This window comes from Pseudomonas sp. GW821-FHT03C07 (genome assembly GCF_059420925.1).
In genome coordinates this window covers 57,672-115,342 of the sequence record NZ_JBWKUQ010000001.1, presented here as the reverse complement: position 1 = coordinate 115,342, position 57,671 = coordinate 57,672, and the positions used below count along the sequence as shown (strand labels likewise).

46 protein-coding genes, 1 tRNA gene and 1 pseudogene (2 of these 48 cut by a window edge) are annotated in these 57,671 nt (G+C 62.1%); 29 read left to right on the top strand and 19 right to left on the bottom strand.

Annotation, left to right across the window (positions count from 1 at the left end; all coding sequences use genetic code 11):
• The 6 genes from tpx (AC07VG_RS00470) to AC07VG_RS00445 all read left to right on the top strand — a co-directional run.
• Positions 1–300: the 3' portion of a thiol peroxidase gene (gene tpx / locus AC07VG_RS00470; RefSeq protein WP_495000870.1), read on the top strand. It extends 201 nt beyond the left edge of the window; the window shows 300 of its 501 coding nt (coding positions 202–501); its start codon lies off the left edge, out of view; the stop codon is at positions 298–300.
• Positions 301–401: 101 nt separating this feature from the next.
• Positions 402–902, top strand: a complete 501-nt coding sequence (gene tpx, locus AC07VG_RS00465) for a thiol peroxidase (protein ID WP_495020254.1) — start codon at positions 402–404, stop codon at positions 900–902.
• Positions 903–1,093: 191 nt separating this feature from the next.
• A complete protein-coding gene (locus AC07VG_RS00460) occupies positions 1,094–2,398 on the top strand; it encodes an MdtA/MuxA family multidrug efflux RND transporter periplasmic adaptor subunit (RefSeq protein ID WP_495000868.1) in 1,305 nt (434 codons plus the stop codon).
• Positions 2,395–5,496 carry an MdtB/MuxB family multidrug efflux RND transporter permease subunit gene (locus AC07VG_RS00455; protein WP_495000867.1) on the top strand — a complete coding sequence of 1,034 codons (3,102 nt, stop codon included), beginning with the start codon at positions 2,395–2,397 and terminating at the stop codon, positions 5,494–5,496. The genes AC07VG_RS00460 and AC07VG_RS00455 overlap by 4 nt, the downstream gene beginning before the upstream one ends.
• The gene (locus tag AC07VG_RS00450) at positions 5,493–8,600 is read left to right on the top strand and encodes a multidrug efflux RND transporter permease subunit (RefSeq protein ID WP_495020253.1); all 3,108 of its coding nucleotides are present in this window, start codon (positions 5,493–5,495) and stop codon (positions 8,598–8,600) included. The genes AC07VG_RS00455 and AC07VG_RS00450 overlap by 4 nt, the downstream gene beginning before the upstream one ends.
• A complete protein-coding gene (locus AC07VG_RS00445) occupies positions 8,597–10,087 on the top strand; it encodes an efflux transporter outer membrane subunit (protein ID WP_495020252.1) in 1,491 nt (496 codons plus the stop codon). The genes AC07VG_RS00450 and AC07VG_RS00445 overlap by 4 nt, the downstream gene beginning before the upstream one ends.
• A gap of 167 nt (positions 10,088–10,254) precedes the next feature.
• Here the strand turns inward: AC07VG_RS00445 and AC07VG_RS00440 are convergent, their stop codons facing one another.
• From AC07VG_RS00440 to argH, 7 genes are all read right to left on the bottom strand, one after another.
• On the bottom strand, positions 10,255–11,427 hold the full coding sequence (locus AC07VG_RS00440) for an MFS transporter (protein ID WP_495000864.1): 1,173 nt from the start codon (positions 11,425–11,427) through the stop codon (positions 10,255–10,257).
• A gap of 200 nt (positions 11,428–11,627) precedes the next feature.
• Positions 11,628–12,533, bottom strand: a complete 906-nt coding sequence (locus AC07VG_RS00435; RefSeq protein ID WP_495000863.1) for a polysaccharide deacetylase family protein — start codon at positions 12,531–12,533, stop codon at positions 11,628–11,630.
• On the bottom strand, positions 12,526–13,368 hold the full coding sequence (locus tag AC07VG_RS00430; RefSeq protein WP_495020251.1) for a polysaccharide deacetylase family protein: 843 nt from the start codon (positions 13,366–13,368) through the stop codon (positions 12,526–12,528). The genes AC07VG_RS00435 and AC07VG_RS00430 overlap by 8 nt, the downstream gene beginning before the upstream one ends.
• A 16-nt stretch (positions 13,369–13,384) precedes the next feature.
• The gene (locus AC07VG_RS00425) at positions 13,385–14,203 is read right to left on the bottom strand and encodes an ABC transporter substrate-binding protein (protein ID WP_495000861.1); all 819 of its coding nucleotides are present in this window, start codon (positions 14,201–14,203) and stop codon (positions 13,385–13,387) included.
• Between the two features lie 39 nt (positions 14,204–14,242).
• The gene (locus AC07VG_RS00420; RefSeq protein ID WP_103494095.1) at positions 14,243–15,007 is read right to left on the bottom strand and encodes an amino acid ABC transporter ATP-binding protein; all 765 of its coding nucleotides are present in this window, start codon (positions 15,005–15,007) and stop codon (positions 14,243–14,245) included.
• A 20-nt stretch (positions 15,008–15,027) separates the two neighbouring features.
• Positions 15,028–15,906: an amino acid ABC transporter permease gene (locus tag AC07VG_RS00415; RefSeq protein ID WP_495000860.1), complete on the bottom strand. Its 879-nt coding sequence runs from the start codon at positions 15,904–15,906 to the stop codon at positions 15,028–15,030.
• Between the two features lie 176 nt (positions 15,907–16,082).
• Entirely contained in the window at positions 16,083–17,510 is a 1,428-nt protein-coding gene (argH, locus tag AC07VG_RS00410) for an argininosuccinate lyase (protein ID WP_495000859.1), read from the bottom strand.
• A gap of 307 nt (positions 17,511–17,817) precedes the next feature.
• Between argH and AC07VG_RS00405 the strand changes: the two genes are divergently transcribed.
• A complete protein-coding gene (locus AC07VG_RS00405) occupies positions 17,818–18,789 on the top strand; it encodes a LysR family transcriptional regulator (RefSeq protein ID WP_495020456.1) in 972 nt (323 codons plus the stop codon).
• Between the two features lie 130 nt (positions 18,790–18,919).
• Positions 18,920–19,147 (top strand): hypothetical protein, encoded by a 228-nt coding sequence (locus AC07VG_RS00400; RefSeq protein WP_495001028.1) that lies wholly within the window; start codon positions 18,920–18,922, stop codon positions 19,145–19,147.
• 177 nt (positions 19,148–19,324) lie between these two features.
• Here the strand turns inward: AC07VG_RS00400 and AC07VG_RS00395 are convergent, their stop codons facing one another.
• The 4 genes from AC07VG_RS00395 to AC07VG_RS00380 are packed head-to-tail and all read right to left on the bottom strand — an operon-like array spanning position 19,325 to position 23,975.
• Positions 19,325–20,602, bottom strand: a complete 1,278-nt coding sequence (locus AC07VG_RS00395; protein ID WP_495020250.1) for an efflux RND transporter periplasmic adaptor subunit — start codon at positions 20,600–20,602, stop codon at positions 19,325–19,327.
• Complete coding sequence (locus tag AC07VG_RS00390; RefSeq protein ID WP_495000857.1) at positions 20,592–22,082, bottom strand: TolC family protein; 1,491 nt, start codon at positions 22,080–22,082, stop codon at positions 20,592–20,594. Before AC07VG_RS00390 ends, AC07VG_RS00395 begins: the two co-directional genes overlap by 11 nt.
• Complete coding sequence (locus tag AC07VG_RS00385) at positions 22,075–23,274, bottom strand: ABC transporter permease (protein ID WP_495020249.1); 1,200 nt, start codon at positions 23,272–23,274, stop codon at positions 22,075–22,077. Before AC07VG_RS00385 ends, AC07VG_RS00390 begins: the two co-directional genes overlap by 8 nt.
• The gene (locus AC07VG_RS00380; RefSeq protein WP_495000855.1) at positions 23,271–23,975 is read right to left on the bottom strand and encodes an ABC transporter ATP-binding protein; all 705 of its coding nucleotides are present in this window, start codon (positions 23,973–23,975) and stop codon (positions 23,271–23,273) included. The genes AC07VG_RS00385 and AC07VG_RS00380 overlap by 4 nt, the downstream gene beginning before the upstream one ends.
• Positions 23,976–24,351: 376 nt before the next feature.
• Here AC07VG_RS00380 and AC07VG_RS00375 point away from each other — a divergent pair, with 376 nt between their 5' ends.
• From AC07VG_RS00375 to AC07VG_RS00320, 12 genes are all read left to right on the top strand, one after another.
• Complete coding sequence (locus tag AC07VG_RS00375; protein ID WP_495000854.1) at positions 24,352–25,101, top strand: TetR/AcrR family transcriptional regulator; 750 nt, start codon at positions 24,352–24,354, stop codon at positions 25,099–25,101.
• 244 nt (positions 25,102–25,345) lie between these two features.
• Positions 25,346–28,411 (top strand): formate dehydrogenase-N subunit alpha, encoded by a 3,066-nt coding sequence (gene fdnG / locus AC07VG_RS00370; RefSeq protein WP_495020248.1) that lies wholly within the window; start codon positions 25,346–25,348, stop codon positions 28,409–28,411.
• Positions 28,411–29,352, top strand: coding sequence for a formate dehydrogenase subunit beta (gene fdxH, locus AC07VG_RS00365; protein ID WP_495020247.1), 942 nt, complete (start codon positions 28,411–28,413; stop codon positions 29,350–29,352). The genes fdnG and fdxH overlap by 1 nt, the downstream gene beginning before the upstream one ends.
• The gene (locus AC07VG_RS00360) at positions 29,349–30,002 is read left to right on the top strand and encodes a formate dehydrogenase subunit gamma (protein ID WP_495000851.1); all 654 of its coding nucleotides are present in this window, start codon (positions 29,349–29,351) and stop codon (positions 30,000–30,002) included. The genes fdxH and AC07VG_RS00360 overlap by 4 nt, the downstream gene beginning before the upstream one ends.
• 4 nt (positions 30,003–30,006) lie before the next feature.
• Complete coding sequence (gene fdhE, locus AC07VG_RS00355) at positions 30,007–30,930, top strand: formate dehydrogenase accessory protein FdhE (protein ID WP_495020246.1); 924 nt, start codon at positions 30,007–30,009, stop codon at positions 30,928–30,930.
• A 192-nt stretch (positions 30,931–31,122) separates the two neighbouring features.
• Complete coding sequence (selA, locus tag AC07VG_RS00350) at positions 31,123–32,610, top strand: L-seryl-tRNA(Sec) selenium transferase (RefSeq protein WP_495020245.1); 1,488 nt, start codon at positions 31,123–31,125, stop codon at positions 32,608–32,610.
• Positions 32,607–34,523, top strand: coding sequence for a selenocysteine-specific translation elongation factor (gene selB / locus AC07VG_RS00345; RefSeq protein ID WP_495020244.1), 1,917 nt, complete (start codon positions 32,607–32,609; stop codon positions 34,521–34,523). The genes selA and selB overlap by 4 nt, the downstream gene beginning before the upstream one ends.
• A 134-nt stretch (positions 34,524–34,657) precedes the next feature.
• Positions 34,658–34,753, top strand: a tRNA-Sec gene (locus AC07VG_RS00340).
• Between the two features lie 81 nt (positions 34,754–34,834).
• The gene (locus AC07VG_RS00335) at positions 34,835–35,344 is read left to right on the top strand and encodes a cupin domain-containing protein (RefSeq protein WP_495001023.1); all 510 of its coding nucleotides are present in this window, start codon (positions 34,835–34,837) and stop codon (positions 35,342–35,344) included.
• Positions 35,345–35,496: 152 nt separating this feature from the next.
• Complete coding sequence (locus AC07VG_RS00330; RefSeq protein ID WP_495000848.1) at positions 35,497–35,907, top strand: DUF2946 domain-containing protein; 411 nt, start codon at positions 35,497–35,499, stop codon at positions 35,905–35,907.
• A gap of 128 nt (positions 35,908–36,035) precedes the next feature.
• Positions 36,036–36,641: an SCO family protein gene (locus tag AC07VG_RS00325; protein ID WP_495000847.1), complete on the top strand. Its 606-nt coding sequence runs from the start codon at positions 36,036–36,038 to the stop codon at positions 36,639–36,641.
• 29 nt (positions 36,642–36,670) lie between these two features.
• Entirely contained in the window at positions 36,671–37,129 is a 459-nt protein-coding gene (locus AC07VG_RS00320; protein ID WP_495000846.1) for a copper chaperone PCu(A)C, read from the top strand.
• 130 nt (positions 37,130–37,259) lie between these two features.
• Here the strand turns inward: AC07VG_RS00320 and tssA are convergent, their stop codons facing one another.
• The 5 genes from tssA to AC07VG_RS00295 are packed head-to-tail and all read right to left on the bottom strand — an operon-like array spanning position 37,260 to position 44,747.
• Positions 37,260–38,342 (bottom strand): type VI secretion system protein TssA, encoded by a 1,083-nt coding sequence (gene tssA, locus AC07VG_RS00315; RefSeq protein ID WP_495000845.1) that lies wholly within the window; start codon positions 38,340–38,342, stop codon positions 37,260–37,262.
• Entirely contained in the window at positions 38,339–42,160 is a 3,822-nt protein-coding gene (locus tag AC07VG_RS00310; protein ID WP_495020243.1) for a type VI secretion system protein, read from the bottom strand. Before AC07VG_RS00310 ends, tssA begins: the two co-directional genes overlap by 4 nt.
• Positions 42,160–42,927 (bottom strand): DotU family type IV/VI secretion system protein, encoded by a 768-nt coding sequence (locus AC07VG_RS00305; RefSeq protein WP_495000843.1) that lies wholly within the window; start codon positions 42,925–42,927, stop codon positions 42,160–42,162. Before AC07VG_RS00305 ends, AC07VG_RS00310 begins: the two co-directional genes overlap by 1 nt.
• 23 nt (positions 42,928–42,950) lie before the next feature.
• Complete coding sequence (gene tssK, locus AC07VG_RS00300) at positions 42,951–44,291, bottom strand: type VI secretion system baseplate subunit TssK (protein WP_495000842.1); 1,341 nt, start codon at positions 44,289–44,291, stop codon at positions 42,951–42,953.
• Between the two features lie 33 nt (positions 44,292–44,324).
• Positions 44,325–44,747: a type VI secretion protein gene (locus AC07VG_RS00295; protein WP_495000841.1), complete on the bottom strand. Its 423-nt coding sequence runs from the start codon at positions 44,745–44,747 to the stop codon at positions 44,325–44,327.
• Positions 44,748–44,964: 217 nt separating this feature from the next.
• On the opposite strand from AC07VG_RS00295, the pseudogene tssB reads away from it, so the two are divergent.
• The 9 genes and pseudogenes from tssB to AC07VG_RS00250 all read left to right on the top strand — a co-directional run.
• Positions 44,965–45,531: pseudogene (gene tssB / locus AC07VG_RS00290) on the top strand (type VI secretion system contractile sheath small subunit); the annotation flags it as partial.
• A 163-nt stretch (positions 45,532–45,694) separates the two neighbouring features.
• Entirely contained in the window at positions 45,695–47,326 is a 1,632-nt protein-coding gene (tssC, locus tag AC07VG_RS00285) for a type VI secretion system contractile sheath large subunit (RefSeq protein ID WP_495020242.1), read from the top strand.
• Positions 47,327–47,397: 71 nt separating this feature from the next.
• Complete coding sequence (locus tag AC07VG_RS00280) at positions 47,398–47,898, top strand: Hcp family type VI secretion system effector (protein ID WP_100943178.1); 501 nt, start codon at positions 47,398–47,400, stop codon at positions 47,896–47,898.
• Between the two features lie 30 nt (positions 47,899–47,928).
• Positions 47,929–48,348 (top strand): type VI secretion system baseplate subunit TssE, encoded by a 420-nt coding sequence (gene tssE / locus AC07VG_RS00275; RefSeq protein ID WP_495000839.1) that lies wholly within the window; start codon positions 47,929–47,931, stop codon positions 48,346–48,348.
• Positions 48,341–50,140, top strand: a complete 1,800-nt coding sequence (gene tssF / locus AC07VG_RS00270; RefSeq protein WP_495000838.1) for a type VI secretion system baseplate subunit TssF — start codon at positions 48,341–48,343, stop codon at positions 50,138–50,140. The genes tssE and tssF overlap by 8 nt, the downstream gene beginning before the upstream one ends.
• On the top strand, positions 50,104–51,138 hold the full coding sequence (tssG, locus tag AC07VG_RS00265) for a type VI secretion system baseplate subunit TssG (RefSeq protein ID WP_495020241.1): 1,035 nt from the start codon (positions 50,104–50,106) through the stop codon (positions 51,136–51,138). The genes tssF and tssG overlap by 37 nt, the downstream gene beginning before the upstream one ends.
• Before the next feature lies 1 nt (position 51,139).
• The gene (tssH, locus tag AC07VG_RS00260) at positions 51,140–53,686 is read left to right on the top strand and encodes a type VI secretion system ATPase TssH (protein WP_495020455.1); all 2,547 of its coding nucleotides are present in this window, start codon (positions 51,140–51,142) and stop codon (positions 53,684–53,686) included.
• A 35-nt stretch (positions 53,687–53,721) separates the two neighbouring features.
• Positions 53,722–55,728 (top strand): type VI secretion system Vgr family protein, encoded by a 2,007-nt coding sequence (locus AC07VG_RS00255; protein WP_495000836.1) that lies wholly within the window; start codon positions 53,722–53,724, stop codon positions 55,726–55,728.
• 9 nt (positions 55,729–55,737) lie between these two features.
• The gene (locus AC07VG_RS00250; protein ID WP_495000835.1) at positions 55,738–56,283 is read left to right on the top strand and encodes a toxin-antitoxin system YwqK family antitoxin; all 546 of its coding nucleotides are present in this window, start codon (positions 55,738–55,740) and stop codon (positions 56,281–56,283) included.
• On the opposite strand, the gene AC07VG_RS00245 is transcribed toward AC07VG_RS00250, so the two are convergent.
• From AC07VG_RS00245 to AC07VG_RS00235, 3 genes are all read right to left on the bottom strand, one after another.
• The gene (locus tag AC07VG_RS00245) at positions 56,284–56,679 is read right to left on the bottom strand and encodes a DUF4280 domain-containing protein (protein ID WP_495000834.1); all 396 of its coding nucleotides are present in this window, start codon (positions 56,677–56,679) and stop codon (positions 56,284–56,286) included.
• Positions 56,680–56,769: 90 nt separating this feature from the next.
• Complete coding sequence (locus AC07VG_RS00240; RefSeq protein WP_495020240.1) at positions 56,770–57,126, bottom strand: DUF1640 domain-containing protein; 357 nt, start codon at positions 57,124–57,126, stop codon at positions 56,770–56,772.
• A 298-nt stretch (positions 57,127–57,424) separates the two neighbouring features.
• A protein-coding gene (locus AC07VG_RS00235) for a peptidase U32 family protein (protein WP_495020239.1) crosses the window boundary here: on the bottom strand, positions 57,425–57,671 show its 3' portion. 1,754 nt of this gene lie beyond the right edge of the window; 247 of the gene's 2,001 nt are visible here — the last part of the coding sequence; its start codon lies beyond the right edge, outside the window; its stop codon occupies positions 57,425–57,427.

Sequence of the window (57,671 nt, the reverse complement as noted above, 5' to 3'; positions counted from 1 at the left end):
AACGCCCAGGCCAACGAAGTGGCCAACACCGTGGTGCTGTGCATTTCCGCTGACCTGCCGTTTGCCCAAGCGCGTTTCTGCGGCGCCGAAGGCCTGGAAAACGTTCTGAACCTGTCCACCCTGCGTGGCCGCGAGTTCATTCATGACTACGGCGTTGAAATCGCTGACGGCCCACTGGCTGGCCTGACCGCGCGTGCCGTCGTCGTGCTGGACGAAAACGACAAGGTGCTGCACAGCGAACTGGTCAAGGAAATTGCCGAAGAGCCTAACTACGAAGCAGCCCTGGCTGTCCTGAAGTAACGGCAAAGGAGTCGGTTGGCGGTGCATGCCGCTATCGCCGCGGTGAGGCGTTCCGCCAAGCCGGCTCCCACGGGGTTTGGCGTTTACAAGGAGGCAAGCACATGGCTCAAGTCACTCGCAGGGGCGTAACGGTTCAGATCAATGGCCAGTTACCGCAACCCGGCGCCCAGGCTCCGGTATTTTCACTGGTGGCCAAGGATCTTTCCGATATCACCCTGGGCAGCCTCCGTGGCCAGCGCAAGGTGCTGAATATCTTCCCCAGTGTCGACACGCCGACCTGCGCCAAGTCCGTGCGCCAGTTCAATGAGCGCGCCAACCAGCTGGAAAACACCGTAGTGCTGTGCATCTCGGCGGACCTGCCGTTCGCCCAGGCGCGCTTTTGCGGAGCCGAAGGCCTGGACAATGTCGTCAATCTGTCCACCCTGCGCGGTCGCGAGTTCATGCGCGACTACGGCGTGGATATCGCCGACGGTCCCCTCGCAGGCCTGACCACCCGCGCGGTGGTGGTGCTCGATGCCCATGACCAGGTGCTGTACAGCGAGCTGGTGGCCGATATCGGCCAGGAACCCGACTACGAGGCGGCACTCGCGGTTCTGAAATAAACGGCTCTGATACAAGGGGTTTACAATTATTCACGGCCTGACCCTGTCCAGGCCGTTTTTATTTGTGCTTCAGTGTTTTACCTGAACACTGAGGAAAGTCATCCCAAGGTAAATTGCCGGTAAAGGCGCTTTGCCTGAAACAATTCAGTGCTTAATCTTGCAGCCTCCCCAAAAAGAAGTTCTCGCGCACAATGGTTGATCACTCCATGCAATCGTCTGTTTCCCACACATCTCGTCGCTGGCTGTTCGGCCTGTTGGTCCTGTTGATTATCGGCGCACTGTGCTGGCATTTCTGGCCGTCAGGCGTGCAGCACAAGGGTGCGCAAGCCAAGTCCGTCGCGCATACGGGCAAATCGGGCATGGCGCGTCCGGGCTTCGGCGCCTCTGCTGGCCCGGTGCCGGTACGGGTGGCGCCGGCGACGGTGGGGGACTTCCCGGTGTACTACAAGGCCCTGGGGACAGTGACCGCGCTCAACACGGTCAATGTGCGTACACAAGTGGCCGGGCAACTGGTCAAGATCCACTTCCAGGAAGGCCAGATGGTCAAGGCCGGTGATGTGCTGGCTGAGATTGATCCGCGCAACTACGAAAGCGCCTTGCTCCAGGCCCAGGGCACGCTCCTGCAAAGCCAGGCGCAATTGAAGAACGCCCAGGTCGATGTGCAGCGCTACCGCGGGCTGTTCGCCGAAGACAGTATCGCCAAGCAGACCCTGGACACCGCCGAGGCGCTGGCGATGCAGTACCAGGGCACGGTCAAGGCCAACCAGGGTGCGGTCGACACCGCCAAGCTGAACCTGGACTTCACCAAGATCCGCGCACCGATTTCCGGGCGCCTGGGCCTGCGTCAACTGGACGTCGGTAACCTGCTGGCGGCGAACGACAGCCAGATACTGGTGATCATCACTCAGACCCAGCCGATCAGCGTCGCGTTCACCTTGCCGGAGAACAACCTCGACACCGTGCTCACGCGTTATCACGGTGGGGCGAAATTACCCGCCGAAGCCTGGGACCGTGGCGACCTGAAACAACAGGCCAGCGGTGTGCTGCAGAGCATCGACAACCAGATCGACATCACCACCGGTACCCTCAAGTTCAAGGCGCTTTACGATAACCGCGAACAGAGTCTGTTCCCCAACCAGTTCGTCAATGTGCACCTGCTCGCCGACACCCTGAAAAACGTGGTGCTGGCACCGAGCGCGGCGATCCAGTTCGGCAACGATGGCACCTTCGCCTATGTCATGGACGGCGACAAGAAGGTCAAGATCCGCCCGTTGAAAGTCGGCGCCAGCGACGGCAATGTCACGGTGATCAAGGACGGCCTGGCCGTCGGCGACCGTGTGGTCCTGGAAGGCACCGACCGACTGAAGGATGGCGGCGAGGTGGAAGTGGTCAATGACGTCCAGGACGTGCCCAAGGCGCCCGCCGGGCAGTTGAAGGACGACTCGGCGGCCAAGGCACCGGCTGACGTCGGCAAGGCGAAAAAGGTCGGCGCATGAATCTCTCGCGGCTGTTCATTCTCCGTCCGGTAGCGACCACCCTGAGCATGCTGGCCATTGTCCTGGTCGGCATCATCGCCTACCGGCTGTTGCCGGTATCGGCATTGCCCCAGGTCGACTATCCGACCATTCGGGTGATGACCCTCTACCCGGGCGCCAGCCCCGATGTAATGACCAGTGCGGTCACCGCGCCCTTGGAACGCCAGTTCGGGCAGATGCCCGGCCTGACCCAGATGGCCTCCACCAGTTCCGGCGGAGCCTCGATCCTGACCCTGCGCTTCAACCTTGACATCAACATGGATGTCGCCGAGCAGCAGGTCCAGGCGGCGATCAATGCCGCTACCAACCTGTTGCCCAAGGACCTGCCGGCGCCACCGGTGTACAACAAGGTCAACCCGGCGGACACCCCGGTGCTGACCCTGGCGATCACCTCGAAAACCATGCTGTTGCCCAAGCTCAACGATCTGGTCGACACCCGCATGGCGCAGAAAATCGCCCAGATCAGCGGCGTCGGCATGGTCAGCATTGCCGGCGGTCAGCGCCAGGCGGTGCGGATCAAGGTCAACCCCGAAGCCCTGGCGGCCAACAGCCTGAATCTGGCGGATGTGCGTACGCTGATCGGCGCCTCGAACGTCAACCAGCCCAAGGGCAACTTCGACGGCCCGACCCGGGTGTCGATGCTTGATGCCAACGACCAGTTGCGTTCGCCCAAGGAATACGCCGAACTGATCCTGGCCTACAAGAACGGTGCGCCGCTGCGGCTCAAGGATGTCGCGCAGATCGTCGACGGCGCCGAGAACGAGCGTCTGGCCGCCTGGGCCAACGAGCACCAGGCCGTGCTGCTGAATATCCAGCGCCAACCCGGGGCCAACGTCATCGAGGTGGTGGACCGGATCAAGGCGCTGCTGCCCTCCATCAGCGACAATCTGCCGGCGGGTATCGAGGTCAAGGTGCTGACCGACCGCACCCAGACCATCCGTGCCTCGGTCACAGACGTACAACACGAGCTGTTGATCGCCATCGCCCTGGTGGTGATGGTGACGTTCCTGTTCCTGCGCCGGGCCAGCGCCACCCTTATTCCTTCGGTCGCCGTGCCGTTGTCGCTGATCGGCACCTTCGGCGTGATGTACCTGGCAGGCTTTTCGGTCAACAACCTGACCCTGATGGCCCTGACCATCGCCACCGGCTTTGTGGTCGACGATGCCATCGTCATGCTGGAAAACATCTCGCGTTTCATCGAAGAGGGTGACAGTCCGATGCAGGCGGCGCTCAAGGGCGCCAAGCAGATCGGTTTCACCCTGATTTCCCTGACGCTGTCGCTGATCGCCGTGCTGATACCGCTGTTGTTCATGGCCGATGTGGTCGGACGGCTGTTCCGCGAGTTCGCCATCACCCTGGCCGTGGCCATCCTGATTTCCCTGGTAGTGTCCCTGACCCTGACGCCGATGATGTGCGCGCGCTTGCTCAAGCGCGAGCCCAAGCCTGAAGAGCAGGGCCGCTTCTATCGGGCCAGTGGCGCCTGGATCGACTGGTTGATCGAAGCTTACGCGCGCAAGTTGCGCTGGGTACTCAACCACCAGCCGCTGACCTTGCTGGTAGCGGTCGCGACCCTGGCGTTGACCGTGTTCCTCTACATGATGGTGCCCAAGGGTTTCTTCCCGGTGCAGGACACCGGGGTGATCCAGGGGATTTCCGAAGCGCCGCAGTCGGTGTCCTTTGCCTCCATGAGCCAACGACAACAGGCACTGGCCAAGGTCATCCTGGCCGACCCGGATGTGGAAAGCCTGTCGTCCTATATCGGCGTCGACGGTGACAATGCCACGCTCAACAGCGGCCGCCTGCTGATCAACCTCAAGCCCCGCCACCAGCGCGACCTGACCGCCACCCAGGTGATCAACCGCCTGCAGCCGCAAGTCGACAAGCTTTCGGGGATCCGCCTGTACATGCAGCCGGTGCAGGACCTGACCATCGAAGATCGGGTCAGCCGTACCCAGTACCAGTTCAGCATGTCCTCGCCGGACGCCGACCTGCTCGCCGAGTGGAGCGGCAAGCTGGTGGACGCGCTGGCTCAGCGCCCGGAACTGACGGATGTGGCCAGCGACCTGCAGGACAAGGGTTTGCAGGTCTACCTGGTGATCGACCGGGACGCGGCGTCGCGCCTCGGCGTGGCGGTGTCGGATATCACCGACGCGCTGTATGACGGTTTTGGCCAGCGGCAGATTTCCACCATCTACACCCAGGCCAGCCAGTACCGCGTGGTGCTGCAAGCCCAGGCGGGGGAGAAGATCGGGCCGCAGGCGCTGGAACAGATCCACGTCAAGACCACCAGCGGCGGGCAGGTGCGCCTGTCCAGCCTGGCCCGTGTCGAGGAGCGTCAGGCGCAGTTGGCCATCTCCCACATCGGCCAGTTCCCGGCGGTGATGATGTCGTTCAACCTGGCGCCCGGCGTGGCGTTGGGGCAGGCGGTGCAGGCCATCGACCAGGTGAAGCAGGAAATCGGCCTGCCAATTGGCGTGCAGACCCAGTTCCAGGGCGCGGCCGAAGCCTTCCAGGCCTCGCTGTCGAGTACCTTGTTGCTGATCCTGGCGGCGGTGGTGACCATGTACATCGTGCTGGGGGTGCTCTATGAGAGCTACATCCACCCGGTGACGATTCTCTCGACCTTGCCCTCGGCGGCGGTCGGTGCCTTGCTGGCGTTGATCCTGAGCGGCAACGACCTGGGCATGATCGCCATTATCGGTATCATCCTGCTGATCGGTATCGTCAAGAAAAACGCGATCATGATGATCGACTTCGCCCTCGATGCCGAGCGTAACCAGGGCATGGCCCCGGAGCAGGCGATCTACCAGGCGGCCCTGTTGCGGTTCCGGCCGATCCTGATGACCACCCTGGCGGCGCTGTTCGGCGCCATTCCGTTGATGCTCGCCACCGGCTCCGGTGCTGAGTTGCGGCAACCCCTGGGTCTGGTGATGGTCGGCGGGCTGCTGGTCAGCCAGGTGCTGACCTTGTTCACGACGCCAGTGATCTACCTGTACTTCGACCGCCTGGGGCGGCGTTGGGGGCGGCATTCGAGCCTGCTTGAGCAGGTGGAGACATGAACCTCTCGGGACCTTTTATCCGCCGACCGGTAGCGACCATACTGCTGAGCCTGGCGATTGTCCTGCTGGGGGGCGTGAGTTTCGGCCTGCTGCCGGTTTCGCCGCTGCCGCAGATAGACTTCCCGGTGATCGTGGTCCAGGCCAGCCTGCCCGGCGCGAGTCCGGAAGTCATGGCCTCCACCGTCGCCACGCCGCTGGAGCGCTCCTTCGGGGTGATTCCCGGCATCAACACCATGAGCAGCCGCTCCAGCCAGGGTTCGACCCGGGTGATTCTGCAGTTCGACCTCAACCGCGATATCAACGGCGCGGCGCGGGAAGTCCAGGCGGCGATCAATGCCTCGCGCAACCTGCTGCCCAGCGGCATGCGCAGCATGCCCACCTACAAGAAGGTCAACCCGTCGCAGGCGCCGATCATGGTGCTGTCGCTGACCTCCGAGGTGTTGCAGAAGGGCCAGCTCTATGACCTGGCCTCGACCATCCTGTCCCAGAGCCTGTCCCAGGTCCCGGGCGTGGGCGAGGTGCAGATCGGTGGCAGTTCGCTGCCAGCCGTGCGTATCGAACTCGAACCACAGTCGCTCAACCAGTACGGTGTGGCCCTGGACGAGGTGCGCACCAGCATTGCCAACGCCAACGTGCGCCGGCCCAAGGGCTCGTTGGAGGATGCCGAGCGCAACTGGCAGGTGCAGGCCAACGACCAGTTGGAAAAAGCCAAGGACTACGAACCGCTGATCATCCATTACCAGAATGGCTCGGCCTTGCGCCTGGGGGATGTGGCCAAGATCAGCGACAGCGTCGAGGACCGTTACAACGCCGGCTTCTTCAACAATGACGAGGCGGTCCTGCTGGTGATCAACCGCCAGGCCGGTGCCAACATCATCGAGACGGTGAACGAGATCAAGGCCCAGTTGCCGGCCTTGCAGGCGGTGTTGCCGGCCAGCGTCAAGCTGAACCTGGCCATGGACCGTTCGCCGGTGATCAAGGCCACGCTCCACGAGGCCGAGATGACCCTGCTGATCGCCGTGGCCCTGGTGGTGCTGGTGGTGTACCTGTTCCTCGGCAACTTCCGCGCGTCGCTGATCCCGACCCTGGCGGTGCCGGTGTCGCTGGTCGGCACCTTTGCCGTCATGTACCTCTATGGTTTCTCCCTGAACAATCTGTCGCTGATGGCCTTGATTCTGGCCACCGGGCTGGTGGTGGACGATGCCATTGTGGTGCTGGAGAACATTTCCCGGCATATCGACGACGGCATCCCACCGATGAAGGCCGCGTACCTGGGGGCCAAGGAAGTCGGCTTCACCTTGCTCTCGATGAACCTGTCGCTGGTGGTGGTGTTCCTTTCCATCCTGTTCATCGGCGGGATCATCGGCAGCCTGTTTCGCGAGTTTTCCATCACCCTGGCGGCCTCCATCCTGGTTTCGCTGGTGGTGTCCCTGACCCTGACACCGATGCTCTGCGCGCGCTGGCTCAAGCCGCACCGACCGGGTGAGCCGAGCCGCCTGCAACGCTGGAGCGAAAAGGCCAACGAACGGATGATCGCGGCCTATGCCGTCAGCCTCGACTGGGTCCTGCGGCACAAGCGCCTGACCTTGCTCAGCCTGTTCGTCACCATCGGGGTGAACATTGCCCTGTACGTGGTGGTGCCGAAAACCTTTCTGCCACAGCAGGACACCGGGCAACTGATCGGTTTCGTCCGCGGCGACGATGGCATGTCGTTCGGCAATATGCAGCCAAAGATGGAAATCTTCCGCAAGGCGGTGCTGGCTGACCCGGCGGTGCAAAGCGTGGCCGGGTTTATCGGCGGCAACAACGGTACCAACAATGCCTTCATGCTGGTGCGCCTGAAGCCGATCAAGGAGCGTAATGTCTCGGCGCAGAAGGTCATCGAGCGCCTGCGCGACGAAATGCCCAAGGTGCCCGGCGCCCGACTGATGCTGATGGCCGATCAGGACCTGCAGTTTGGTGGCGGTCGCGAGCAACAAACCGCGCAGTACTCCTACATCCTGCAAAGCGACGATCTCGGTGCGTTGCGCGAGTGGTACCCGAAAGTGGTCGCGGCACTCAAGGCCCTGCCGGAACTGACCGCCGTCGATGCACGGGAAAGCCGCGGGGCTCCGCAGACCACACTGGTGGTCGACCGCGATACCGCCAAACGCCTGGGCGTGGACATGAACACGGTCACGACGGTGCTCAACAACGCCTACAGCCAGCGGCAGATCTCCACCATCTACGACACCCTGAACCAGTATCAGGTAGTGATGGAGATCAACCCGAAATACGCCCAGTCGCCGGAAACCCTCAATCAGGTCAAGGTCATCGGCTCAAGCGGCCAGCGTATTCCGCTGTCGGCCATCGCCCATTATGAAAACAGCCTGCAAGACGACCGGGTCGATCACGAGGGCCAGTTCGCTTCCGAAAGCCTGTCGTTCGACATGGCTCCCGGGGTGACGGTGGAGCAGGGCACCGCCGCCATCGAGCGGGCCATTGCCAAGCTTGGCTTGCCCGAGGCGGTGATCGCCAAGATGGCTGGCACCAGCGACGCCTTTGCCGCGACCCAGAAAAGCCAGCCGTTCATGATCCTTGGCGCGCTGGTGGCGGTGTATCTGGTATTGGGTATCCTCTACGAGAGCTATATCCACCCGTTGACCATCCTCTCGACGCTGCCATCGGCCGGGGTCGGCGCGTTGCTCAGCATCTACCTGCTGGGCGGCGAGTTCAGCCTGATCTCGCTGCTGGGCCTGTTCCTGCTGATTGGCGTGGTGAAAAAGAACGCGATCCTGATGATCGACCTGGCGCTGCAACTGGAGCGCCATTCGGGCCTCGATCCACTGGAATCGATTCGTCAGGCCTGCCTGTTGCGCCTGCGGCCGATCCTGATGACCACCCTGGCGGCGATCCTCGGCGCCTTGCCCTTGCTGCTGAGCAGTGCCGAAGGCGCGGAAATGCGCCAACCCCTGGGCTTGACCATTATCGGCGGGTTGATTTTCAGCCAGGTCCTGACGCTTTACACCACCCCGGTGGTTTACCTTTATCTCGACCGTTTGCGCCACCGTTTCAACACGTGGCGTGGCGTACGCACTGATGGTGCTCTGGAAACTCAGCTATGACTGATCAATCGCAATGCAAAGTGCCTCTGGCCGCCCAACATCTGGAGACCGTCCGTGGTTCACGCCTGCTGAGCCTGACCTTGTGCGGGCTGATGCTCAGTGCCTGCGCCGTGGGCCCGGACTACAAGCGCCCGGACGCCGCTTCGCCGGCGCAATACAAGGAAGCCGCCGGCTGGCGTCAGGCCCAGCCGAGTGACTCGCTGGCCCGCGGCGCCTGGTGGGAACTGTATGGCGACCCGACGCTCAATGGGCTGGTGGAAAAACTCAATAGTGCCAACCAGACCGTGGCGCAGTCCGAAGCCCAGTACCGCCAGGCCCTGGCGTTGGTCAAGAGCTCCCGTGGGGCGTTCTTTCCAAGTGTCGACTTGAGTGCCGGAAAAACCCGTTCCAGCCAGGGTACCGGCAGCAGTAGCTCAAGCCTGAGCCGTTCATCCAGCGGCATTCTCGACACCTATAACGCCCAACTCGGGGTGAGTTGGGAGGCGGATATCTGGGGCAAGCTGCGCCGCGGCCTGGAAGCCAATGACGCCAGTGCCCAGGCGAGCTTTGCCGACCTCGCGGCCATGCGCCTGAGCCAACAGTCGAGCCTGGTGCAGAACTACCTGCAACTGCGGGTGATCGACGAACAGAAACGCCTGCTTGAAGCCACGGTGCAGGCCTATGAGCGTTCGTTGAAGAACACCGAAAGCCAGTACCGCTTTGGCGTTTCCGGCAAATCGGCGATCGCCCAGGCGCAGACCCAGCTCAAGAGTACCCAGGGCGACCTGATCGACCTGATCTGGCAACGGGCCCAGTTTGAAAACGCCATTGCCGTGTTGATCGGACAACCTCCGGCACAATTCCAGCTGGCCGCCACCACCCGTGTTCCGGTCTTGCCGTCGATTCCGTTGGGCATACCGTCGCAACTGTTGGAGCGACGCCCGGACATCGCCTCGGCGGAGCGTTCGGTGATCGCGGCCAATGCCAATATCGGCGTGGCGAAGGCCGCTTATTATCCAGACTTTACCTTGAGTCTGTCCGGCGGCTACAGCAGCAGTACCTTTCAAAACTGGATCAGCCAGCCAAACCGTTTCTGGTCGGTGGGACCCAAACTGGCCACCACCTTGTTCGACGGTGGCCAGCGGTCGGCGGAAGTGGACCGCACTGAGGCGGTGTACGACCAGACCGTGGCCAAGTATCGCCAGACCGTGCTCGATGGTTTGCGCGAAGTGGAGAACTACATGGTCCAGCTCAAGGTGATGGAAGACGAAGCGGCGGTGCGGGCCCAGGCGCTGGACGCAGCCCGGGAATCCCTGCGCTTGACTGATAACCAGTACAAGGCCGGCCTGATCACTTACCTGGATGTGGTCACGGTGCAGACCACGGCGCTGACCAACGAACGTAGCGTGCTGACCTTGCTGCAGAGCCGGTTGATCGCCAGCGTCCAGTTGATCGCGGCGATGGGCGGCGGTTGGGATGGTCATACCGATCTGAATGCCAAACGCTGATCGGTATTTGGCTTGGGTTTGATGGTGGTCTTATTGACGCCTTCGCGGGCAAGCTCCGCTCCCACACAAAATCTGTGTTCGACGCAGATCCTGTGTGGGAGCGGAGCTTGCCCGCGAAGAGGCCCTAAAAATCACAAAGCCCTTATCTGAAGAAACCGCACCCGGCCTCACCTGTGCAATGAGCGCACCCCGCGCCCAGCCAGAAAACACAGGCTGCCGCCAATGGCCGTGAGCCCGCTGAGGGCATAGAACATCGTCCCCGGCGCCGTATGGATCAGCAGATAACCGCAGATCACCGGGCTCAACGCCCCGCCCAGGGCCGCCAGGTTCTGCGCGCCCAGGTAGCTGCCCCGTAGCTCTTCCGGGGCGATGGTGTCGACGAACAGGTATTCGGACGGGTAAATGATCATCTCCCCAAGGGTGAAGATGAACATCGCCGCGCACCAGGTCAGCAGGTTCTGCGCAAAACTGAAACCGATCAGCCCGACGATAAACAGACTGGTGCCAATGGCGATCCAGTAGCGTAGCTGCTCGCGTTTGAGAAAGCGGCCGATCTGGTATTGCAACAGGATTACGCTGATGGCGTTGCAGGCCAGGATCGCCGACAAGGTGGTCAGGGCGTCCTGGTTGCTGTGGGTCACCAGCAGGTACTGCGACAGATACAGAGTGAAGCGTCCATGGACAATGGTGCTCAGCAGGCTGCCGCAGGTGAACAGGATCAAGGTCCGGTCGTTGCGCAACGTCACCAGGGTGTTGACGAAACTTTGCACCTTGCCGATCTGGGCCGGGGCGGTAGGGGTGATGCCCAGCATCAGAAAAATGCTGCCAAAGGCGATGCCGGCGGCGATCAGGAACGGTGCCAGCGGCTGCACGCCGGCGATTACCACGCCAAGCATCGGGCCGGTGGCGTAACCGATATTGGTCAGGGTATAGCGCAGGGAAAAGACCTTGGCCCGCTGGTTGATCGGCAGGTTCTCGCTGATGATGGCCTTGGAACCGATCAGAAACAGCGCCGACGCGGTTTCGGTGATCACCAGGGTCAGGGTGGTCAGGTACAGGTCATGGGCGAACGTCAGCAGGGTGAACCCGATGCCGCTGGAGAGCATGGCGAGGATCATCAGCCGGCGTTTTTCCAGGCGGTCGATGATATAGCCGCCGTACAACGAGAGCAGGGTGGCGATAAACACCGCGATCCCCATCAGCAGGCCGACATCCTGCTGGTTCAGCCCGAGCTTTCTGCTGAGGAACAGGGTCAGCAGCGGACTGGTGATGGCACGGCTGACGACGATGGTCACGGAGCAGATCATCAGCCGGCGGATAACGAGGGAGTAGGTGGCCACGGTGGTGCTTATATCCTTGTTTTAGAAACGTCTCTGTCTTTCGCCGCACGAACTCAAGATCGCTAAAAGCTTCGCGGGCAAGCTCCGCTCCCACAGGATGTGCGTCGAGCGCAGATTTTATGTACGACACAAACTCTGTGGGAGCGGAGCTTGTCGGACCGCCGTACCGCCGCGAAGAGGCCCTCAAGAACGCTGCAAAGTCACGCCAGGTAGTTACGGTAGTGGCGCTCATAAACCGCTGCCGGATGGTCCGCCGTCATGGCGCGACCGTTGTCGTCCCACCACTGGGCCACTTCGGCGCCCGTGGCAATCCAGACGTCGTCGTGTTGCTGAATACCCTTGAGCAACTCCCGCAGCACACCGATACGCCCCGGTGTGGCAATGACTTCCGGGTGCAGGCGCAGCACGTAGCACAGTCCGAAGCGATGGAAGCCGGCAAAGTCCATCTGCAGGTTGCCCAGGGTATGGCTGTAGGAAGCGATCCGCGATTGCGCCGGAGGCACCGCCGGGCTGAGGTTGAAGGCGAAGTAGGGCTCGTCCTCCAGCTCATAGTGCATCGGCAGCTCGATGACCTGCGGTGCCGTCGGATGGGCGAAGGGCAGGTCATCGCCACGCCAGGAGGACGACCAGTGGATGCCTTCGTCGTGTAAGGCCTCGGTAAACCCCGGTAACCAATTGCCGGCCGGAATCCGAAAGCCCTTCGGCCGCTCACCCGTCAGTGCCGCGAGAGCCTGGCAGCCTTGTGCCAGCGCGGTCTTCTGCTCATCAAGGGTCAGGCTGTCGTAGTTCTGGTGCCGATATCCGGCACAGGCGATTTCATGGCCGCCAGCCTGGATCGCCTGGATATGCGCCGGCTGTTCCTCGGCGACGATACCCGGGATGCACCAACTGCTGCGCACTCCTAATTCCTCGAATAAACCGAGCAGACGCTCGACCCCGCGCTGGCTGCCATAGCGCCAGACCGACAGGCTCTTGTCGCGCCCGGCAACCTCAGGTGCTTGGGTAAGAATGCCGTGTATATCGTTGTAATCAATAGTAATGACTACCGCACAACGATACGGCGCCGGCCATGGACTCTGGAACGCGGGACGTTGCAACTCAGCCATGATGATGCTCCTTCAGCCACCAATGGGCGACATCGCGGCAGGTGGCAAACCAGACGTCATCGCGCTCGCGCATATGCTCGAACAACCGTTCCAGCAGCAGGATGCGCCCCGGCTTGCCGGTGATCTTGGGGTGAAACAGAGTGGTCAGGCACAGACCCTCGTCAACCGCACCGTCGAACTCCCGGCACCAGTTATCCAGGGTCAGCTCATAGCTGGCCGTGCGGTCCAGCCCGGACGGAAAATTCGGCTCGCGGGTGTAGGCGATGGAAGCGTAGTCATCCATCTCCCAGCGGCCGGGGATTTCCACCAGCGGTTGCGCATGGCCGGGTACCTGCACCAGGTAAGGCCGGTCGTCACCGCGCATGCTGCTGGAGTAGGTCACCCCGGCTTCCACCAGCATCGCCGGGGTTTCCGCGCGCCAGTCGCCGGAGGGCGTGCGAAAGCCCTCGGCACGGATGGTCAGGTGTTGCCAGAACACCTCGCGGCATTTGTTCATCACGTCCCGCTGCTGGTCCAGCGTCAGGGCGTAGAAGGATTCGTGTTTGTAGCCGTGGTAGGCCACTTCATGTCCGCGTTCGACAATCGCCTGGCATTGCCGGGGCCAGTTTTCCACGACCCAGGCCGGGACGAAGAAGGTGGTCGGCAGGCGAAACTCGTCGAGCAGGTCGAGAATCCGCGGCAACGCCCGATATGGGCCGTAACCGCCAAAACCGAAGTACTCGGGCTTGTGCCAGATTGAGCCATCGAGCATGGCGTCACCGGTGGGACCGTCGAGGTCGAACGCCAGGGCCAGGCAGGCTTTGTGCCCATCCGGCCAGGTCGGGGTCGAGGACATGAGTGGCGGCTCCTGTTTACTGGCCCTTGTTGACGGCGATGTTATCGACGGCACCGACCGAAAGGTCCCATTTCTTCAGGATGGCCTGGTAGCTGCCGTCGGCGATCATGCCTTGCAGGGCCGCCTGGATAGCGTCACGCAGTTCCTTATTTTCCTTGCTCACGCCAATCCCGGAGAACTGCACCACCATCGGCGTGCCGATGATCTTGAAGGTGTTCTTTTCCTGGGCCGCGAGGTACGGCAGGGTCTCGCTGCCTTGCACGGCAACGTTGATGCGGCTCTGGCGCAGCTGCGCGCGGGCGTCGGCCGAACCTTCGGTGCCGATCACCTTGATCGGCTTGTCGGCCGGGCAGTGCGCGCTGCTCCAGGCGGCGATTTCCGCCGGGAAGGTGGTGCGACGGCTGGTACCGGCGGTCTTGCCGCAGATATCGGTCATCTCGTTGATGTCCTTGTTCTTCTCCAGGGTGTAGAACTGCGAACCGCTGGTGAAGTAATCGACGAAGTCCACGGCCTTTTGGCGCTCGGCGGTGTCGGTCATGCCCGAGAGCACAATGTCCACGCGTTTGGTGGTCAGGGCGTTGATCATCTGTTCGAAAGAGGTTTCCTGCCACTTCATTTTCACGCCCATATGCTGTGCCAGGGCGTTACCCAGGTCGAAGTCGACGCCGGTGAGCTCGTTGTTGGCCGGGTCCTTGAAGTCCATCGGCGGGTAGTTGGGCATGATCGCGGCGACGATCTCGCCCTTGGCCTTGATGCTGGCGGGCAATTCGGCGGCCCAGGTAAAGCTGGAAGCCATGAGGCCGGCGAGTACTGCGGGAATGACGAAATTCTTCATGGTCGTTCTCTTATGAATGTTGTGAAGGTCCAGGGGAACCTAGGTTCGAACGGCAGAAATGAAGCTTTGGGTGCGCGGGTTTTGTGGACTTATTAGAAGTTCTTCGGGGCTTCCTTCCTCCACGATCTGGCCGCCATCCATGAACACCATGCGGTTCGAGACTTCGCGTGCGAAGCCCAGTTCATGGGTAACGACGATCATGGTCATGCCGGTCTGCGCCAAGTCGCGCATCACCGACAGCACCTCTGCGACCAATTCCGGGTCGAGTGCCGAAGTGGGTTCATCGAACAGCATCAGCTTGGGGCGCATCGCCAGGGCTCGGGCGATGGCCACCCGTTGCTGCTGGCCGCCGGACAGCTCGATCGGGTAGCTGTCGCGCTTGTGCGCCAGGCCGACCCGGGCCAGCAACTCCAGGGCCTCCTCGACCGACTCCTTGGGCGAGCGCTTGAGCACCTGAACCGGGCCTTCGATGATATTTTCCAGCACGGTCATGTGCGGAAACAGGTTGAAACGCTGGAACACCATGCCGGTGGCCAGGCGCTGGCGGGCGATCTGCGCTTCATTGAGTTCATGCAGCTTGTTGCCGGCGATGCGGTAACCCACCAGCTCGCCGTCGACCCAGAGACCGCCCTTGTCGATCTTTTCCAACTGGTTGACGCAACGCAGCAGGGTGCTCTTGCCGGAACCGGAGGGGCCGATGATGCACAGCACTTCGCCTTGCTCGACCTCGATGTTGATATCTTTGAGGGCGTGGAAGGAGTCGTAGTATTTGTTCAGGCCGACAGCCTTGATGATGCTTCTCATGTTCGAATTCTCCAGGACACTTACGAGCGCTTGCCGGCGCCGCGGGCAAAACGCCGTTCCAGGCGGCTCTGGCCGAAGGACAGCACGGTGACGGCGACCAGGTACCAGATCCCGGCGACGATCAGCAACTCCATGACTCGGGCGTTGGCGTAGTAGATGTTCTGGGCGTTGTAGAGCAGCTCCGAGTACTGGATCACGCTCGCCAGGCTGGTCATCTTGACCATACCGATAAACTCGTTGCCCACGGGCGGGATGATGATGCGCATGGCCTGCGGCAGGATGATCCGGCGCAGGGCTTGCAGTCGCGGCATGCCGATGGACTTGGCGGCTTCATACTGGCCGGTGTCCACCGACAGCAGGCCGGCGCGGACCACTTCGGCGGTGTAGGCGCCCTGGTTGATGGACAGGCCCAGCAGCGCGGCGACGAAAGGGCTCATCAGGCTGACGGTATCGAGCTGGAAGACCCCGGGAATCCCGATGCTGGGGAAGATCAGCGCCAGGTTGAACCACAGCAACAGCTGGAGAATCAGCGGCGTGCCGCGGAACAGCCAGGTGTAGGTGATCGCCACGTAGCGCAGGATCGGGTTGGCCGACATGCGCATGATCGCCGTGATCACCCCGAACACCACGCCCAGGGCCATGGCCAGGATCGCCATGATAATGGTGTTGAGCAGACCGGTGAGGATCGCCTTGGCGGTCAGGAACTGGCCGATATAGGACCATTCGATCTGCCCCTGGGCAAAGGCCCGGACCAACCCGACCAGGGCGACGACGATCAGGGTGGCGAAGAAAATGCGTCCGTAATAGCGCCGCGGTACGTGTTCGTACTGGGTGATATCGAACTGGTTCTCGGCCAGTTTGCGCTCAGCGAGCAAGCGTTCTGCCTGGGATTGGCTCATGGTGTTTCTCCGTGTGCGGCGCTGGGGCGCCGCCTTGTTTCTATTGAACACTGTCGCTTCACCGTGGGAGCGGAGCTTGCCCGCGAAAGGGCCCTCAAGTCCGCCAACAGCTTCGTCGGAACGCCGCCCGGACCAAGCACCGCTGCCACAGGAGTTTCAGTGTTTTCCAAGCTTTGTTACACCCGTAGACCGGCGTATTCGGCGGCCCATTGGCGCTGTGCCTGCAGCGCGACTTTCAACCGGACGATCTGTTCGCGCACCTGCGCCGGCGCCGTTCCGCCCCAACCGCTACGGGCGGCGATGGCGGCTTCCAGGGTCAGGCAGTCGCGCACTTGCGGGGTCAGGCGCGGATCGATCTCGGCCAACAGCGCCGGGCTCGCTTCCCAGAGTTCCAGATCGCCGGCTTCGCAGGCCTTGACCAGTGCACCGGTGATTTCATGGGCCTCCTTGAACGGCACGCCGCGCACCGCCAGCCAGTCGGCGACCTCGGTGGCCAGAGTGAAGCCCAGGGGCGCCTGGCGCCGCAGCTCCTCGACGTTGACAGTCATGGTCGCGACCATCCCGGCCATGGCCGGTAGCACCAGCAGCAGGGTGTCGACGCTGTCGAGCACACCATTCTTGTCTTCGCTCAGGTCGCGGTTATAGGACAGCGGCAGGGACTTGAGCGTCGACAGCAGCCCGGTCAGGTTACCGATCAGACGGCCGGCCTTGCCCCGCGCCAACTCGGCGATATCCGGGTTTTTCTTTTGCGGCATGATCGAACTGCCGGTGGCGTAGGCGTCGTCCAGCGCGACCCAGCGGAACTGCCGGGACGACCACAGGCAGAACTCTTCGGCCAGGCGCGAGATATTGATCCCGAGCATGCTGGCGACAAACAGGAACTCGGCGACATGGTCGCGGCTGGCCACCGCATCAATGGAGTTTTCGCAGACCCCGCTGTAGCCCATTTCCCGGGCCGATTGCTGCGGCTGGCGGGCAATGGCGGAACCTGCCATGGCCGCGGCGCCCAAGGGCGATAGCGACGTGCGGGCATCCCAGTCCACCAGACGCTGGACATCCCGCAACATGGCCTGGGCGTGGGCCAACAGGTGATGGGCGAAGACGATCGGTTGGGCCTGCTGCAAGTGGGTGAAGCCCGGGCAGATGCTCTGCACATGCTGCTCGGCCTGCTCGACCAGCGCCTGTTGCAGGGCCAGGACTTCCACCGTCAGGGTGCGCACATGGTCACGCAGGAACAGGCGCAGGTCATTGGCGGTCTGGTCGTTGCGCGAACGCCCGGCCCGCAGTTTGCCGCCCAGGGTGCCGAGGCGTTCGGTCAGCAGGCGCTCGATAAAGGTGTGCACGTCCTCGTCGTCGAGGGTCGGCGCGACGCGGCCGGCGCGAAAATCCTCGCCGATACGGTCCAGGGCCTCGACCATGCGCAGGGTTTCCTGCTCGTCGAGCAGGCCGGCCCGTTGCAGCTCGTGGGCATGGGCCCGGGAACCGGCGAGGTCATAGGGAGTGAGACGGAAATAGCGATCCGGGCAGCGGGAGAGGGCGGCCAGGGCGGCGGCGGGACCACTCTTGAAACGGGCACCCCAGAGACGGTCGGTGGCTTGAGCCATTGTTGTTTTTCCTCACTCAGATGAAGGGTTCGCTGCACGACCGCCACCAACCGTCCAGGGAGGGTCAGGGTCAAGGTCATGCACTTATCAGGAGGGCAGATTACGAATCCTTGTAGGCGCCGCTCGTGGACAGCTACAAGTACAAAAGATTGGCTTTTAAACACTGGCAATCGGCGAGGGATGGCTGATTGGCAAAAAGTAGCGGTGGTTGCCAAGCCCGGTTTTCTGTGTTCATTATTATTGACCGGCGACGTTTTTCTTGTGGAGCTAAGCCTGTTGAATATGCGGTTCGAGGTCAATAAGTATGATGGAAACCCAGCTTTCCAATTTTGGAAACCCGGCGCCGAAACCTGGACACCGAGCGCCCCTGGCCCTCAGTGGACTGGACTTCAAGTTACTCAAGGTGTTCAAGGCGGTGGTCGAGGCCGGAGGCTTCAGCGCGGCCCAGAATGAGCTGAATGTGGGGCTTGCCGCCATCAGCAAGCAGATTTCCGACCTGGAAATCCGCATTGGCATGCGTCTGTGCACTCGAGGACGGGAGGGCTTTTGCCTGACCGAAGAAGGCAGCCTGGTGTATCAGGCCTCGATTGATTTGTTTGCCTCGGTCGACAACTTTCGTGACCGACTTAGTTCTGCTCAAAATGAACTGATCGGCGACCTGAGTGTGGGCGTCGTGGACAACACCCTGTCGGACACTAATTCACCCTTAGTTGCCGCCCTGCGGAAAATTCATGACGAATCGCCGAAAGTAAGATTTCGTTTGCATGCGGCACAATTAGATGAAGTCGAGCGAGGGGTTGTAGAAGGGCGTTATATCGCTGGGATAGTACCGGTTTATCAGAAAAGAGAAGAGTTTGATTATTTCACGCTCTATGAAGAGCGCGCCGAGGCTTACTGCGCTGTCGGGCACCCGTTGTTCGACTCGGACGACGCGCACAATAGCGTCGAAGTGCTACGTGAGCACGCCTTCGTCAACCACCGCTATGCGATTCATCGCGACAAACTCGACTTTGTCACCTACGACAGTTTTTCCGCCTCGGCGTCCCAGGTGGAAGCCGTGGCCATGCTGGTCCAGACCGGGCGTTTTCTCGGCTTCCTGCCGCAGCACTATGCCGCCCCCCTGGTGGCCAAAGGCTTATTGCGGGCCCTGATGCCGGATCGGGTCAGCTATCGCACCCCCTTCAATCTGATCCTGCGTCACAATACGACGCGCAGCCCGCTGGTCAAAGCGTTCGCCCAGGCCCTGGGGGTAGATCTCAAGGCGCCGCTGCAGAGGTAGGCCGGGACTGAAGGGCACCGTGCTCGTGGCTTCGCGAACCCGCTTGCCCAACACCCGTTCATGCACCTCGTTGTTGAGCAGCACACTTTCGATCACCTGCCGAAAGCCGGGCTCGTCGGACAATGGGCCCTTGAGTGCCACCAGAGCATCGCGCAGCGCCATCAACTTGCTCAAAGGCAGCGCCGAGTTAGACACGACGCCGTTGCCAGGACTTGCACCCAGCGTGCCGGGAATGTTCGCCTCGATGGCGCAAGGCAAGGACGGGGCGCAATCTTCATTGGACATGACGGCTGCTCTACAGAAAGTGTGCACTGTGCAGGGAGAACTCAAGGTAAAAAACTCGACTTTTTTAGTCTAAAGCAGGCGTGGCCGGGTACTAGTTATGAGCGGATTTTAATAGCCGTCATATTTACGGATATATACGTAGGAGCTTTCCAGAAATCCTCTTTGATTGTAGGTAGACAACCCTTGATCAACAGGAATCCCCATCAGCAAGCGCAGGGCGTTTCAGCAGGGATGAAGAGTTATCAGCACGTTACTCCAGCAGGCGCACAAACCCCGGCCGCAAACCGAATACTTCGACGCCTTCCGGGGTCGCTTGGCCGGTGCTGACCGTCACTCGCTTGACCGCCTGATCCAGCGCCTCACGGTATTCCACCAGCAGACCGTTATCGACATGCTGGAGTGCCGCGGGCGGTAGCACGATCGCCTGGTCGTTGCGATAGGTGATGATGGTCAGCCGGGCACTCATACCCAGTCGGACCCGTTGCAACTGCTCCTTGCTCAGTTTCGGTACCGAGAGCGTCACCGGGAACTGCGCGCTACCGCCGGGCGCGTCGCTGGGCAACGCCAGGCTGCTGACAATGTCGACGGCGCCATCGAGGCGCACACCGTCGAAACCATCCCCCAGGATCTCGACGCCCTGGCCTTGATGCAGTTGGTTGATGTCCAGCTCCGAGACCTTGCTGACGATCTTCAACTGTTCGATATTGGCCAGGCCGAACAGCACCTGTCCCTGGGTGACCCGGCTGCCGTTCTGCACCGGCCCGGAGCTGGTAGCTGTCGAGCCTTGCGGGCTAGTCGCCCCTGGGGCCGGCACGACAATGCCGGCAAACGGCGCCAACACATTCTTGCCCTCAAGCAGAGTACGCAAGGCTTCGTACTTGACCGTGGCATTGGTCAGTTCCATATCGGCGATCTGGCGATATTCGCCCTTGCCCTGGTCCAGCGCCTGTTGCAGATCACCCAGGGCCGCCACCAGGTCCAGGCGCTGGGTTTGCAGTTGCTGCTGCAGATCATCCAACTCGCTGCGCGCGATGATGCCGCGCTGGAACAGGGTCTGGCTTTCACGCAGCTTGCGCTCGTTGTTGCCGACGGACATTTCCACGGCTCTGAGCGAACGCCGGGAGCGGGCGACCTGCTGGCTGTTGCTCCAGTCTTGCAGTTCCTGGACCGCGCGGCGCGCCTTGAGCTGGGCGGACAAGGCGTCGCGCAGCTGGATTTCCAGCTGCGCCGGGTCCATCTGCAGCAGTGTCTGTCCGGACTCAACCCGCTGCCCCTGCTCCACCAGCACAGCGCGAACATTGCCGTCGAAGGGCGCCGTCAGGGTGATGGTCTGCTGCGGCTCGATCTTGCCCACCAGGCCGATCCGATGGATGAGCGGGGCGGTCTGAACAGGTATCCACTGGCCGCTCTTCGGCTGATCGGCAGCGGGGGCGCGGTAGCCGATCACCGCGGCGGCGGCCACCAGCAGCAACCCCAGTGCGCCGCCTTGCAGCCAGCGTTTACGACGGTTGGTTCTATCAGTAGTCATTAAGCGCAATGTCCCAGCTCTCCAGAGTCATGCCCAGAGTCAGATCCAACTGGGTCTGGGCGTTCAGATAGGCAATCAGGGCGTTGAGTCGGGCGTTTTCGGCGTTACGCAAATCACCTTCGTAGCTCAGGACCTGGAAATTGCTGGAGCGCCCGGCACTGAGTTTTTCTCGCTCGATATCCAGCTTGCGCCGGGACAGATCGACGGCGCGCTGGGCAATCTCGTATTGCCGCCAGCGGGTGCCCAGGTCGCGCACCACATCATTGACGTTGCGCTCCAGCGCCTGCTTGGCATCGGCAAGGATGATCTGCTGATTCTCGACATCGACCCGGGCATGCACTTCGGCCTGCCGTGTACTGAGGTCGCCAATGGGGATCTGCACCTGCACACCGGCGTAGCTGTCCCAACGGCGGCTGCCCACGTTGCCGGCGTCATTGTCGGTGCGATCGCGAATCTGGTTGGCCCCTGCGACCAGCGACACATCCCAACGACTCTGGTCCTTGGCAATCACCAGGTTAAGGTCGGCCTGTTGGCTGCCGAGCAAGGACGCCAGGTAATCCGGCTGCTGGACCTGGGCCACGCGAAAGGCGTCCTGCTTGTCGATGTTGACCCGGTTGGCTTCCAGCGCCTCGGTGGCGTGGATCGGCGTGGACAGGTCGAGAGCCAGCAGGCGCAACAGCGACAGGCGATTGATATCCACCTGGTTGCGGGCTTCTTCGACGCCCAGTTCCTGGGTGGCGATATCGGCTTCGGTCTGGACGATTTCGAACTCGGCCATGCGTCCCGCGGCGATCAGCGCCTTGTTCACCTCCAACAGGGCGCGGGCGCGCTTGAGCGCGTCCTGGGTAATGGTCAGTTGCTCCTGGGACCTGAGCATTTCCCGGTAGGCGGTGACGATGTCGCTGATGGTCTGCGCAACGCTGGACTTGAGGCTCAGGCGGTTGATCTGCTCGGCAATCCGCGCCACGCGCAGTGGCGCGGTGGTCACATCCCAGCCGGCGCCACGCAACAGCGGCTGGATGATCGCCAGGTCGAGGCCGTCGCTGCGATAACGCCCGGCGAGATCGGCATTGCTCAGTTGTCGGGTCCAGGCCATGCTCAGGCGGGTGCCGTATTCGCTGAGCAGGCTGGTGGTCGGCGCGACAGTGGCATTGCGTGAGCTGTCCTTGGAGCCTCGGTTGGCCTGATAGGTGCCGCTGATCAACAGCTTGGGATTGAAGACATCTTCGGAGACCCGTAGGTCGAACTTTTGCGCGATCCGTTGCAGATAGGCGCTGCGAATCCCGCGGTTGTTGCGCAACCCCAGGTACACCGCGTCCCCCAGGGTCAGGTCGGTGTTCTGCTGGCTCAACAGGACAGCGCGGGCCTGATTGCTACGCAGGCTCGGGGCCGACGGCTGACCGAGCAGATTGTCGGCGGCCAACGCCGGGGCGCTCGACAGGCAGAGCAGCAGCGCCATCCATGGCCGGGGTCTATTCATCGCGCAGGGCCTCCACCGGTTGCAGTCGAGAGGCTGAAATGGCCGGGTAAAGGCCGAAAAACAGACCCACCAGCAGGGTGCTACCGACCCCCAATGGCAGCGATAGCAGCGCCAGGGAAAACTCCCAGCCGGACATCCGCGCATACAGGTAGGCCGCGGACATGCCCAGCAGCGCACCGGATAACGCGCCAACGGCGGTCAGAGTGACTGCCTCCAACAGAAACAGGTTGCGGATATCCTTGCGCCGCGCCCCCAGCGCCATGCGCACACCGATCTCCCGGCGGCGCTCGGAGACGTTCATCAGCATCACATTCATCACCCCGACACCGCCGCCGACCAGGGAGATACCGCCCAGGGCCATCAGCAGGTAACCAAAGGTCCGACTTTGCCGGGTCATGCCGTCGATCATCTGTTGCGGCACCTGAACCTCGACGGCCCGGCCCCTGAGGGTCTGCTTCAAGGCCAGGGTCAAGGCCTCGGCGATCTGATTGGTGTCCTGGCCAGGGGCAACCCGGACGATGAGGTTGCTGATCTGCGGGTCGTTCATGATCCGTCGCAGGCCCTCAAGGGGTAGAAACAGCGAGTCGTCGACCTGCACCGGAATCAGGATGGCCGGCGACTGGCTACGGGCGATGCCAATCACCTGGAACAGGTAGTCGTTGATACGGATGCGTTCGCCCAGGCGTAGCGGATCACCGGGTTTGCTCAATGCCTGGGCGATCTTGTGCCCGACCACGACATAGGTTTCGTCGTAATCGAAGTTGGAGATAAAACGCCCTTCATCCAGTTGCAGGCGCATGGCCCCCATCAATTGATCGGTGCTCCCCACCAGATTGGCGTTGCTGGCGCGACCGTGAAACACCACCGCGCTGCTGGACAGGGTAATGGGCGCGATGTACAGCAGGCCCGGCAGCGCCTTGCTCAACGACAGCCCATCGAGGGTCGCCGGCATCGGCGTGCGCATATCGGCATTGCCGGGAAACTGCACCGACAGCGTGTCGGTGCCCATGTCCTTGAAGATCGCCGAGGCTTCCTGGGCGGCGTTATGGCCGATATTGATCAGGGCGATGACCGATGAACTGCCGATGACAATCCCCAGCAAGGCCAGGATCGAGCGTTTACCCAGCGTCCTCAGGCTGACAAAGGCTTCGTGGAACAACTGGCTGGCACTTTGTTCGACCTGCACGCTCATGCCAGGCAGGCCTCGAGTATCACGCCGTTATGCACCCGGATCTGCCGGTTCAGGCGCTGGGCGATTTGCGGGTCGTGGGTGACGATGATCAGCGTGACCTGGCGAACCCGATTGAGCTCCAGTAACAGGTCCATGATTTCCCGGGCGGTGCTGCTGTCGAGGTTGCCGGTGGGTTCGTCGGCGAGGATCACCGAAGGTTCGCCCACTAGCGCCCGGGCAATCGCCACCCGTTGGCGCTGGCCTCCGGAGAGGTCGGCGGGGCGATGGTGCGCGCGTTGTTCCAGGCCGACCTGTTCGAGCATGGCCATGGCCCGCGTCAGCGATTCCCCACGAGGGATACCGCGATAACTCAAGGGCAGGGCAACATTGTCCAGGGCGCTGAGACGTGCCAGCAGGTTGAAGCTCTGGAAAACGAAACCGATCTGCTGGTTGCGAATCGCCGCCAACTGGTCGGGGCTGGAGCGAAAGATGTCGTGGCCGGCAAAACGATAGTGGCCGTCGTCCGGCAAGTCGAGCAGGCCGAGGATATTGAGCAGGGTGCTTTTACCCGAACCGGAAGCGCCGAGAATGGCGCAGCTTTCACCGGCCTCGATGGACAGCGAGACATTGTCGAGAATAGTGAGTGTTTGCTCGGCGAGACGATAACGCTTGCCGATGCCTTGCAGGGAGATGAAGCCTTCGTGAGCAATCGTGTCTGTCATCGCTGATCGCGCCGGCCGGCTCGACCTGACAGGAGCCACCGGCCCCGGGCGTTTTATGGAACGCTCAGGCGGTTCTCGGAGCAGGGGCGAGCACAGGGTTTATTTTCTTATTTTAAATAATTGTTTGAATAGTAGCCGCGATCTTGGGCCGGCGCTAGCTGTCTACTTCAAGGAAAACCAAGGCCTTTCAAGATGGGCTTTGTGACAACTGGATACATTTTTAAGAGCAAACAGAATGGTTTTCAAACACCCGATAACCGAGGCTACCCGGCGTAGAGGCTTGCTTTCAAAGGCTTTCACAGGTATAAAAAATCAAATTTATTTTTAAAACGCTGTTCATTCGGTCAAATTTTCACCCTGCAAAGGCTCCTCACATATGGTCGCAAAAAAACTCAGTGCCCCCAATGTCACCAAGACCCGACTGCTGGATGCCACGGAGGCACTGTTTATCAAATACGGCTACGACGCCGTGTTATTGCGCCAGATCACCGAACGCGCCCAGGTCAACCTGGCCGCGGTGAACTACCACTTCGGGGACAAGGATTCCCTGATGACCGCCTTGCTTATGCAGCGCCTGGGGCCGCTCAACGAACAGCGCCTGGAGTTGCTGGCCAAATGCGAAGAGCAAGCGGACGGCCCGCTGGACTGCGAGACCCTGCTGGGGGTCCTGTTCGCCCCGGCCATGGGCCTGGAGCGCAGCGGCGACGGCGATGAAAGCCGGTCCTTCATCCGCTTCCTGGGACGGGTCTACAGCGACACCTCGCCCTTTATCCAGGAATACCTCAAGGAACATTACCAGCCGGTTTTCGAGCGTTTCTTCAACGCCTTCGCCCTGGCGCTGCCGGATATGCCGCGCAATGAAGTCGGGGTGCGCCTGCAATTCGCCCTCAAGGCCATTTCCGGAGTGATTGCCGGTACCGAACTGCGTTTCCTGATGCAGGCCATGAGCCTGGGGCGCCCGGCCACGGATGCCGAAGTCATGGCCAAGCTGATCAGCCTGGTCTCGGCGGCCATCCACGCCCCGATGCAGGACCGCGAGGCCGAGCAGGCGCTGGAGCGCGTGCTGCAGACCCAGCGCTCGATTCGCCAACATGCCGTACCGGTGACGGCCAAGCGTTCCGTCTAGGAGCCGACTTGCCGGCGATGGCGGCTGGCTATTCAACACAAGGCATACCGGCCCCATCGCTGGCAAGCCAGGCTCCAGGTCCTGTGGGCCTCACAAGGCCGCCGATGATCAGGTCACAACGCACAATCGCCAATCTTGGCTAGAGTGAAACTGACGGCAATCATGCCGCCAGCGTGATCGCTTCAGCTTTTTGTTCCAAAGTCCCGGCACCTGACCGGGACCTTCACCTGATCGGGAGTACACGATGGATCTCAACCGTCGTCAGTTCTTCAAGGTCGCCGCCATCGGCCTTGGAGGCTCGAGCCTGGCCGCGCTGGGCATGGCCCCGGCGCCGGCCTTCGCCGAGCAAGTGCGCCACTTCAAACTCACCCATACCCATGAAACCCGCAACACCTGCCCGTATTGCTCGGTCGGTTGCGGGCTGATCATGTACAGCCAGGGTGATACCGCCAAGAACGTGGCCCAGAACATCATCCATATCGAGGGTGATGCCGACCATCCGGTCAATCGCGGCACGCTGTGCCCCAAAGGGGCCGGCCTGCTGGACTTCATCCACAGTCCCGACCGCCTCAAGTATCCGCAGGTGCGCAAGCCGGGCAGCCAGGAATGGACCCGGATTTCCTGGGATGAAGCCCTGGACCGCGTCAGCGACCTGCTCAAGGCCGACCGTGATGCCAACTTCATCGAGAAAAACGCCCAGGGGCAGACGGTCAACCGCTGGCTGAGCACCGGCTTTCTCGCCGCCTCGGCGGCGTCCAATGAAGCCGGTTACCTGACCCACAAGGTCATTCGCAGTCTGGGCATGCTGGGGTTCGACAACCAGGCGCGTGTCTGACACGGCCCGACGGTGGCAAGTCTTGCCCCGACGTACGGCCGTGGAGCCATGACCAACACCTGGACCGATATCGCCAACGCGAATCTGATCCTGGTGATGGGTGGCAATGCCGCTGAAGCGCATCCGTGCGGCTTCAAATGGGTGACCGAAGCCAAGGCCCACAACCAGGCTCGGCTGATCGTGGTCGATCCGCGTTTTACCCGGACCGCCTCGGTGGCCGACTACTACGCGCCGATCCGCACCGGCAGCGATATCGCCTTCATGGGCGGGCTGATCAACTTCCTCCTGAGCGAGGACAAGATCCAGCACGAATACGTGCGCAACTACACCGATGTATCGTTTATCGTCAAAGCCGGCTTCGGCTTCGAGGACGGGCTGTTCAGCGGCTACGATGCGGCCAGCCGCACCTATACCGACAAGTCCTCCTGGGGTTACGAACTGGGCGAGGATGGCTTCGCCAAGGTCGACCCGAGCCTGCAACACGAGCGCTGCGTCTACCAGTTGATGAAACGGCATTACAGCCGCTACACCCTGGAACTGTCGAGCCAGACCTGCGGCATGCCCCAGGACGCCATGCGCAAGATCTGGGACGAGATCGCCACCTGCTCGCAACCGGGCAAGACCATGACGATTCTCTATGCCCTGGGCTGGACCCAGCACTCCATCGGCTCGCAGATCATTCGCAGCGCCGCCATGGTCCAGCTGTTGCTGGGCAACGTCGGCATGCCCGGCGGCGGGGTCAATGCCTTGCGCGGCCACTCGAATATCCAGGGACTGACCGATCTCGGGCTGTTGTCCAACTCGCTGCCCGGCTACCTGACCCTGGCCTCCGATGCCGAACAGGACTACGACACCTACATCGCCAAGCGCGCCCTCAAACCCTTGCGTCCCGGCCAGTTGTCCTACTGGCAGAACTACGGCAAGTTCCATGTCAGCCTGATGAAGGCCTGGTACGGCGCCAATGCCACCGCCGAAAACCACTGGGGCTACGACTGGCTGCCCAAGCTCGACAACCCCGGCTACGACATCCTGCGCATGTTCGACCGGATGGGGCACGGACTGGTCAATGGCTATATCTGCCAGGGCTTCAACCCGATTGCCGCGTTGCCCGACAAGAACCGGGTGACCGCGGCGCTGGGCAAGCTCAAGTGGTTGGTGGTGATGGACCCGCTGGCCACCGAAACCTCGGAGTTCTGGCGCAATGCCGGGCCTTACAACGATGTCGACACCGGCAGTATCCAGACCGAGGTCATTCGTTTTCCCACCACTTGCTTCGCCGAGGAAGACGGCTCGTTGACCAACAGCAGTCGCTGGCTGCAATGGCACTGGAAAGGCGCCGAGGGGCCTGGAGAAGCCCGCACCGATGTGAAGATCATGAGCGAATTGTTCCTGCGTCTTCGCAAACGTTATCAGGCCGATGGCGGCGCTTTCGCCGAGCCGATCCTCAAGCTGAGCTGGCCCTACAAGATCGCCGCTGAACCCTCGCCGGAAGAACTGGCCCGGGAAATCAACGGCTACGCCAGCGCGGACTTCACCGACACCGGCGGCAGCGCGATCAAGGCTGGCCAACAACTGGCCGGATTCGCCCAGCTCAAGGACGATGGCAGCACCGCTTCGGGCTGCTGGATCTTCTGCGGCAGCTGGACCGAGCAGGGCAACCAGATGGCCCGGCGCGACAACAGCGATCCCTACGGAATGAAACAGCACCTGGGTTGGGCCTGGGCCTGGCCGATGAACCGGCGCATTCTCTACAACCGCGCGTCCGCCGACATCCAGGGCAAGCCCTGGTCGCCGGAAAAACGCCTGGTGTGGTGGAACGGCAAGGTCTGGAGCGGCACCGATGTGCCTGACTACAAGCCCGATGTACCGCCGGAAGCCGGGATGAATCCGTTCATCATGAACCCCGAGGGCGTGGCGCGGTTCTTTGCCGTCGACAAGATGGCCGAAGGGCCGTTCCCGGAACACTACGAGCCGTTCGAAACCCCCATCGGCATCAACCCGCTGCACCCGGATAACAAAAAGGTCACCAGCAGTCCGGCGGCGCGGATCTTCGATTCGGTCTGGGACACCCTGGGGGTGGCGAAGGACTTCCCCTATGCGGCCACCACTTACCGGCTGACCGAGCATTTCCACTTCTGGAGCAAGCATTGCAAGCTCAATGCCATTGCCCAGCCCGAGCAGTTCGTCGAGATCGGCGAGGTGCTGGCCAAGGAGAAGGGCATCGCTGCCGGCGACCGGGTGCGGGTCAGTTCCAAGCGCGGCCATATCGAGGCGGTGGCGGTGGTGACCAAGCGGATTCGGCCGCTGCAGGTCAACAACCAGGTCGTGCACCATATCGGCATCCCGCTGCATTGGGGATTCACCGGGGTGGCGCGGCACGGCTACCTGACCAACACCCTGGTGCCGTTCCTCGGCGACGGTAATTCGCAGACCCCGGAATCCAAGTCGTTCCTGGTCAACGTGGAGAAAATCTGATGGCCAGCCAAGACATCATTGCCCGTTCGGCGACTACCACCTTGCCGCCCTCGGTACGCCAGCAGGAAGAAGTGGCCAAACTGATCGACACCACCAAGTGCATCGGCTGCAAGGCCTGCCAGGTAGCCTGTTCGGAATGGAACGAACTGCGCGACGAGGTTGGCCATAACCACGGCACCTACGACAACCCCCAGGACCTGAGTGCCGAAAGCTGGACCCTGATGCGCTTCACCGAGCATGAAACCGCCGCCGGCAACCTGGAGTGGCTGATCCGCAAGGACGGCTGCATGCACTGCGCCGATCCCGGTTGCCTGAAGGCCTGCCCCAGTCCGGGGGCGATCATCAAGCACGCCAATGGCATCGTCGATTTCGACCAGGACCATTGCATCGGTTGCGGCTACTGCATCACCGGCTGTCCCTTCGACATACCGCGGATCTCGCAGAAGGACCACAAGGCCTACAAGTGCACGCTGTGTTCTGACCGGGTGGCGGTGGGGCTGGAGCCGGCCTGTGTAAAAACCTGCCCGACCGGGGCGATTGTCTTCGGTAGCAAGGAAGACATGAAGGAGCACGCCGCCGAGCGCATCGTCGATCTCAAGTCCCGCGGCTTCGACCAGGCCGGCTTGTACGACCCGGCCGGTGTCGGCGGTACCCATGTGATGTACGTGCTGCACCACGCCGACCAGCCATCGCTGTACGCCGGTCTGCCGAACCAGCCGAGCATGAGTCCCTTTGTCGAATTGTGGAAAGGCATCAGCAAGCCCCTCGGTCTGCTGGCGATGGGCGCGGCGGTGCTGGCGGGTTTCTTCCACTACGTGCGCATCGGCCCGCAACGGGTGGAGGAGGACGAGCATCCGGCGCCCCCGGACAACAGCGTCCACCAGGTCGATCCCAGTGTGCATGTCTTTGATCCGAAAACCGGTGAGGAGCCACGGCCATGAGCGACAAGCCGATCCTGCGTTATACCGCCAACCAGCGCAGCAACCACTGGCTGGTGGCGATCCTGTTCTTTATGGCCGGTCTGTCGGGGCTGGCGTTGTTTCACCCGTCGTTGTTCTGGCTCAGCCAACTGTTCGGCGGCGGTCCCTGGACCCGTATCCTGCATCCATTCATGGGCCTGCTGATGTTCGTGCTGTTCCTCGGGCTGGTGATCCACTTCTGGCGGGCCAACGTCTTTATCGCCAACGATCGCCTGTGGCTCAAGCGGGTGGACCGGGTGATGCGCAACGAGGAGGAGGGCGTTCCGCCGATCGGCAAGTACAACCCCGGGCAGAAGCTGCTGTTCTGGACGCTGCTGGCGTGCATGCTGGTCCTGCTGTTCAGCGGGGTGGTGATCTGGCGGGCGTATTTCAGCCAGTACTTCGGCATCGGCAGCATTCGCCTGGCGGTGTTGCTCCATGCCCTGGCGGCGTTTGTGCTGGTGTTGAGCATCATCGTGCATATTTATGCCGGTATCTGGATCAAGGGTTCGCTCGGGGCCATGCTGCATGGCTGGGTCAGCCGCGCCTGGGCGCGCAAGCACCATGCGTTGTGGTACCGCGAAGTGACCCGGAACGAGGCCTCGACCGCCGAGCCACCGAAAAAGGGATAAACGCTTGAACACGATATTGGAACCTGGACAGATCGAGGCTTCGGCCAGTTCGCCACCGTTTCTGCACCTGCCACCCTCGACGCTGTTTGCCTTGCGCGCGGCCCGGCTGGAACAGTTGGCGGTGGGGCACCCGTTGGCCGAGTACATCGGCTTGGTGGCCGGGCTTTGCCGAGTGCAGCAGCAACTGCTGGACCAGCCGCCGACCGCCACGCTTCCGGACCTTGAGCGCCAGCGGCTGTGCCTGGAACACGGCCTGCCACCGCTGACCGCCGACAGCCTGGTGCGCGAAGATCTTTGGCTGCCTTGGCTTGACGCCTTGCTCGCGAGCTACACGAGCACGACGCCCGCTGTGCGACAGGCCATCGGTACTTTGCAGGACAGCCGCGCCGGACAGCGCAAGGTCTGGGCACTGGCGTTGCTCGGGGGCCAGTACGCCGGTTTGCCTGCAGCACAGGTGCCGTTTCTCGGCGCCGCCTTGCAGGCGGCCTGGAGTCATTGGTTACTGAGCGTGCCGAACCTTGCGCTGAAGCCTTGCGAGAGCCTGAGCCAATGCCCGGCCTGTGGTTCGCCGGCGATGGCCGGGGTGATCCGGCACCGGGGTAAGTTCAACGGCCTGCGTTACCTGGTGTGTTCGTTGTGCGCCTGCGAATGGCATGTGGTGCGGGTCAAATGCATCTATTGCGAACAGAGCAAGGGGCTCAAATACTTGAGCCTGGGAGATGACGGCCATGCGGCTGGGCATGCGCCGTTGCGGGCGGAAATCTGCCCTGGCTGCAACAGCTATCTCAAGCTGCTGTATCTGGAAGAGGACGCCGAAGCCGAGGCGCTGTCGGCTGATATCACCAGCCTGGCGCTGGATATTCGCCTGGATCAGGAAGGTTACCTGCGTCAGGCACCGAACCTGTTGCTGGCACCTGGCGGCGATTGAACCGTCATCATTTCTCCCCTTGTAGGAGCGAGCTTGCTCGCGATGAGCGTCAACGATAACGCGGGAAACCTGATGCCCCGCGGTGCCTGGGCTACCATCGCGAGCAAGCTCGCTCCTACAGAGGGCGGCGGCGTAGGTCAGAGATAGGCGTCTACACTCAGGTTTCCGCATCGCGCCTTCAGGAAACCGCTGATGTCCTCGAACCTTGCCGCTGTCCCGCCACGCCTGCCTTCCATCGATAGCCTGTTGCGTGACCCCGCCTGCCAGCCTCTGTTCGAGCGTTACGGTCGCGATGCCTTGCTGGCGGCCCTGCGGAATCTGCTCGATGAACTACGCGAACCGGCCCGTTCGGGCCAACTCAGCGCCGCCGAACTGACCCTGCCAGTCCTCGCGGGCAGGGCCGGCGAGCGCCTGTTCAACCAGCACCGCAGCCGTGTGCAACGGCTGTTCAATCTGACCGGCACGGTGCTGCATACCAACCTCGGGCGCGCGCTGCTGCCGGAAGAAGCCATAGAGGCTATGCAAACCGCCGCCCGTTACCCGCTCAACCTCGAATTCGACCTGCACAGCGGCAAGCGCGGCGACCGTGACGACCTGATCGAGGGCCTGATTCGCGAACTGACCGGCGCCGAAGCCGTCACCGTGGTCAACAACAATGCCGCCGCCGTGCTGCTGGCCCTCAACAGCCTCGGGCAACGCAAGGAAGGCATTATCTCCCGCGGCGAATTGATCGAGATCGGCGGGGCCTTTCGGATTCCCGACATCATGGCCCGCGCCGGTGTCCGCCTGCATGAAGTGGGCACCACCAATCGCACCCATGCCCGTGACTACGAAGCCGCCATCGGTCCGCGCAGTGGCCTGTTGATGCGCGTGCACGCCAGCAACTACAACATCCAGGGTTTCACCGCCCAGGTAGCCACCGCCGAGTTGGCCCGGATTGCCCATCGGCATGGCTTGCCGTTGCTCGAGGACCTGGGCAGCGGCAGCCTGCTGGACCTCACTCGCTGGGGCCTGCCCGCCGAACCCACGGTGCGTCAGGCGCTGGAAGACGGAGCCGATATTGTCACCTTCAGCGGCGACAAATTGCTCGGTGGGCCCCAGGCCGGGTTGATTGTTGGGCATAAGGAGTTGATCGCGAAGATCAAGAAGAACCCGTTGAAACGGGCGTTGCGGGTCGACAAGCTGACCCTCGCGGCGCTGGAGGCGGTGCTGGGGTTGTACCGTAACCCGGACCGATTGGCCGAGCGTTTGCCCAGCTTGCGCCTGCTGACCCGACCCCAGGCGGAGATCCTTGCCCAGGCCGAGCGTCTGCGCCCGTTGTTGGCCGGCGTCTTGGGGGAGGGCTGGAGCGTCTCGGCGATGCCGGCTCTGGGCATGATCGGCAGCGGTAGCCAACCGGTGGCGCGGCTGCCCAGCGCGGCCTTGTGCCTGCGGGCCAATACCTCGAAGCGCCTGCGCGGGCGCACTTTACATGGGCTGGAGGCCGCGTTGCGGGGGTTGCCGATTCCGGTGTTGGGGCGCATCGATGATGATGCCTTGTGGCTGGATCTGCGTCAGTTGGATGACGAGGCGGTCTGGGTGGCGCAGCTTGCGGGGTTGAACCTCGGGACCGCGTCATCGTTCATCGCGAGCAAGCTTGCTCCTACAAAAAGCGGGCCGCAGGGGAGTCGGACGAGGTGATCGTCGGCACGGCGGGGCATATCGACCATGGCAAGACGAGCCTGCTCCAGGCGCTGACCGGTCAGGCCGGCGACAAGCGCCGCGAGGAGCGCGAGCGCGGCATCACCATCGATCTGGGTTACCTCTATGCCTCGCTGGCGCCCGGCTGCGCGCTGACCGGTTTTATCGATGTGCCCGGCCATGAGCGGTTTATCCATAACATGCTGGCCGGTGCCCAGGGAATCGACCTGGTGCTGTTGGTGGTGGCCGCCGATGACGGAGTGATGCCCCAGACCCGCGAGCACCTGGCGATCGTCCAATTGCTGGGTATACCCCGGGCATTGGTGGCCATCAGCAAATGCGACCGGGTGGACCCGGCGCGCAGAGCTCAGGTGCACGCCGAGATTCAGGCGTTGTTGGCATCCGGGCCTTATGCGCAGGCGCCGCGTGTCGAGGTTTCCAGTGTCAGCGGCGAAGGCATCGAAACACTGCGCCTGGCTTTGCTCCAGGCTCAAGGCGAAGTTCGCCAGCGTAGTGACGAAGGCGGCTTTCGCCTGGCGATCGACCGGGCCTTCAATGTGCCGGGCAGTGGCATTGTGGTCACGGGCACGGCCTTGTCCGGTCATGTCGGTACGGGCGACGTCCTGGCGTTGGGCCCCGCCGGCAAAACCGTGCGGGTTCGCGGCCTGCACGCGCAGAACCAGCCGGGGAGCGAGGCCTTTGCCGGGCAACGGGTAGCGCTGAACCTGAGTGCCGAGCGCCTGGTGCTCGAGCAGATTCATCGCGGCCACTGGTTACAGGCCGAGTGGCTGCATGCGCCGACCCAGCGAGTGGACATCGAGCTGCAACTGCTCGCCAGTGAAACCCGCAGGTTCGAACACTTCAGCCCGGTCCATATTCATTTGGGCACCCAGGATGTGCCGGGGCGGGTGGCCTTGCTCGATGTCACGCAACTGGCGCCGGGAGGACGGGCCTTTGCCCAATTGTTGACCCAGGCGCCCTTGCAGGCGGTGCATGGCGATCGTCTGGTGCTGCGCGATCAAAGCGCACAACGAACCCTCGGCGGCGGTCGGGTGCTGGATCCCTTTGCGCCGACTCGCCAGCGGCGCAGTTCCGAGCGCCTGGCGCAGTTACAGGCCTTGGCGCAGGCGCAGAGCCTGGAGGCGGTGTTGCCGACATTGCTCGCCGGCAGCGCTGGCGGTCTTGATCCACAACGGCTGGAGCGCCAGTTCAATCGACCGCGCGACAACTGGAAGCTGCCTGCCGATATCAGTGTGATCTCCACGCGACAAGGCTCGCGGCTGTTCAGCAGTGCCGGTTGGCAAGCCCAGAAGGATGCCTTGCTCGCGCAACTGGCGCGCTTTCACAGCCTGGAGCCCGATCAACTGGGGCCGGACCGTGACCGTTTGCGACGCTTTGCCGCCTTGGCACTGGAGCGGCCGGTATTTATCAGCCTGCTGGACGCCTTGCTCGACAACGCCACGATTGTCGCGAGCGGACCCTGGCTGCATTTGCCTGACCATCAGGTACGTTTGAGCGAAGACGACGAGGGTTTATGGCAACAGCTTCAACCGCTGCTGGAGCAGGGCGCAATCGATCCTCCGTGGGTACGCGCCCTGGCGTTGTCGACCGGGCAGGATGAAGACGCCGTACGCTTGCTGTTGCGCAAACTGGCCAGGCTGGGGCAGGTGTACCAAGTGGTGCACGACCGTTTTTACACGGAAGCGGCAGTCCGGCAATTGGCGGCTATGCTGGTGCAATTGGCGGCGGATAATCCGACGGTACAGGTGATCGCCTTTCGTGATCGGCTGGGCTTGGGGCGTAAACGCTGCATACAGATATTGGAGTTTTTCGATCGTATCGGCCTGACCCGGCGTGTTGGCAACTTGCGCTTCATTCGTGCCGATAGCGCGCTGGCGAACCCGCGGAACTGAGCACACCACCCCCCCCTGTAGGAGCTGGCTTGCCAGCGATAGCGATGTAACATTCACCACCGTCATCGCTGGCAAGCCAGCTCCACATTAGGGGGTCGGCGTTTTCATAAAGATTTCATGGTCGCAAGATCAATGGAAGGCAATCGCGCCCGGTGGCGCGGCCGGGCTTCAAACCCGGTTGGGGACGGCATCCGTTCCCGGGCAGGTTCGACTCCGGCTGCCTTCCGCCAATTCTTTCACTTGTTGTCCGAGCCGCGTCATACTCCGGGTAGACGACTCTACCGACAACCCCCAGCAGGACGGACTCGCCCATCGACAGGCCCTCTCTCAACGCACAGCAACTGGTTGCCGCCTTGAACCTGGAACCTCATGTGGAAGGCGGCTACTACCGGCGAACCTTTCAGGCCGATGATCGAGCCATGCTCGCCACCGCCGGCGGCGAGCGCTACCTGCTGACCTCCATCTATTACCTGCTGACCGAAACCGCTCCCATCGGCCATTTTCACCTGAATCGCGCCGATATCCTGCACTACTACCATCTGGGCGATGCCATCGAGTACAGCCTCGTTTTTCCGGATGGCACTTTGCAAACCGTGATCATGGGCAACGACGTCCGCGCCGGCCAATGCCTGCAACTGCATGTTCCTGGCGGTGTCTGGAAAGCCTCACGGCTGTTACCGGGATCCACGGCCTACGGGTTGATCAGCGAGGCCGTATTCCCCGGTTTCGACTTTGCCGACATGACCCTGGGTCGACAACAGGAGCTCGCCGCGCGTTTTCCCGAACATGCCCAGTTGTTTGAATCGTTGGCACACCCATGAACACCACATTCGGTTAGATCTGCAGCGACCGCCAAGCCGCTTCGGCCAGCTCAATCCGGAAGGTCGCGGGGCGACTCTGGACTCTGGCGCGGCAGCCGATGTGCCATTTTGTCGCACCACCCGCCACAGTGACGGTGGTACATTCTGCGCCCATGAAACCCATCCCGCCCCTTCGACCCTCCGGTCGCCGCCGCACCGGTGCCTGGCTCAGCCTGCTGGCCATGCTGCTGGTCTTTGCCGGCCCGCTGATCGGACAGGGACTAAGCCTGGCCCCCGGTGCCGGTCCGTCGAGCGAAGATATCTGCGGCGCGGTGCCCGGCCTGAGCGTGACCGCGCCGCGGGATTCCGGCTCGGCGGATCAGCACGGGACGATGCTCTGGGAGAAATGCGGTTATTGCTCGCTGCTGTTCCAGCACCCGGCCCTGAACGACTCCCATGCCCTGGCGCCTCGCCTGGCCCTGTCCCCGACCAGCTTTGCGCACAACCACTTCACCCCCGAGCAAGCCTCGGCCGCGGTTTTTCCGGGGGCCCGCTCGCGCGCACCGCCTCAGGCCAGCGCCTGATCCGCCGCACCGATCATTGTCGAGACGGCCTTCCGCCGATAAGCCCCGACGCCCGCTGAGGCGCATCAATGGGCATTTATCCGCCAGCACAAGGCCGCGACATCGCTCCCTACGAAGGACTACAGAACATGAATGAATTGCTGACTCGCCGCCAGGTCGTTGCCGGCCTTGGCCTGCTCGGCCTCGGCGCGCTGACCGGCTGCGACAGCTCCAACGGCCTGTCGTACAAATACGGCAAGGACCTGAGCGACGAGATCCTCGGACGGACCTTCAAACTGAAGGACACTGCCGGCAACGTCAAAACGCTGTCCAGTTACCGCGGCATGATGCCAATGGTGTTTTTCGGCTTCACCCAGTGCCCGGCCGTCTGTCCGACCGCGTTGGCCAGGGCGGTGCAGGCCAAGAAACTGATGGGGGTGGACGGTGACCGATTGCAGGTGATCTTCATCACCCTGGACCCGGAACGCGATACGCCCAAGGTGCTCGATGCCTATGTAAAGGCCTTCGACCCGAGCTTTGTCGCACTTTACGGCAGCCTGGAAGAAACCGCGGCCACCGCCAAGGAATTCAAGGTGTTCTACGAAAAGATCCCCAGCGGCTCGACCTACACACTGTCCCATTCGGCGACCAGTTTCGTCTATGACACGCGGGGCGTACTGCGCCTGGGGCTGTCGCCATCGCTGTCGGCCAAACAGTGCGCCGAGGATCTGCTCACGGTGATGGAAGTCTGCTGATGAATATTCGAGCTTATAAGGTTGCGACCATGAAACCCTTGAACGTCCTGATGTTTTCCCTGCTTGCGCTGCTGAGTGTCCCGAGCTTTGCCCAAACCAGCGTGGACGACGCCTGGGTGCGCGCCACCGTGCCCGGCCAACCGTCGACCGGGGCTTTTATGCGGATCACCTCCAGTGATGAAGCCAAGCTGCTGGAAGCGAAATCGCCGGTGGCCAAGATCGTGCAGATCCACCAGTCGAAGATGGACAACGACGTGATGAGCATGCAGCCGGTGGCGTTCGTGCCATTGCCGGCGGGCAAGACCGTGGCCATCGAGCCCGAGGGTTATCATGTGATGCTGATCGACCTGGTGGGGCAGGTAAAGGAGGGCGATGAAGTGCCGCTGACCCTGGTGGTGGAAAACGCCAAGGGCATCAAGGAGTCGATCGAGGTCAAAGCCCATGCACGGGCGTTGAACAGCATGGCCGATCACGGCGACATGCACTGAAGCCACGCGATTTAAAACTGTAGAAACTGGCTTGCCGGCGATAGCGTTTTTCAAGCGACAGCGATGTCGACCGGCAGATCGAATCGCCGGCAAGCCGGCTCCCACAATGACCGCGCAAGACCATTCTTGTTTAAGGCAAGACCCCGAGCAATCTCCAGATCCGCTGGATATCGGGGTCGGCCTTGATCAGTTCCCCAAGCAACTCCGGCAGCTCCATGTTCCCCCAATCCACCGCACGGTTGATCAGGTAGGGGACCGGGCTGTGGGGCTCGACCCGTTTCAGATAGTCGGAAATAACTTTTAACTGTCGATAGGCGGCCTGGCGTGACTCTGGCGCCGACAGCGGCAGCGGGGCCGTTGTGGTGGCAGGCTCCTCGATCGTCGGTTCAGCGGGCAGGCTGACTGGCACAGGCAACGGTTCCGGGTGCATGGCGATAAACTCCCGCAAGGCTTGAACGTGTAGATCCAGGATGTTTTGCAAGGCGGCAAGGCTCGGCGCGTCCTCACCCAGTTGGCTGTCGCCCCAGCGGTTCAGTCGTTCGACACCCTGCAAACAGCCATTGAGCAACTGTAACCGCGCGTCGAGCTGATCCAGCGGAACCCGCAGCACCGCCTCGCGCCAGTCACGTAACAGGTCCTGCGACTCCTGCGCCAGGGCCTTTGCCTTGCGCTCCTCGCTCTTGTTCAGCCGCTGTTTCTGCGCCCGCATCCACTGTTCCAGCGTCAGGTTTTCGAAGCCGCGCGCCGCGGTGCCCAGCAAGGGCACACGGATATTCAGCAACAGGCTGTACTGGCGAACCAGCAAGGCCAGTGGCGATGCCAGCCAACTGGCGTCGTCACCCCGAGGGTAGAGTGCCAGGCCATAACGCTCACATAGCCCAACTACCAGTTCCAGCGCTACACACAAACCAGGCAATTGATAACGCTGCAACCAAGCCTCTCCTAGCCAGGTCGCCACCAGCAAGTCCTTGCTCTGCTGGCTCAGCAGCTCGCTGGCCAGGTTTTCCACTGTCGACCAGTCCGCGCGTTTCAGGTCGGCCTGCCAGACCCCTGTGGGCAGGCTGCCATCGTCTTCGCGACGGGCCTCGCGCAATACGTCGATCTCGGGTGCCGAGCGCAAGCTGATACCGGCCTGATCGGCGCCGGGCAGGGGCTCGATCAGGCCCGGTAAACGCAGGCGCAGTTGATCGAGGGAGGGGGTGTCGATAGTCATTGTTGGCTCTCGGTACTGGCCACTGGCAACGGGAAGACCGACCCATAGGGCGAGGCCGGCACGCGCGTCGGCAGCGCGCTGAGGGTCAGCGGCTGCTTGCCTCCGACCGCCTTGAGCGACAGGCGTAGGAACATCAGCGCGTTGGCATTGCCCGGCAGTGGCGAGCGCAACGGTAGTTGCAGCGCCAGCGGCCGGTCACCCGCCTCCTGGGTCGCAAAGTGATTGCCGGCCTGGTTGGCGTGGATAAAGCGCAACAAGGCCCAGGTGCCTTCGTATGACCAACTGGCTTGCAAATCGGCCACGGCCAGCGCCGGTTGTTTCGGATCGTCCTGTGGACGTTGGCTGCTGCCCTTGGCCCAGCGCAGGGCCAGGCGGACCGGTTCGCCGACGGTCCAATTGGCGTGGCTGAGATTTTCCGCCGGATAGCCGACTTCCCGTGGGCCGGTGGCCAGGTTCCAGTCAATCACCTGGTCGGCGCCACGTTCTTCCTCGCGGTCGGTGCGCCAACGCACCTCCAGGTCCAGACCCCGCACGCCATCCTTGTCACGCAGCAGCAACGGCCCGAGCCAGGCCCGGGCATTTTGCAGGTTGAACAGGAACTCGGCGGCCGCGGACGATTGTGGCGAACGGTTGTTCTCCAGGCCGCTGAAGGCGCTGGGTAGATTCTTGTCGATCAGGTCGAGGAACTCGCGGACCCGGTCGGGGTTGGCATCAACCGGTGTATCGTCGCCGCTGAAGGGGAAACGCCCGGCCAGGTAGGTACTGAAGTAATCGCCCAGGCGCTTCCAGGCCACCGCGGCAGTGTAATTCTGCAAATTGTCGCAGCGTTGCCGCGCCCGCTCATGGGCGCTGCGGGCAAGCAGGGCGATATTGCCTTGTCCCATCGGCAGGATCGAATCCGACAGGGTCTTGGCGCAGTTGCCCAGGTCCATGTCGTTGAAATCGCGCAGGACCATCTGCTGGTATTGCAACGGCGAGCTGGCCGGGTTCTGGTCGTTGTACTTCTTGAGTTCGGCACTCATGTCGACAAAGCTGTCGAGACTTCCATCGTCGCTGGCCGAGAGTCGATCACGTTGCTGATCGAGCCACTCGATAGCCGGACGCGCGGTGGCCAACGAATCGCCGATCAAGGTGAACTGCCGATTCAAGTCCAGTTTCAAGGCCTGCGGATCACTTTCCCGGAAGCTGCGCAGCGACAGGTTGCGGGTGCCGTCCCATTGGCTGAAGTCGATGGGCTGACGAAACAACGGCAGTGCATCGATCTCGGCGATGGCGCGATGCAGGTCGTTCAGCGCGCGGGTATTCAACTCCTGGCGCAGCGCTTCGGTCTGGCGCGTGTCGGCAATGTCGCTGAACACTTGCAGCACTTGCAGGGCCTTGTCGGCGGGCAGGTTGAAGGTCGTGCCGCGATCGACGCCCGCAGGCTTGCCGGTGCTCAGGCTGGAGACGTTGTTCAGGCTTTGCCACATGGCGGCGGCGGTCGCCGAGCGGGCGGCGCTGATCATGGCCTTGCGGTAGGGCGCCGGCAGTTCCGCCACGCTCTGTTGCAGCCAGAGCTGGTAGCTGTCGTGATAGTGCAGCGCCGCATCCAGTTTACCGCCGTCCAGCTCGCGCAACCCCTGGCCGCTCAGCGGTGGTGCATCGTCCTGGTTCAGGGCCATCTGACTGAAATCCTGGTGCAGCAGCGCCGCGACCACCTGTCCGAGCTTGTCGACGTTACTTTGCAGCTCCAGGGCACCGCCGCTCTGTTGCCGTAAAATGCTCTGTTCCTCGTCGCCCTGTTCCAGCCAGCGGTCGTGGAAGGTCCGTTTCGAGCTGTCGGCATAACGCTCGACCTGGTCGACGGCGCCGCTACCGATCAATGCACTTTGCCGGGCTTTTTCGAGCCCTTCCTGATAACCGGGCGCCAATTGCGCGCCGTTGCCCTGACTCCAGGCCGCATTGGTCAAGGCCAATAACTGGCGCAACCGGGCGATGGAGGCATCCAGCTCTTCAAGCTCGGCGAGGCTGTTGCGCTGGCCTCCCTGCAAGGCTCGCAATTGGCTGTTCAAGGCACCGGCAGTGGCGCTGAAGTCGGAACTGGCGAACAGGCTGTCGAGCCATAGGCTCATGGCATCGACGTAGCGCTTGGCAATCTGCGGCTTGAGCGGGTCCAGTTGCACGGGGCTGGCCAGCGGCACTTCTGTGGTGGCCAGCAGGTTGTTGTAGTCATCGCTCAGCGGCAGGCCCTTGGTCTGGAAATTGAATCCGAACAACTCGTTGGCCAGGGCGATGGTATCGTCCAGCGGGCGTTGGTCGCCTTGCAGGCTCTGGGCGAAGCGTTTGTTGTGCTGCTCCACCGCCAGGGCCTGGTCGAGCACCTGCATGGCTTGGCGATAGGCCTCTTCATTGTTGCTGCTGCCGGCCCTGGGGCGCGTCGCCACGCGAGGTGCAATCAGGGTATTGATCTCGTCCTGCAATTTGCCCTTGAGCGGCGAGAACAATTGCACCCGGGCCCGGACACGCAGCTCCTGCGCCAGTTGCTGGTCCAGCGAGGAGAGCCAGGAACCAGGCAGGAGCGAGGTGCGCATATGCCAACGTGGCGCGGCCTGGAGCAAGCGCCAGAAGCTGGCGATGCGTTCGCGCGCGGCATCGTCGTCGAGGGTCACCGGGTTATGCACCTGGTCATCGTGCAGCAGGCCGTTCAACTGCGTCGCGGCGTCGCTACGGCCGTGCCAGGTCCAGAGCATGCCGATCACCCAGACCAGGCCGATCACGCCCACGGTCAGGGCCACCAGTCGCTGCCAGCGTTGACGCAATTGCAGGATGCGCGTGATCGGCTGGGCCAGTCCTTGTTCGGCGATGATCCGTTGCCGCCACAGACGTGGTGTGAACAGCGGTGGTGCGAGGATCGGTGCCGGGCCCTCGGCAAAGGGCTCGGCATCGGCCGCCGGCGCGGCGGGACCCGCCTGGGCACTGAAATACAGGCCGCGCAAACGTGGCGCTTCACCCATGGCGTTGCCCTGGAATATCGGGTCACACAAGGAGCGCAGGGGGTCATGCAGCGCTTGTAATTGCCGGGGCAGCAAGTACAACTCAGCGTCCACCTGGCCACGCAGCGTACCGATTTCCACCAGCAAGTCGGCCAAGGTCTGTTCGACCAGACCCAGGCCCTGGTTGATCCAGTCCGGATGCCAAGGGATTTGCGCCGAGTAGGGCGAGGTCCAGCCGAACGGCGCGTCCTTCGCCGCTGTCGGCAGCACCTCCAGCAGTTTACTGGTGCCGGGCAGGCTCTCGAAGCCACTCAGGAGCATATACACCGGCAGGCTCAGACCGAGACGCTGCTGCAAGTCGATAAACTTGCGCCGCACCGCCAGGCCGACCGCGGCGGTATCCTGATCGGGCGCCAACTGGTCGAGGTCGCAGAGCCAGATAATGCCGTCCGCCGGCCGATTGGCCCGGGCTTGCAGCAGCAGTTCCAGAAGCTGACGCCAGAGCTTGAGCTGCACGCTGGCACGCTCGCCATGGCTGAACAGGGCAGGGGGTACCACCAGGACCGCACCGTCGGGGCCGTACCACCAACGGCCGAACCAGGCCGGTTGCGCCGTGCTGGTCAGTCCCCAGCCGCTGAGCAGTGCCTCTATCTGCGGCGCATCGCCGAGCATCAGCAACCACGGCGTCTCATAACGGTCGTGCACGCCCAGCGCCTGCTCCCACTCGCTCACCGCGGCATAGAAGCTGCGATTGGCGCCGTTCAATCGCGCGGAATACTTCCACAGCAGCGCCACGACCACCACCAGCAGGAGCAGGCCCGCGAGTATTTCACCCAGGTAAGCCATCAGCGCTTGAGCTCCGTGACCAGTGTTTGCCGATCCTGCTCAAGAGCAGGCTGCACCCGGTATTGAATGTTCCACCAGAACGCCTGGCTGAGGCCGAGCAACAGCAAGAAGCCCAGCCCCAGCGCCAGGCCCAGCCGGTAACCGTCGGGCAGGCTGCGGCGTACGGGCAGTTGTTGCGGTGCGATGGCGCTCGGACGTTGCAGTTGCAAGGCAATGTCGTTGGCTGTCGCGCTGCGTTGGCGGATGAACGTGAACAGGCTGCGCCGCCATTTTTCGTGCAAGGCCGGGCCGCTGCCGTTGCGCAGTCGGCCCTGGAAGCCGAGGATCAGGCAGTACAGGTAGACGCTGCCCAGGTCACGCAGGGCCGGGTCACGGGTTTCCAGGAGTTTCTTGATGGCGACCGGAATCCGGTCGCCCGCCGAACGGGTGCCGAACATCCGGGTCTCCATCGGCAGGTCCTGCCAGCTGGATTGTCCCGGCCAGTCTTCGAACAACAGGTGTTCGTCGACCAGCCCGACGAAAGCGAAGAGTGTCGCCTTGGCTTGCTGGCCCTGGGCATCACCGACAGCGGCGAAGGTGCTGCGCCATAGCCGTCGAGCAATCTGACTGACTTGCTCGGCCACTTGCGCAACCTGCACCTTGGCCTCCGTGGTATGGGGCAGGGCCAGCCAGAACACCAGCCATTCATTCCAGGCCCGGTTGAAGGCGCTGCTCAGGGGCGCGGCCTCGAAGGTGTCGAGCGTCGGCAGTGGGTCATTATCCAGCATCGCTCATCAATCCCTGATCAGGTTCAGTCCCGCGTGGTGTCGAATATCATGATTTCAACCGGCTCGACCCTGGCGCTACCAGGTGGCATGTACAGGCACAGATCGGCATCGGGGGTGAACCCATCACCTCCGGCCTGCAAGGTGAACAGGCGAATATCCTCGGCAACGCCGTAGGCGACCTGATCGTTGCGTCCCAGTACGTTGAACGCCAACCCATGGGAGCGCTGCTGGATCAGGGGCGGCAATTGTGCCCGTGAAGCCCTGAATGCGTTTTGCAACCAATCCCCTGCCGCCTGTGGCGTAGCGCCGGAAGGCATGCGCAGGCCGATGACCAACTGTTGGACCGGCGTCTGGCGGTCCAGCAGGGCGATGGAGAAATGCTTGTCCTTGTAGTCGAAGCTGCGTCGAGTGTAGCTCGCGCGAATGTTGTTGAGCTGGCCTTCGATCCAGTCAAGCACCTGAGTGAAGCCGGACAGCATATCTTCGAATAGCAAGGGACTGAAACGGGGTAGGGGTTCCTCCGGCTGCAACCCGTATAGAGCGCCAACCAGACCGGTCAATTGCAGGTACAGCGCCATCGGCGAAGCCACACCGGTATCCAGCGTGGCCTGCAATTCCGGCAGCCGGGCCCCGATCGCCACCAGTTGCCCACGCAGTTCGACACCCTCCAGGGTCTTGCCGGCGTCCTGTGCCAGGCGCCAGCGGCCTTTAAGGAAATCGCATTTACTTCGAGCCAGCAGGCACACCTTGCTGATCCTCTCGCCGATCATCGAATCGGGGAGCAGCACAGGGCAGGGCGCAACGTAGTCCAGCTGGCTGAACACACCACCCGAATGGTTGATACGCAACAGGGGCAGGCGGATCGAGTCGGTGAGTTGGTTCTCCGTGACCAGCCGCACGGTGGGACGCCAGATACACACTGGGTCAGACGTCGGAGCGTCGCTGCCGTTCAGGTCCACGGCGTGGATATGGAGGGAATGCAGTCGGCCACTGATCTTGCCCAGCAGTCCGGAGCGCCACAACGGATCGACCGCCAGGTAAACCATGACGGTGCTCTGCTGCTGGAAATCATCGGCGCTCAGTTTGAGTTCAAGTGGGTAGTACTCCTTGTCCTTGACCGAATCCAGATCGATTACCAAACCATCGGGCATCACAGCCTCGAGTGCCTTGATGGTGATCTTGCCGCTGTCCAGCACCTCCAGTTCGATGTATTGCACGCCCCAGTACCAGGGCCTGGCATTGGCAGCGAGCCGGGCACTTACGCCCTCGGCACGCAGACTCTGCAACTGGAAATGTTGTGGCAGCAGGTGCATGCCCTCACTCCAGCAGATCGCATCCGGTATTGCATCCGGTATAGCGCGCATCCTTCACTCCTAAGCCTTCCTGGAATACGGTTTTCACTGGCCTTGGGCATCGAGCAGGCGCATCTCGCGGGCGCCGACCTTGAGCCAAATATCCGGTTGTTTGTCGAGCAGCAATCGGTGTGCGCCAGGTGTACTGTAGCCTGCGAACAGCAACAGTCCTTCAGCCTTTTCACCTTGCAGGGGATTGTTGGCGAACGTCATCAGTTGCCCGGGAACCACCTCCAGGCTCCAGACGTTGAAACCCTGGGGGAAGTCGCGACGCATCTGCTCACGCTGGGCAAACCACTGGTTGGCCGGCGTACCCTTGAGACGCTCCAGCAGTTGCGGATCGGCGACAGCGACAAAATCCAGGGGCAGTGGCGTGTCGCTGTTGGCTTTGGGCTCAACATCGACTATGACTTTCTGCAGGGCGACCTTCGGCGCAAACAAGCTGCAACCACTTATCTGAAATAGCATGAAAAAAGCTAGCGCACAGAGGCTACCGAGGAACTTAATTCGCTTCATAGGATTCAAACATAGGTTTTGCCAGATATTTCTTGCTTGTCTTATAGACCTCTTCTAAGGTTTTGGACAGTCGATTTTCCTACAGAAAATTCGCACTCAAGCCGTCGGAAAAGGTTTATACCACCAGGAGCGCGTTGCCGTTCGGTAGGCGCGCCAGAAGGAGAAGGGCATGGCCGCTAATCAGGAAAGCAAGCAAAAGTACTTGGGTCGTAACCGCCCGCCGCGTGTGCAAATTACTTATGACGTCGAGATCGGTAACGCCTTCACCAAAGAAGAGCTGCCGCTGGTGGTGGGCATCCTCTCCGACCTCTCGGGCAACAACCAGTCGAAGACCGCCGACCCACTGGCTTCGCGCGGGTTTGTCGAGATCGACCGGGACAGCTTCGATACGGTGTTGAGCCGGATCAACCCGCAGCAAAAATTCAAGGTAGCGAATCTCATCGATCCAAACAGCGACGGTCTGTGGGCCGCGCTGTCTTTCAAGAGCATCGACGATTTCAGCCCGGAAAATATCGTTTCCCAGATTGATGGGCTGAAGGACCTCTACAACAAGCGTCAGAAGCTGCAGGATCTGCTGATCAAGCTCGACGGCAATGACGATCTGGACCAGAGCCTGATTGCCAGGCTGCACGATGACGCCGCGGTTCTGGCCTTCAAGAACGACCTGCAAAAGGCCCTCGCTGCGCCAGTAACGGCCCCCGCAGCCGATGTCGATCCTGCCAAGGCTGACCCTGCAACGGTTGTGGATCCGGTCAAAGCTGATCCGGCGGCGATTGTCGACCCGGTCAAGACCGACCCCGCAGCGCCTCCTGTGGACCCGAACAATCCCGTGCCCCCTGCGCCGGTTGTCGACCCTGCCAAATCCTAGTTGATCAGCTCCCCTCCATGGAGGAACCGCGATGCCTACCAATGACCCAGCTTTGACGCCCGCAACTACACCGGCAGCGGACGCGCCCGCACCCACGGCCGATCAAACAGCTCAAACCCCACTGCTTGAGAGTATCGTCCAGGCGATGATTCTGGGTGCCAAGGATGGCGTCCAGAAGAAGTATGCCCAGCAGATGCTCAGCGTCTTCGCCGACGAAGTGGGCGAAAAAAACGTCCAGGCCGACAAGAACATGCTGACCACCATCAGCAAACGGATCGCCGATCTCGACACGCTGATCAACGCCCAGCTCAACCTGGTGCTCCACGACCCGTCGTTCCAGGCCCTGGAAGCGTCCTGGCGTGGTTTGCACCAACTGGTGATGAACACCGAAACGGGCGAGTCCCTGAAATTGCGCCTGCTCAACGTCACCAAGGACGAATTGCAGAAGGACCTGGAGAAGGCCATCGACTTCGACCAGAGCGTACTGTTCAAAAAGGTCTACGAGGAAGAGTACGGCACCCTCGGCGGCAGCCCGTTCAGCCTGCTGATGGGCGACTACGAGTTCGGTCGCAACAGTGTCGATGTGAAGATGCTCACCAATCTGTCGGGTGTTGCGGCGGCGGCCCATGCGCCGTTTATCACGGCGGCCAGTCCGAAGCTGTTCGACCTCAAGACCTTCGCTGACCTGGGCGTGCCCCGCGACCTGAGCAAGGTCTTCGAAAGCGGCGCACTGATCGAGTGGAACGCGTTTCGCAAGACCGAGGACTCGCGCTATGTCGCCATGGTCCTGCCGCATTACCTGTCACGCCTGCCGTACGACCCGCTGAACAATCCGGTACCGGGGATGTCGACCTTTGTCGAGGACGTCAACACCACCGATGGGGCCGCGGCAGCAGCGGCGGCTATTGCAGCCGTTTCGGCGGCCAAAGCCTCTGGTGTGCAGCCTGAAAGCGCCGATGTCGATGCGCAGAAGATGGTCGAGCCCGACTCGGATAAGTTCCTCTGGGGCAACGCCGCCTGGCTGCTGACCCAGCGCATCACCGACGCCTTTGCGCATTACCGCTGGTGCGCCGCGATTCGCGGAACGGAAGGCGGTGGTACGGTCAGCGATTTGCCGGTGTACCAGTTCAATACCCAGGTCGGCGACCTGGCGATCAAGTGCCCCACCGAAGTGGCGATCACCGATCGCCGGGAAAAGGAACTCGACTCGCTGGGCTTCATCGCCCTGTGCCATCGCAAGAACAGCAATGTCGCGGTGTTTTTCGGTGGCCAGACCACCAACAAACCGCAGACCTACAACACCTTCGAGGCCAACGCGAACGCACGGATCTCCGGCATGCTGCCGTACATCCTGGCGGCCTCGCGCTTTGCCCATTACCTGAAGGTGATCTTGCGCGACAAGGTCGGCAGCTTCGCGACTCGCGACAACGTGCAGACCTACCTCAACAACTGGATCGCCGACTACGTGCTGATCAACGACAACGCCCCTCAGGAAATCAAGGCGCAGTACCCACTGCGTGAAGCCCGGGTGGATGTCAGCGATGTGCCTGGACGTCCCGGCAGCTACACCGCCACGGTGTTCTTGCGACCGCACTTCCAGCTCGAGGAGCTGACGGCTTCGATCCGCCTGGTCGCCGCGTTGCCGGCACCTGCCGCGGCCTGATCCATGCCATGCAGCCCGCCGTGACCCGGCGGGCCCTCCATTTCTGCTAGTCGTGCAAGGAATAACACCCCATGGATGCAATTATTCTCGACCTGGGCACCACGATCAAAGGCGACTCCCTGCTGGAAGGTTATGCCGACAAGATCGAAGTCATGTCCTACAGCCACAACGTGGCCATGCAAGTCACCAACGACGTCAGCAACTCGGAGCGTACCTCCGGCAAGCCGCATATCGGTGAGTTCACCCTGACCAAATTCGTCGACTCCGCCACCCCGAGCATCAATGAGTACTGCTGCGGCGGCAAGCCGATCGCCGAGGTCAAGGTCACCGTCGGCCGTAACGCCGCCGAGAGCAACGGCCAACTGATGCCATTCATTATCTACACCCTGACCAACGTGGTGGTCTCCAACGTCAGCGTCAGCGGCGGTGCCGGTGGCAAGCCGGTGGAAACCCTGTCGCTGAACTTCACCAAGATCAAATGGGAGCTGACCGCACAGAAAGACGACGGCACCAAGGAAGGCACGGCAGCCTCCACTTGGGACCTGGCGGCGAACAAACTCATCAAGGGTTGATCGCCTGTTTTCATCCGGCTGGAGATTTTCATGCGTGTTGCGCTGTTCGACCTCCTGGCGGGGGACACGGAGGACTACTTCGATGCCCATGATCCGCTGCGGATCGTCGAGTCCATTCGCCTTGAGCTGGAGCGCCTGCTCAATACTCGGCGCTCCGAACGGGTTCATGGGTTCGCCCCGACCATCATCGACTACGGGATGAGCGACTGGAGCACCCTGTATGCCGACCGCGAAGAGGATCATCACGTTCTGATTCGCGATATACGGGGTGCCATTACCCGTTTCGAACCGCGCCTGGCGCTGGAAGACGTCGATGTACAGGCGCTGCCGGGGCAACGTACCCGCATGACGGTGCGGGTGATGGGGCATGTCCGGGGCCTGGAAGCGGCTCCGAACATGTCGTTCGTCATGGAGCTGGGTGAAAGCGGCTTCGAGGTCAGGCATGAGTGATTCGATTGATGCCCGGCTGTTGGACTACTACCAGCGCGAGCTGACCTGGCTGCACCGCGCCAGCAGCGACTTCGTCAAGAACCATCCGCCCCTGGCCAAGAGTCTGAAGCTATCGTCCAGTGGCTCCCAGGACCCCCATGTCGAACGCCTGATCGAAAGCTTCGCCTTGCTCGCGGCGCGTTTGCAACGCCGTCTCGACGATGGTTACTCCGAATTCAGCGACGCTTTGCTGGAACAGCTGTATCCGATGGCGCTGCGGCCGATGCCGTCCTGCGCCATCGTGCAGTTCGGCCCGGACCCGAGCAAAGGCAGCCTGGCTGCCGGCTACCACCTGCCGCGTGGCACGCAGGTGTTCAAGGCTCCGGAGAAAGACCAACTCGACAGTCTGTATTTCCGCACCTGCGCCGATGTCACCCTATGGCCCCTGGAGGTCCAGGACGCCAGCCTGATCGAAGGCAGCGCCGCGCAGTTGCTCACCGGGATCACCAACGCCGAGGCGGCACTGCGCCTGGTGTTGAAATGCAATAGTGGAAAACCCTGGTCCGAATTGCCGATCCAGAACGTGCGCATTCACCTGGCGGGGCCCGCGGGCAATCGTTCCCAACTTTATGATCTGCTGGCCGCCCATAGCCTGGATATTGTCTGCGGCTTGCCCGGCAGCGTCGGACAGCCGCTCGGTGTCCGGCCATTACCGGCCGGCTATGACGATACCCAGCGGCTGTTGCCGGAGGAAGATGGCGTACACCCCGGGTTGCACTTGTTGGTGGAGTATTTTGCCTTCCCGGAGAAGTTTGCCTTTTTCGATCTCGCGCTGAAGGTCCCGCCACAGACCATGGATCTGCTTGAGGTCTATGTCGCCTTCGACCGAGCTCCCGAAAGCCGTATCAGCCTGCAACGCGAAGATATCGCCCTGGGCTGCACGCCGGTCATCAACCTGTTTGCCCGTACCGCCGAAACCCTGCGCCCGGACGGTACGCAAAGCGAGTATCGCCTGGTGGCTGATTCGCACCGTGACAACAGTGTCGAAATCCACAGCATCCGCAAACTGGTGGCCGGTACCGCCAAAGGTTACCAGAGCGTGCCGCCGTACTATGGCTACCAGCATGGGCAAGGGCATGACGGCCTGTTCTGGCACGCCAGGCGGATCAGCGCCCCCGGCCACTCGCGGGCCGGCACCGACATGATCCTGAGCCTGGTGGACAGCCAGTTCCAGCCCCGCTCTGCATCGCCCGACGAAACCTTTACCGCGCAGGTCTGGTGCACCAACCGGCATATGGCGCAAAACCTGTTGACCGGTAGCGCCTTGAAGTTCGAACGCAGCGGTCCGGTGGCCAGCATTGCCTTGCTGAGAAGCCCCACGCCGCAATCGCTGCCCGACCTGGAAGGGGCTTCACGCTGGCGCCTGATCTCGCAACTCAACCTCAATCATCTGTCGCTGACGGAAGGCCCCCATGCCCTGGAGGCCCTCAAGGAAATGCTGATTCTGCATAACCTGCGCGACGAACCCTCGGCTCGCTTGCAGATCAATGGCATTCTCTCGCTGAAAACCGAACGGGTTGTCGGCCGTGTCGGCAAGGATGCCTGGCGCGGCTGGCGCAACGGTCTGGAGGTTCATCTGGAGCTGGATCCGAGCAAGTTTTCCGGCAGCAGCCGGGTGCTGTTCTCCGGTGTGCTGGCGCACTTTTTCGCGCTGTATGCCAATGCCAACTGTTTTGTTCGCACCGTGCTGGTAGAGGGCGATAAGGAGATCAAGCAATGGAGTCCGAGCAGCAACCCCATCCTGGCTCTCTAGGCGCGCTGCTGCGCCAGGTACCCCAGCGTTTCGAATTGCTGCAAGCGTTGCTGATTCTGGAGCGCGAGCAGCACAATGCCGATTCACTGGGCACCGGTAGCGACCCCGAGCGAGAGGTGGTGCGCCTGCGCGGTCCGCTGTTGCCGGAGTTCGCGCCGAGCGAGATCAGCAGCCTGCGCCTGGTTCCCAATGCGCTCACGTCCGGGTCCCGGCTGACCTTGCACACCCAGGTGTTTGGCCTGGGTGGCCCGGACGGTCCGTTGCCCTATGCCTATCAGGAATGGTTGCAGCAGAGGGCCCGCAACCGCGATCACGGCACTGTCGCGTTTCTCGATCTGTTCCAGCACCGCTTGCTGAGCCTGATGTATCGGGTACAACAGCGCCAGCGAGTGGCCTTGCCTTACCGCAAGCCGGCCCACAGCCCGGTGTACGAGCAGCTGCGCGCCTTGTGCGGTCTGTCATCCAGCTCCGTGGAGCAGGTGACTGTGCTGCCGGAAAGAGCCCTGATTGCCCGTGCCGGACTGCTGGCCAACCGGCGGCGATCCCTGGCCGGGTTTCAAAACCTGCTCAGGCACTACTTCGATCTGCCCGTGCAACTGCACGGCTACCAGGGGGGCTGGCAACAGATTGCTTCCAGCGACCAGAGCGTGTTGGGCCGCCAGGGCCGTAACCTGACCCTGGGTCGCAACGCCTTGTGCGGTACACGGGTCTGGGATGAGCATGCCGGCATTCATATCCGCCTCGGCCCGCAGACGCCCAAAATGGCCGAGCGTTTCATGCCGCGCCAGGAGGCTCATCGGCAGTTGGCGGCGCTGGTGGCGTTCTATTTCGGTGCGCAGCTGCGGTGTACGGTGTCCGTGCACGTGACCAGCAGCGCGATATTGACGATTGGCCACAAGCAACCTACCGCACTGGGTCAGGGGACCCGACTGAACCATGTAGCGCGTACGGGGGATTTCCGGATCGACCTGCGTTTGCACGAAGAGGGAAGTGCCTGAGATGGAAATCGCCGTGCTGATCTCACGCTTGAACCACCAGTGCCGCGACGCCATGGAACGGGCCGCCCAGCGCAGTTGGCAGCGTAACCAGCACTTTGTCGAAATCGAACACCTGATGCTGGAACTGTTGGAGATCGAAGGCGGTGACCTGGCTTGCCTGCTGCCGGCGCTGGGCTTGGAGCGCGACCGCCTGGCGAGTGAGATCAATCTGGCCCTGGAGCTGTTCAAGACCGGCAACACCCGCACACCGACGCTGTCCAAACAGTTGCTGTCCCTGATCGAGGACGCCGTGGTCCAGGCCAGCGTGTTCGGCGCCACCGGTGTGCGCTCCGGGCTGCTGTTACTGGCGCTGCTTGACCGTGACGAGTATCGGGCCCTGCTGCAAGGCAGCATTCCGTCATTACTCGGTATTGCCCGCGATCCGTTGCGCACTCAGTTCATCGCCTTGACCGAGCACTCCTGCGAAACCGGCCTGCCTGCCCGCCCCGGGAAAGCTTCGTCGCGAGCCGGCGGTGCTGACGCTTCATTGCTTGAGCAATACACCCAGGACCTGACGGAGGACGCCCGCCAGGGGCGCATCGACCCGATCATCGGGCGCGATGCGGAGATCCGCCAGTGCATCGACATCCTCCTGCGCCGTCGGCAGAACAACCCGATCCTGGTAGGCGCTCCCGGGGTCGGCAAAACTGCCGTGGTCGAGGGCCTGGCGCTGCGCATTGCCCAGGGTGATGTGCCGCCACCGTTGCAGGAAGTCAGCTTGCGAGTACTGGACCTGGGACTGCTGCAAGCCGGAGCCGGGGTCAAGGGGGAGTTCGAACAGCGCCTCAAGGGCGTGATCGAAGGCGTCCGTAATGCCGCCGGCAAGATCATCCTGTTTATCGACGAGGCCCATACGCTGATCGGTGCCGGCGCCGCTGAAGGGCAAAACGATGCGGCCAATCTGCTCAAGCCGGCGTTGGCCCGTGGTGAACTACGGACACTGGCCGCCACCACCTGGCTTGAGTACAAGAAATACTTCGAGAAAGACCCGGCACTGACGCGACGCTTCCAGCTGGTCCAGGTCGAGGAACCGGACGAACAGACCGCTGTGCAGATGTTACGCGCCGTGGCCGGCAAGCTGGAGCAGCACCATGGTGTCGAAGTGCTGGACGCGGCGATCCAGGATGCGGTGAAACTCAGCCAGCGCTACATCTCCGGGCGGCAACTGCCGGACAAGGCCATCAGCGTGCTCGACACCGCCTGTGCCCGGGTCGCGCTGGCCCAGCACGACGTACCACCGGCCCTGGAAAGCCTGCGGCATCGCCAGGCGGCGACGCTCGACGAACTGCAACGCCTGCGCCGCGAACAAGCCATCGGGCATGATCATGACCAGCGCATCCGGCCGCTCGAACTGCAGGAGCATGAGGACCGCCAGGCCATCGTCGAACTGGAAACCCGTTGGCACAAGGAGCGTGAGGCGGTGACCGAGTTGCTCAGGGCTCGTCGCGAAATGCTCACGCTCAACGAACGTGTCGATCCGAACCATGATGATGAGGAACTGGACAACCGCCTTGAACAACTGGCGAACGAGCTGGTGCGCCTGGAAAGCGGCCTGAACGCGATTCGCGAGGACGATCCGCTGGTCCCGGAACAGGTCGACTCGAAAGTCGTCGCCGCGGTGATTGCTGCCTGGACCGGCATTCCGCAAGGCAAGGTGCTTGCCGACGAAGCCTATGCCTTGCGCACCCTGGCCGAACGCCTCGGCCAGCGGGTGATGGGGCAGGGACCGGCCCTCGGGGCCATCGCCCAACGACTGCAAGCCTATCGCGCCGGTCTCACCGACCCGCAAAAGCCGGTCGGGGTGTTCCTGCTGCTGGGGCCCACCGGCGTGGGCAAGACCGAAACCGCCTATGCCCTGGCCGATGCGTTGTACGGTGGCGAGCGCAACCTGATCAGCATCAACCTCTCCGAATACCAGGAAGCCCATACCGTCAGCCAGCTCAAGGGCGCGCCGCCGGGCTACGTCGGTTATGGCAGCGGCGGCGTGCTGACCGAAGCGGTGCGGCGCAAGCCCTACAGCGTGGTCTTGCTCGACGAAATCGAAAAAGCCCATCCGGACGTGCTCGAAGCCTTCTACAACGTGTTCGACAAAGGCCTTATGGAAGACGGCAGCGGCCTGGTGGTCGACTTCAAGAACACCGTGATGCTGGCGACCAGTAACGTCGGCGCCGAGCTGATTCTCGACGGCACCGCCGAGCAAGCAACCGCCGAGGCCTTCAACCAACAGTTGCACACTGTGCTGTTGCAAGCGTTTCGCCCGGCCTTTCTGGCGCGCATGACCGTGGTACCGTATCGCGCCCTTGATGAGGCGACCCTGGAAGGGATTGTCCTGGCCAAGCTGGAGAAGCTGCGCGCGCGTTACCTGGCGGCCACCGGCAAGCGTTTCGACTACGACGACGGCATCGTCAAGGCCGTGCTGGCCCGTTGCAGTACAGCCGGCGCGCGGGATGTGGAACATGTACTGATGGAGCAGGTGGCAGGGCAACTGGCGCAATGGGTGCTGGAATGAACACAGGTAGTCAAAGATGATCTTCAAGGAAAACCATGCCCCGTCCCACTGATACCAACACCACGCTGTCATTGAGCGGTGCGGTCATGGCACCGTTGTTCCCCGAAACCCTGAGCGGTGAAGAGTCCCTGAATCAGCTAAGCGAGTTCAGCGTCACCGGCTACACCACCGAGATATTAGCCATGGCCAGCGCCGTGGCCACCCATGTGACCCTGACCCTGCATAACGACGCGCAACAGCGTGCCGTGGATGGGCTTTGTGCGCAGATTCGCCAGTTACCGGCCGATGCCACCGCCGAGCGTTATAGTCTGCAATTGCGCCCCTGGCTTTGGTGGTTGACCCTGGCCAGCAACAACCGGGTGTACCAGAACCTGCCCACCAGCGACATCGTCACCAGTATCTTCAAGGCCCATGGTTTCAGCGATTACGAGTTGAAGCTTTCCGGCAGCTACGAACCGCGCGAATACTGCATCCAGTACGGCGAAACCGATTTCGCCTTTGTCTGCCGGTTGCTGGAGGAGGAGGGTATCTTCTGGTTTTTCAGCCATGCCGAAGGACGGCATACCCTGATACTGGCGGACAGCAACAGCGCCTTTGCCGCCTGCCCGAATGGTGCCAGCATCGCCTATCTCGGCCAGCAGATCGGCAATCGGGAATTGCAGGGCATTCGTTCGGCGCAAATCAGCCAACAAGCGGTGTCCGGGGTCTACAGTGCCACCGACTATCAGTTCGTCACCCCCACCACTTCGTTGTATGGCCGGGCCGAAGCCGAGTCGGGGCCGCTGTCGGTCTATGAGCACCCCGGTGGCTACACCGCCAAGGCGCGGGGCGATGCCCTGGGTAAACAGCGTATGGACGCCTTGCGTACCCAGGCGCAACGGCTGATCGGTGAAAGCGATTGCCGCTGGTTGCAACCCGGCTATACCTTCACCCTGACTGGGCATGACGACAAGGCCGTGAACATCGAATGGCTGCTGACCTCGGTCAGCCATGAGGCCAGCCACAAACACTACCGCAATCGCTTCGAGGCGATTCCCAAGAGCGTCAACTACCGCCCCCTGCGCCTGACCCCGAAGCCGACCATGCATACCCAGACCGCCAGGGTGGTGGGCAAGGACGGTGAGGACATCTGGACCGACGAGTATGGACGGATAAAGATCCAGTTCACCTGGGACCGACAGGGCGAAAAGAACGAGAACAGTTCGTGCTGGGTCCGTGTCGCCCAGGGCTGGACCGGCAAGGGCTTCGGCATGCAGTTTATTCCGCGTATCGGCCAGGAAGTGGTGGTGACCTTTATCGACGGCGACCCGGACCGACCGCTGGTCACTGCCTGTATCTACAACGGCGAAAACACGCTGCCGTATGCCTTGCCGGCGAACCAGACCCAGTCCGGGATCAAGACCCAGTCCTCCAAGGGCGGAGGGGGCTTCAACGAACTGCGTTTCGAAGACAAGAAAGACGGCGAGGAAGTCTTTCTCCAGGCACAGAAGGATCTCAAGTTCAATGTACTCAACGACACCACCGCCACCGTTGGCCATGACGAAACCCTCACGGTGCAGAACGCCCGGACACGTACAGTCAAGGAAGGCGATGAAACCGTCACCCTGGAAAAGGGCAAACGTACAGTGACCCTGCAGACCGGCAGCGACACCCTCGACGTCAAGGGTGATCGCACGCTCAAGGTCGGTGGCGACCAGACCCACACCACCAGTGGCAACTACAGCCACACGGTGAGCGGTAACTACCAACTGACCGTGGACGGAAACCTGACCATCAAGGTGACCGGCACTTTGACCTTGCAAAGTGCCGGCGACTTCACTGCCAAGAGCGACGCCAATCTCAGTGCCAAGGCCGGTATGGCCCTGAGCAACCAGGCCGGAACAGCCTTGAGCAACAAGGCCGGGACGTCATTGGAAAACAAGGCTGGCACCACGCTGACCAACGACGCCGGCGTCAGCCTGATGAACAAGGGGGGGGCCGAGCAGACCGTGGACGGCGGCGCGATGCTGACCATCAAGGGCGGCCTGGTCAAGGTCAATTGAGGAAGGCATATGGACAAACCAGCCAAGGTGGAAGTCGTCAGCGGCGACAGCCAGCTCAACGCCACCCTGATCGGCGGCCAGTTGGAAGGCCCGGCGCGGGTGACCGAGAGTGGTCGCCCGCAGGCGGTGCTCAGTTATAGCCAGGGAACGCTGGAGGGGCCGATGGTCATTTATCACCCCAACGGCCAACCTTCGGCGCGGCTGAATTTTCGCAAGAACAAACTCGACGGTCAGGCGCTGTTCCATAACCCGCAAGGCGCCTTGATCCGCGAAGCGCAGTACCGCGCAGGATTGCTGCACGGGCAGGTCCTCAGTTACTTCGAAGACGGCACGCTGGCGTCTCGCGAACACTATCAGCAGGGACAATTGCAGGGGCTTTACCAGCGGTTCCATGGCAATGGCCAACTGGCGGCGCGCATTGAATATGACAAGGGCCAGCCATTGGACGGCGCGCAATCCTATGCCGCGGATGGGCGTCCGCTGGATGAGTCGGGAAAACCCATGGCGCGTTGGAAGGCCTGGTGGTTGAAATGGCGGCAGCCGCCCGATGCCTGATCAGGGAATCAGCATCTGCACCTGGCCCGGGAAGACGATCTTGATCACCCCGGCCCAGTTGCACATCAACGTGCTGTTGGCATCCAGCGCCGGCATCGGCCCCAGCAGCATGGTCGGTGCGCCGCCAGGTATCCACGGGGCAACGGTCACGGGAATACAGGGCATCGGCACGAGCACCCCGAGTGCCGCCGCCGTAGCAGCCACCACCATGGGGTTGGCCAGGCTCTGGCACATGCCGAAGGGCATGATGTTGACCAGCGGAATATGGTCCATCAGGTTGGCCGCGGGCATACCGGACACCAGGGTGCGGTTCTGCGGCAGCACGTTGAGCACACCAGGCGCCAGACCGAAGGTGCATTGCAGGGTGGCGCCGGAACAGACTTGGGGACAGCCCATGTAAAACCCCCTATGACGGATGCCGAGTATAGGTTCGTGGGTTTGCACACAACAAGCGCACAAACCCGAAACAATAAAGGCAAGGAAGAGTCAGGCTGATCTGGCCAGCAGCTCAAGGCCCATTTTCAAGATCGGTACCGCGACGCAGATGAAGATAAGGCCGAACTGCCATCGCAGGATTTTGTTCTGCGATTCCAATCCCGAAATGGACGAGCGAAGATCGGCACCTTGCTCCTTGATCAGAGCCCGCAGTTCCACGCCTTGCTCCCTGATGGCTGACCCCAGCTGCGAGATGGACGCGTTCAGGTGCGTCTCGGTTTGCAGCACGTCAGATTTTGACGCGAGATTTTCCACATCGGCCTCCCAGGCATCTACAACTGCCTTGGCCTTGTTCGCCGGAATGGTGGCAGCGGTCAGTGCGTCGTATAAGGTAAGCGATAGTTTCATCATGCCTCCTGCAATTGACAAGTGACCGGAGACATCCTCATGACGGCGGCCCCAAGGGGTTATAGCCATCATCAACATAGCCGTCCTGGCCGAGTGCTGTGAACAACAGCGATCCTGTCCATATGCTCGACTAAACCTGCCGGGAGAGATAGTCGGACATTTCTTGGAGGTACGTAGGCTAGAGAGTCGCATGAGGACGCATTCAGGAACGCCCCCGAACAGATGTTGTACTGCATGACTCAAGCGCCTGAAAACGGGGCGCTTTTGCTCCCCGTTCCGGTGTCAGGCACTCATGCACTCAGTGCGGCGCACGATGAATCGTCTTGAGCAGATCTTCAGGACTGATATGACCGACGACTTGCTGCACGCCGCTGCCCGGTAGCGGCAGATCAAGGATATGGCCCTTGATCTTGCCGACTACGTGCATCTCGCAAGGCTTGCAGTCGAACTTCAGCGTCAGCACTTCATCACCATGGATCAATTGCATCGGCGCGACCTTGGTGCGCACGCCAGTCACACCCTTGGCCTGCTTGGGGCAGAGGTTG

Coding starts and splice junctions, on each gene's coding strand:
- tpx (WP_495020254.1), top strand. CDS start 402: ATGGCTCAAGTCACTCGCAGGGGCGTAACGGTTCAGATCAATGGCCAG.
- AC07VG_RS00460 (WP_495000868.1), top strand. CDS start 1,094: ATGGTTGATCACTCCATGCAATCGTCTGTTTCCCACACATCTCGTCGC.
- AC07VG_RS00455 (WP_495000867.1), top strand. CDS start 2,395: ATGAATCTCTCGCGGCTGTTCATTCTCCGTCCGGTAGCGACCACCCTG.
- AC07VG_RS00450 (WP_495020253.1), top strand. CDS start 5,493: ATGAACCTCTCGGGACCTTTTATCCGCCGACCGGTAGCGACCATACTG.
- AC07VG_RS00445 (WP_495020252.1), top strand. CDS start 8,597: ATGACTGATCAATCGCAATGCAAAGTGCCTCTGGCCGCCCAACATCTG.
- AC07VG_RS00435 (WP_495000863.1), bottom strand. CDS start 12,533: ATGGCTGAGTTGCAACGTCCCGCGTTCCAGAGTCCATGGCCGGCGCCG.
- AC07VG_RS00430 (WP_495020251.1), bottom strand. CDS start 13,368: ATGTCCTCGACCCCGACCTGGCCGGATGGGCACAAAGCCTGCCTGGCC.
- AC07VG_RS00425 (WP_495000861.1), bottom strand. CDS start 14,203: ATGAAGAATTTCGTCATTCCCGCAGTACTCGCCGGCCTCATGGCTTCC.
- AC07VG_RS00420 (WP_103494095.1), bottom strand. CDS start 15,007: ATGAGAAGCATCATCAAGGCTGTCGGCCTGAACAAATACTACGACTCC.
- AC07VG_RS00415 (WP_495000860.1), bottom strand. CDS start 15,906: ATGAGCCAATCCCAGGCAGAACGCTTGCTCGCTGAGCGCAAACTGGCC.
- argH (WP_495000859.1), bottom strand. CDS start 17,510: ATGGCTCAAGCCACCGACCGTCTCTGGGGTGCCCGTTTCAAGAGTGGT.
- AC07VG_RS00405 (WP_495020456.1), top strand. CDS start 17,818: ATGGAAACCCAGCTTTCCAATTTTGGAAACCCGGCGCCGAAACCTGGA.
- AC07VG_RS00395 (WP_495020250.1), bottom strand. CDS start 20,602: ATGACTACTGATAGAACCAACCGTCGTAAACGCTGGCTGCAAGGCGGC.
- AC07VG_RS00390 (WP_495000857.1), bottom strand. CDS start 22,082: ATGAATAGACCCCGGCCATGGATGGCGCTGCTGCTCTGCCTGTCGAGC.
- AC07VG_RS00385 (WP_495020249.1), bottom strand. CDS start 23,274: ATGAGCGTGCAGGTCGAACAAAGTGCCAGCCAGTTGTTCCACGAAGCC.
- AC07VG_RS00380 (WP_495000855.1), bottom strand. CDS start 23,975: ATGACAGACACGATTGCTCACGAAGGCTTCATCTCCCTGCAAGGCATC.
- AC07VG_RS00375 (WP_495000854.1), top strand. CDS start 24,352: ATGGTCGCAAAAAAACTCAGTGCCCCCAATGTCACCAAGACCCGACTG.
- fdxH (WP_495020247.1), top strand. CDS start 28,411: ATGGCCAGCCAAGACATCATTGCCCGTTCGGCGACTACCACCTTGCCG.
- AC07VG_RS00360 (WP_495000851.1), top strand. CDS start 29,349: ATGAGCGACAAGCCGATCCTGCGTTATACCGCCAACCAGCGCAGCAAC.
- selA (WP_495020245.1), top strand. CDS start 31,123: ATGTCCTCGAACCTTGCCGCTGTCCCGCCACGCCTGCCTTCCATCGAT.
- AC07VG_RS00330 (WP_495000848.1), top strand. CDS start 35,497: ATGAAACCCATCCCGCCCCTTCGACCCTCCGGTCGCCGCCGCACCGGT.
- AC07VG_RS00325 (WP_495000847.1), top strand. CDS start 36,036: ATGAATGAATTGCTGACTCGCCGCCAGGTCGTTGCCGGCCTTGGCCTG.
- AC07VG_RS00320 (WP_495000846.1), top strand. CDS start 36,671: ATGAAACCCTTGAACGTCCTGATGTTTTCCCTGCTTGCGCTGCTGAGT.
- tssA (WP_495000845.1), bottom strand. CDS start 38,342: ATGACTATCGACACCCCCTCCCTCGATCAACTGCGCCTGCGTTTACCG.
- AC07VG_RS00310 (WP_495020243.1), bottom strand. CDS start 42,160: ATGGCTTACCTGGGTGAAATACTCGCGGGCCTGCTCCTGCTGGTGGTG.
- AC07VG_RS00305 (WP_495000843.1), bottom strand. CDS start 42,927: ATGCTGGATAATGACCCACTGCCGACGCTCGACACCTTCGAGGCCGCG.
- tssK (WP_495000842.1), bottom strand. CDS start 44,291: ATGCGCGCTATACCGGATGCAATACCGGATGCGATCTGCTGGAGTGAG.
- AC07VG_RS00295 (WP_495000841.1), bottom strand. CDS start 44,747: ATGCTATTTCAGATAAGTGGTTGCAGCTTGTTTGCGCCGAAGGTCGCC.
- tssC (WP_495020242.1), top strand. CDS start 45,695: ATGCCTACCAATGACCCAGCTTTGACGCCCGCAACTACACCGGCAGCG.
- AC07VG_RS00280 (WP_100943178.1), top strand. CDS start 47,398: ATGGATGCAATTATTCTCGACCTGGGCACCACGATCAAAGGCGACTCC.
- tssE (WP_495000839.1), top strand. CDS start 47,929: ATGCGTGTTGCGCTGTTCGACCTCCTGGCGGGGGACACGGAGGACTAC.
- tssF (WP_495000838.1), top strand. CDS start 48,341: ATGAGTGATTCGATTGATGCCCGGCTGTTGGACTACTACCAGCGCGAG.
- tssG (WP_495020241.1), top strand. CDS start 50,104: ATGGAGTCCGAGCAGCAACCCCATCCTGGCTCTCTAGGCGCGCTGCTG.
- tssH (WP_495020455.1), top strand. CDS start 51,140: ATGGAAATCGCCGTGCTGATCTCACGCTTGAACCACCAGTGCCGCGAC.
- AC07VG_RS00255 (WP_495000836.1), top strand. CDS start 53,722: ATGCCCCGTCCCACTGATACCAACACCACGCTGTCATTGAGCGGTGCG.
- AC07VG_RS00250 (WP_495000835.1), top strand. CDS start 55,738: ATGGACAAACCAGCCAAGGTGGAAGTCGTCAGCGGCGACAGCCAGCTC.
- AC07VG_RS00245 (WP_495000834.1), bottom strand. CDS start 56,679: ATGGGCTGTCCCCAAGTCTGTTCCGGCGCCACCCTGCAATGCACCTTC.
- AC07VG_RS00240 (WP_495020240.1), bottom strand. CDS start 57,126: ATGAAACTATCGCTTACCTTATACGACGCACTGACCGCTGCCACCATT.